Below are 51,296 nucleotides of genomic sequence, written 5' to 3'. Positions count from 1 at the left end.
AGTAAAAAAATATATCAAAATGAAAAAGATCCTTATAACATTCCTTTTAAGTGCCGGTTTATTGGTATCGTGCACGGAGCTTGAGGTAACACCAGCCTCTTTTGTAACCGAAGACAATTATTTTATAACACAAGATGATGCTGTTGCGAGTGTAACTGCTGTTTACGCTTCATTAAGCCTTGATCCAGGTGAACAAAGTTTGTTTGGAAGAAATCTTTATTTCTTAACCGATATGGCTTCTGATTATGCCGCGGCGGGAGTTTCTGCAACGAATCCACAAGTTAGGGCTTTGAGCAGTTTGACTCATGATGCGACTTCAGATCGTGTTCAGGTAGCTTGGAGACAAATTTATGCAGGAGTAAACAGAGCTAATGTTGCTATTGATAATATTCCGAAAGTTTCTGGTTCTGAAGTAATCAAAACAAGATTAATTAATGAAGCTAAATTCATAAGAGGTCTCTTGTATTTTCAGGCAGTTCGTCTTTGGGGCGGTGTTCCGATTGTTTTGCACGAAGCAACTTCAATCAATTTAGGAGATTTAAAAACCAATCGTGCCACGGTTGATGAAGTTTACGCTCAGATTATTAAAGATTTAACAGATGCTGAAAGTTTACCTGCAACTTATAGCGCTGCAGATGCTGGACGCGCGACTTCTGGAGCTGCAAAAGCGATTTTGGCTAAAGTATATATCACTAGAAAAGATTGGCCGAATACCATTCTAAAAGCCCGTGAAGTAATTAATGGCGGATATGGTTATGCTTTGTTTGAAGATTTTCAGGACATTTTCACTAAAACCAAAAAGAATGGAAAAGAGCATATTTTCTCTGTTCAGTTTGAGCCAAATCAAGCTGGAAATGGTTCTAGCGGAAGTACTTTCCAAGCCACTTCTTTTACTGGATTTACGGCTACTGAACCAGCAGATATTATCTCAGACGTAGCTTTATTCTATGACATTTATGCTGCTGGAGATAAACGAAGAGATGTGAGTTATGCGAAACAATTGCTAAATCCGACAACGGGTACACTTTACACTTTTCCGAAACCAATTTTCAAGAAATATTTGGATTTAACGAATCTGGCAACGCCTTCAAACGTAGCGATTAACTTTCCGGTTATTCGTTATGCAGACATTCTTCTGTCTTTAGCGGAAGCGATCAATGAACAAGGCGGACCAACTCCAGAAGCTTACGAATTAATCAATCAAGTTAGAAGAAGAGCTTTCGGAAAGGCAATTACAACTCCTGATGTAACAATAGATTTAATCGGATTGAATCAAACCACTTTTAGAGCTGCAATTCAGGAAGAACGTAAAAAAGAATTTGTTCAGGAAGGACAAAGATGGTTTGACTTGGTACGTTGGGGAACTTTGGTTACCGAAGTAAAAAAAGTAACGGCTAAAAACTCTGTTTCAGAAAGAAATAATCTTTATCCGATTCCGCAAAGCGAAAGAAATATCAATCCAGACGGTTTACCTCAGAATCCTGGATATTAATCAAGAACCTTTAACTATAAAAAAACTATACAACATGAAAAATTTTAAAAATAGCATTTCAATCAAAAGCTCTAAGAAAGGGCTTTTGATTACTGCTGTCCTAATTGCTCAATTGGGAATTGCACAAGAAAAAACAGAATTTAAAGGTACAATCGGGAAAACTTTGGCAGATTCAAAAGAATATTGGCCAGAGCCTGTAACGGCACCAAAAGGCGCTCCGAACGTTGTTTGGATTTTGTTAGATGATGTCGGATTTGGAGCTGCAAGTGCTTTCGGAGGTTTAATTAGCACTCCAACTTTTGATAATTTGGCAAATAATGGTTTACGCTATACCAACTTTCACACCACTGCAATTTGTGCTCCCACTCGTGCGGCTTTGTTGACCGGAAGAAACTCAGGAAGAGTTCATGTAAGCGGATTTTCGCATACCATTTTATCAGCAGGTTTTCCTGGTTGGGATGGTCGAATTCCGTCTGATAAAGGAACTATTGCAGAAATTCTTCGTGAAAATGGTTACAACACTTTTGCAGTTGGTAAATACGGTGTTACGCCAGACGAAGATGCTACAGATGCAGGTCCGTTTGACAGATGGCCAACCGGAAAAGGTTTTGACCATTTTTATGGATTCTTAGGTTCACAGACCGATCAGTACAATCCTGATTTGGTGGAAGATCAAGTTCATATTAAACCTGATGGCCGTCATTTGAATGAATTGATTACCGATAAGGCCATCAGTTACATTCAGAAACAACAGAAAGCGGCGCCAGGAAAACCATTTTTCTTGTATTATGCGCCTGGAGCTGTTCACGCACCTCATCAAGTTGCTGAAAAATGGGTTGAACCATACAAAGGAAAATTTGATGAAGGCTGGGATGTTTACCGCGAAAAAGTATTGGCTAACCAGAAAAAATTAGGTGTAATTCCTGCAAATGCTGTTTTACCAGAACGCAATGCCTTAATTACAGAATGGAAAAAATTAACGCCAGACCAAAAGAAAGTCTATGCCAGATTTATGGAAGTTTACGCTGGATTCTTAACATATACTGATTATGAAATTGGAAGAGTTGTAGATTATTTAAAACAAAGCGGACAACTTGATAATACTTTAATCTTTGTTGCAATTGGCGATAACGGAGCGAGTAAAGAAGGAACTTTACAAGGAACAATCAGCCAAAGTTTATTCTCTCAAGGAAAAACGGATGAAGAGAATTTTCAAAGCAATTTGAATAATATCGGAGAAATCGGAACTGCAAAAGGCTTAAACACCAATTATCCTTTAGGATGGGCGCAAGCGACAAATGCACCTTTCAAAAACTGGAAACAAGATGCACATTCTGAAGGCGGCACTCGTAACCCGTTAATTGTTTTTTATCCAAACGGAATTAAAGACAAAGGAGGCATCCGAAATCAATACAGCCACGTAACCGATATTTTACCAACCACTTTGGATATTGCTGGAATTAAAGCTCCAGAATACATCAAGAATATCAAACAAGATATTATTCAAGGTTCAACTTTCAAGGCTTCTTTAGACAATCCGAAAGCAGAATCGCTTCATAAAGTTCAATACTACTACATTTTTGGAAATAGAGCCATTTATAAAGATGGATGGAAAGCTTCGGCAGCGCATTTACCAGATTCTTTTGCGGTAAAAAAATCGATAGGAAACAACGAAAAACCTGCGCCAAGTAATTTCGACACTGATGTTTGGGAACTATACAACTTAAACGAAGATTTTAACGAACGCAATAATCTGGCTAAAAAATATCCTGAAAAACTGGCCGAACTTCAAAAGCTATTTGATGAACAAGCCAAAGAAAATAATGTTTACCCATTGATTGACTGGCAGGATGTTTACAACAGAAGAATTCATAATACAGGAGCTGACAAAGGAAAAACCGTTTCTGATTTAATCAAACAGGCTACAAAACCTGGAGGAAGTTCTAATTAATAATCTTTCGATTCCTGCAAGGTTTTCAAAACCTTGTAGGTTTCAATTCACAACAACTAAAAAAAACATACCTACAAGGTTTTGAAAACCTTGCAGGAAATAAAACGAACAATATGAAACGAATAGATTATGAAATTATAGGAAAAAAGATTGTCGTTGGGATAATCTTGTTTTTAGTTCCGCTGGCCATTTTAGCTGGAGGATTAACCATTATTAATCAATTTTTAAAATAAGAAATCATGGCAATAGTTCAAAAAGAAAAATTAGTAAGAGACTTAACTATAAGTTTCTTCATTTATTCGCTGCCAGTATTGGCAATATATCTTTATTTTCAACTTGGAGGCAGCTCCGTAAGCGAATCACATTTAACAGTACCCTCATTTTTACAATTTCTACAACCTGTTTTTGCAAACATTAGATCTTGGGGATTAATCGTATTTATGATTGTTCTAGGAATAATCGAATTCGCAGCAGGTTTATACGATGACGAATGGACAGGTGAAGAACGAAAAATTGATATTGTTTCTTTCTTGGCACCAAAATTAATTCTGCCTCCAATCATTGCTTTTTTCAGCTTAACGGCTTTACCCTATTTATTACCAAATGCAGCGAATGCTTTATCATGGGTTCCATTTTGGGGAGGCTTTTTCCTAATCGCCATTGCCGATGATTTAACGCAATATTGGTACCATAGACTGCATCATCAAGTTCCGTTTTTATGGCGTTTTCACAGAACACATCATTCTGCTCCTTATATGGGAATGGCGATGGCTTCGAGACAAAACTTTATTTACACCGTTTTCTTTTCTCAAATTTATTTGACTGCGACTTTAACGTATTTAGGTTTAGGACTTCCTGCTTTATTTGTATTAGTTATTAAAAGTTTTATCACATTAGGAGCGCACTCAAGCATTCCATGGGATAAACCTTTCTACAAATACAAAGTGCTTCATCCAATTGCTTGGGTTTTAGAAAGATTGATTTCTACTCCTGCAACGCATCAGGCACACCACGCCGATACCAGCGGAGACGGGGTTGGACATTTTAAAGGAAACTTTGGAAATATGTTCTTCATTTGGGATATCATTTTCGGAACCGCATTAATCACTCGAAAATATCCAAAAACATTTGGAACAAAATCATACAAACAAGAAGAATGGTACGCACAATTTCTTTGGCCGATATTCAAATCTAAAAAAGAAGGAAGTTCTCTTGCCGAAGGTGTTTTGGCATTTCCGTCAAAACCTAAAGAAATTGTTGTTGAAGAAACTCCTGCTCCAGTTTTGGAACAAGTTTAATCGAGCTACAATGAAAAATCAAATTTTAAAAACCAGTTTAACAGCAATTGCCTTTTTATGGGCAATTGTTGTTTTTTCTCAGGGACAAAGTGCCAATGTACTTTTAGATGCTTTTTATTCAAAAATCAAAACACAAAAAAGTCCGCAGATAATTGACGCAAGAGGTACTGATGAATTTGCCCTAAACCATATTGAAGGCGCTGTAAATTTCAATACAAAATCAGAAGATTTTGAAAAAAGAGTAGCAAATTTAGATCAAACAAAACCGGTATTTATCTATTCTATAGCAGCTTATAGAAGTGGTCTTTTATCTACTGAATTATCAAAAAGAGGCTTCTCAGAAATATATATTCTCGAAGGCGGAATTGCGAATTGGATTGGCGGTGGAAAACCATTTTACAGTAATCTAAAAAGTAAATTATCATTAGCAGAATATAAAAAAATCATTGCCTCCAAAGAGTACGTTTTGGTAGATATTGGTTCAAAATATTGTGCCACTTGTAAAACCGTAAAACCCATTTTAGAATCCCTCCGAACTCAATACGGCGAAAAACTGAAAATCATCGAAATTGAGCTAGAGGAAAGTCCGCAGGTAATTGCAGATTTAAAAAATGTGAAGGTCTTTCCAACTTTAATTTTTTACCAAAATGGTAAAATCGTTTTCAAAAAAGACGGCTTAGGCGATTTAAAAAATGATGTTGATGTGGCTTTAGCTTCAAAATAATCTTTTTTCTACAAATATTTGAAAGACTTTCAGTTTGTCATTTCGAGGAACAAGAAATCGCACTAGAAATTCCGTTAAAAGAAAGCCCTTCTTTGTAGAGAAACGCGTGTGATTTCTCGTTCCTCGAAATGACAAATCTGGACTAAAAAATTCTAAACATAAAGTCATAATTAAAAATAAACCAAAAACCAAAATATGGCAACTTATAAAAAAATAACCAAAATTGTTGTTTCCATTTTAATAGTGCTTCTCATTCTAGCAGTATTTCTTTTTTGGCCGATTAACACTAATGGAACTTTAATAAAACCAAATGAAAAATTAGTGGAAGGAAAAGCAGCATTTCTTGCACAAAAAGACACTTCAACGGAGAAAAAACCGAATATCATCATTCTTCTAGCCGACGATTTAGGAAAATATGATATTTCGCTCTATGGCGGAAAATCAACTCCTACTCCACAAATTGATTCTTTGGCGGCTTCGGGAGTTACTTTTACAAATGGTTATGCTTCTGCTGCTATTTGTTCGCCTTCTCGAGCAGGTTTGATTACGGGAAGATATCAGGAACGTTTCGGTCATGAATATCAGCCGGGAGATCGTTATCCGAAAAACAACTTGGAATATTATGCTTTCAAATATATAATGAATACGAATAATTGGCGATTAAATGATAAGATAGAATATCCAAATGATGCTTCGATTGCAACTCAAGGTTTGCCACAATCTGAAATTACCTTTGCAGATTTAGCCAAAAAACAAGGTTACAGTACGGCAATTATCGGAAAATGGCATTTGGGACACAATAAAGGATTTTTTCCTTTAGATCGTGGTTTCGATTATCATTACGGATTTTATCAGGCATTTTCACTTTTTGCTCCAGAAGATAATAATCCCGATATCATCAATCATCATCATAAAGATTTTACCGATAAAATGATTTGGGGTAAAGGTCGTGTCGGAATTGGGCAAATTCGAAGAGATACTACGATTATTGATGAAAAGAAATATTTGACTGAAAAGTTTGCAGAAGAGGCGGAAGCTTTTATTGATAAAAATAAAACAAAACCGTTTTTATTATATGTTCCGTTTAATGCGCCTCATACGCCATTTCAGGTACGAAAAAAATACTACGATCGTTTTCCGAATGTAAAAGACGAAAACAAACGGGTGTATTTTGCCATGATTAGTGCTTTGGATGATGCGATTGGAAGAATCCGTGAAAAAGTAAAAAAAGAAGGTTTAGAAGATAATACTTTAATCATTTTTGCCAGCGACAATGGTGGAGCCGATTATACATTTGCCACAACAAATGCCCCATTAAAAGGCGGTAAATTTTCTCATTTTGAAGGCGGAATCAATGTTCCTTTTGCACTTTCGTGGAAAGGAAAAATTAAACCAGGTACCATTTATAAGGAACCAGTTAGTACTTTAGATTTCTTCACTACAATCGCTTCTGCCATTCATTCAGATTTACCAAAAGACAGAACTTATGATGGAGTTGATTTAGTAGAAACCGTCAATAAAAATAAAATAGCGCATAAAAATTTATACTGGCGTTCGGGCGATGCAAAAGCAATTCGAAGTGGTGACTGGAAATTGATTATTAGTGGTAAAACACATGAAAAATGGTTGTACAATCTGGCTTCGGATAAATTTGAGAAAACAGATCTTTCCCATAAAAATCCAGAAAAAGTCAAAGAATTGCAAACAGCTTTAACAAATTGGGAAAAAGAGTTGATCAAACCGCTTTGGCCTAATTTAACCTATTATGAATTCGATTTTGGAAAACAGAAATACTTTGTCGATTTATGACAAAAGAAATAGTTACTTTTTTTGATATTTTAGGTAATTATAAACAGAAGGCGATTGTATTTTGTACAATCGCCTCTTTTTATCAATAGTCAGAAATAATTAATTTCTAAATTCGTTTAAAGATTTTTCGATAATCTCCAGACATTCTTGAATTTGTTCTTCTGTCATGACCAAAGGCGGCGCCAATCTGATTTTATTTCCGTGAGTTGGTTTTGCCAATAATCCGTTATCTCTAAATTTTAAGCAGATTTCCCAAGCCAAATCAGATTCTTCGTCTGTATTAATTACGATTGCATTTAATAAACCTTTTCCGCGAACAAGCGTAATTAAGTCGTTTTTTTCTGCAATTTTATTCAATCCGTCTCTTAAAATTACCCCAAGACGTTCTGCGTTTTCAGCCAGTTTTTCGTCTTTAATTACTTCAAGAGCTGCAATGGCAACGGCTGCTGCAACAGGATTTCCTCCAAAAGTAGATCCGTGTTGTCCTGGTTTAATTACATTCATGATTTCATTATTACATAAAACCGCTGAAACTGGGTAAACTCCGCCAGAAATTGCTTTTCCTAAAATTAGAATATCCGGTTGTACATTTTCATGATGAACTGCTAGTAATTTTCCAGTACGTGCAATTCCAGTTTGAACTTCATCTGCAATAAAAAGTACATTGTGTTTTTCGCAAAGTGCTTTCGCTTTCGCTAAATAACCTTCAGAAGGAACATAAACTCCTGCTTCACCCTGAATTGGTTCAACCAAGAATCCAGCAATATTTTTAGATGAATTTAAAGCGTTTTCAAGAGCTTCTAAATTGTCATATTCAATTTTTATGAAACCGTCTGTAAAAGGTCCGAAGTTTTTACGTGCTGTTTCATCATTCGAAAATGAGATAATCGTAGTAGTTCTTCCATGGAAATTATTTTCGCACACAATAACCTGTGCCTGATTTTCAGGAATTCCTTTTACTTCGTATGCCCATTTTCTACAAACTTTAAGCGCTGTTTCTACTGCTTCAGCACCTGTATTCATTGGCAGTACTTTATCAAAACCAAAATATTGGGTTACGTATTCTTCGTAGTTTCCTAATTTATCATTGTAAAAAGCACGAGAAGTCAAAGTCAGTTTTTGAGCCTGTTCGACCATTGCATTCACAATTTTCGGATGACAATGCCCTTGATTCACTGCTGAATAAGCCGATAAAAAGTCATAATATTTTTTACCGTCTACATCCCAAACGTACACTCCTTCTCCACGCTCCAAAACTACAGGAAGCGGATGGTAATTGTGGGCTCCGTATTTATTCTCTTTTTCAATCAAAACTTCTGATTTTGACGAAAGTGCTTTTTCTGTACTTATCATAATCTGCTTTTTATTTTGACAAAAATATTAAAAATTAAATTAATCGAGAGTTAAATTTTATATTTTGACTTAAAAATAACAAAATTAAAGTCAAAAATCACATTTTAACGCTTTTAAAAAAGCAATATTTATTTTAAGAGAAATAGTCTTTTGTGATTAATTATTAAAAAAAATAATTACTTTTATAAATCATCATCAACAGATTTTAAAAGCTTATTATTGAATGGAATTACTAGACGAATTTGATATTAGTATTATTAAAGAATTAGAAAAAGACGGCAGAATGGCTTTTTCTGCAATTGCAACTAATTTGAAAATATCAAATACAATGGTGCATCAACGCATTAACAGAATGATCGAACAAGGCGTTATTGGCGGCATAAAACCTATTATTCAGGAAAAGAAAATTGGTTACGATTGGGCTTCTTTTACCGGAATCACACTAAACAAAGACTCAGATTCTGATCGTATTATCGAAGCACTTAAAGAAATTCCTGAAATCACAGAATGTTATTACGTTACGGGTTCTTTTACTTTATACATTAAAATAATTGCCAAAAATCATGAACACATGCGTCGTATTCTTTATGAAAAAATCGACGGCATTCCCGGCATTGCCAAAACCGATTCGATTGTAGAATTAGGCTGTGCTTTTAAAAGAAATATTTCCTTATAAAAAACTGTTTTTACCAAAACATCATATTCGTTATAAACCTCACAATAATTTACTTGTGAGGTTTTTTTGTAACATAATATTTCTGATATTTGTTAAAAATTACCAAATTATGAAAAATCACGTACTAATTTTATTCAGTGCAATCTTATTTTCCAACCTTATGAATGCGCAATTAAAACCAGTAAAATATAGCGAAGGAAGTCAGCAATTGAATGGCTTATTTATCAAATCTGCTAAAAAAAGCACCAACAATCCCGGAATCTTACTTTTACCAGCGTGGCTTGGAATTGATAATGCTTCTAAAGGAATTGCCGAAGAATTATCTAAACTAGGCTATCATGTATTTATCGCCGATATTTATGGAGAAGGAAATTATCCAAAAAATACTGGCGAAGCAGGAAAACAAGCTGGCTTTTATAAAACAAATTATGAAGCCTATCAAAAACGCATCAATACCGCTTTACAGGAATTAATAAAAGCCGGAGCCAATGCCGATAACATTGTAGCAATTGGTTATTGTTTTGGAGGAACTGGAGTTCTGGAAGCTGCAAGAGGCCATTTAAATCTAAAAGGTGTAGCTTCATTTCACGGAGGTTTAGGAAAAGATGCCAGCAGAAAGACAGAAAACATAAATACAAAAGTTTTAGTTTGCCATGGAGCCGATGATCCATTTGTTCCGAAAGACGAGATTACAGCATTTCAACAAGAAATGCGTGATTCTAAAGCAGATTGGCAAATGATTTATTATGCTAATTCTGTTCATTCCTTTACCAATCCAGAAGCAGGAAGTGATAATTCTAAAGGAGCAGCGTATAATGCCGTTGCAGCAAAACGTTCTTTTGATCATTTACAACTATTCCTGAATGAAGTTTTAAAGAAATAATACCACACAAAAACCGCCAAAAACAAATTAATCCAACCAAACCGATGTCACATAGTAAAATTAGAGAAGATAAAACTTGTTTAAATTGCAGGCATGTTGTAGAACAAAAATTCTGTCCAAATTGCGGACAAGAAAACAGTGACAGCCGAAAAACTTTTCATCATTTATTTATTCACTTTTTTGAAGATTTAACACATTACGAAAACGCTTTTTGGAAAACGATAAAAAATCTTCTTTTCAAGCCTTCAACGCTTACCAAAGAATATCTTTCAGGAAAAAGATTGTCTTATCTGGCGCCAGTTCGACTTTATATCTTTATTAGTTTTATTACCTTTCTTTTAATTGCTTTATTTCCAAGTAATATAAGCGAAGACTTAACGAAAAATGACAAAGAAATCACGTCGAAGTTTGAAAAAGAAATTAATAAAGAAAAGAAAAACTGGAATGAAAAATCATATTTGAAGTCGAAAACATTGGACAAATCCTATTTTCAATTAAAAAGTATGAAGGAAATTGATTCCATTCAAAAATATGGAAAAGAAAGCGAAAAGTTAAACGCAACATCGTACTGGGTTTATGAAAAAGCAGTTCACGTTACTGAAAAATATACCAAAAAAGAAATAATCATAAAATTTATAGAATCCTTTTTTCACAATCTTCCTAAAATTCTATTTATCATTATGCCTTTTTTTGCCTTTTTCTTGTGGCTTTTTCACAACAAAAAGAAATGGTATTATTTTGATCACGGAATCTTTACGCTTCATTATTTCTCTTTTCTCTTACTGATTTTTCTAATCATGTTTATTATTGACAGATTGATTGGTTTATTTGGTGAAGACAGTCCGATGTCTTTCATCTCGGGAATTACAAACTTTGTAGGTACAATTTGGATGTGTTACTACTTTTATCCAGCACATCATCGTTTTTACGGAGAGTCTAGAGCAGTATCTTTTGTAAAAAGTTTCTTTCTTTTTATAATAAATTCTCTTTTTATTATATTTTTACTTTCTTTATACGTTCTTTACACATTTATTAATTTACACTAACCACAGGAATGAAAAAATTACTCCTTTTATTACTTGTTGTTTCTGCGTATTCTTGTAAAACTGCGCAGTCTACAGCATCCAAAGACAATTCGGACCCAACCAAATATGTTAAAGCTATTAGCGAAAAAGATTTAAAGAAAATGCTTTACACGATTGCATCAGATGAAATGGAAGGTCGTGAAACAGGATCAAAAGGACAGAAAAAAGCAGGTCTTTATATGATTGATCAATATAAGAAAAACGGCATTTCTTATCCAAAAGGAGCTTCTGATTACTATCAACATATTCCGGCAGCTTTCTTAAACGCAAGAAGAAACGAAAACTTACCTGATTCTGAGAATATCTGGGCTTATATTGAAGGATCAGAAAAACCCAACGAAATTTTAGTTATTTCGGCTCATTATGATCACGTTGGAATTAAAGATGGAGAAGTTTACAACGGAGCTGACGATGACGGTTCAGGAACTGTAGCCGTTATGGAAATGGCAAAAGCATTTGCAAAAGCTAAAAAACAGGGACGTGGACCAAAACGTTCTATTTTGTTTCTTCATGTAACGGGCGAAGAACATGGTTTACATGGTTCTCGTTTCTATTCTGAAAATCCGTTATTTCCAATTGCAAACACAATTGCAGACATCAATATCGATATGATTGGACGTCGTGATGTCGAGCATTCAAACACAAACAATTATGTATATGTAATTGGTGCTGATAGATTATCATCTGACTTACACAATGCTGTTGTAGCTCAAAATGAAAAATACATCAAAATGGACTTGGATTTCAAATTTAATGATCCTAAAGATCCTAATCATTTTTACGAGCGTTCTGACCACTATAACTTTGCTAAACATGGCATTCCTTCTATTTTCTTTTTCAATGGTGTACACGAAGATTACCACGGAAAAGATGATACTGCAGAAAAAATCGAATACGATGCTTTAACAAAAAGAACTAAACTGGCTTTCGTTCTTGCCTGGGATTTGGCCAATAGAGAAAATAGACCGGTAGTTGATAAAAAATAGTTACAAAGGTTCAAAGGGACAAAGTAACAGAGGTTTCCAATCTGTAACAAACAAAAAAGGGATGAGTTTTACTCATCCCTTTTTTTATTTTATATTTTTTTAGCACAAAAGCGAAGACCTTTGTCCCTTTGTTACTATGAGCCTTTGTTCCTTTCTCTAGTCATTCATCGAAATCAAAAACTCTTCGTTGTTTTTTGTTTTCTTGAAACGATCGTTTACAAAGTCCATAGATTCTACAGGGTTCATATCTGATAGATATTTACGCATAATCCACATTCTTTGTAATGTTTTTTCGTCTAATAACAAGTCATCACGACGTGTACTTGAAGAAGTAAGATCGATTGCAGGGAAAATACGTTTATTGGCTATCTTACGATCTAATTGTAATTCCATGTTACCAGTTCCTTTAAATTCTTCGAAGATAACCTCGTCCATTTTAGAACCTGTTTCTGTTAATGCAGTTGCGATGATACTTAAAGAACCACCGTTTTCTACATTTCTAGCCGCTCCAAAGAAACGTTTTGGTTTTTGTAATGCATTCGCATCAACACCTCCACTTAATACTTTTCCAGATGCTGGCTGAACTGTATTGTAAGCTCTTGCTAAACGTGTAATCGAATCTAAAAGAATGACAACATCATGACCACATTCTACTAAACGTTTTGCTTTTTCTAATACAATGTTTGCGATTTTAACGTGTTCTTGTGGCTCTCTGTCGAAAGTAGAAGCGATAACTTCACCACGAACACTTCTTTGCATATCTGTAACCTCCTCTGGACGTTCGTCAATAAGAAGAACAATTAAATAAACTTCTGGATGGTTGGCTGCAATTGCGTTTGCAATATCTTTAAGAAGCATTGTTTTACCTGTTTTAGGCTGCGCAACGATCATACCACGCTGACCTTTACCTATTGGTGAAAACAAATCTATAATTCGAGTTGAAATAGAACTGCCTTTTTCGGCTAGTTTGAATTTTTCTGATGGGAAAACCGGAGTTAAATGTTCGAAAGAAACTCTATCACGAACAACTTGCGGATCATGTCCGTTAATTTTAAGAACACGAACTAAAGGAAAAAACTTCTCTCCTTCTTTTGGAGGGCGAACCACTCCTTTTACTGTATCTCCAGTTTTCAAACCAAACAATCTGATTTGTGATGTCGATAAATAAATATCGTCTGGAGAAGCTAAATAATTATAATCTGATGAACGTAAAAATCCGTAACCGTCAGGCATCATTTCCAAAACACCTTCACTTTCTATAATTCCGTCAAATTCGAAATCCGAATCTCTGAAATTATTATTGTTCTTTTTATTTTTATGATTAGGATTTTGGTTGTTGTGATTTCCGTTTCCATTGCCATTCCCGTTCTGATTTTGGTTCTGATTCGGGTTTTGATTTTGGTTCTGGTTCTGATTTTTATTTTGATTCGGATTGATCTTTTTTGCAGGAGCAATAGCAGGAGTTTTTTCTGCAATTTCTGTTGTTTCGGCTGTTATTTCAGGTGCAACTGCTTCTGAAGTTTCTTCAGTTGTAGCCACTTCTTGTACAGCTTCTTTCTCTTTTTTAAGAGCTACTTTTTTCTCGTAAGCCTGTTTATTAAATTTTCCACCTTTAGGATCTTTTTTTGCTACTGGTGTCTTATTTTCTTGTACTGCTTCTGTTGCCGTTTCTGCAATTGGCTGAACTGTTTCAGCAGTATCGTTTTTTTGAACAGTTTCCTCTACTTTATCAAATTCTAAAACGGGAGCATTTTTGGTATTTGCTGCTTTTGTTTTTGCTGGTGCAATTCTGGCACGTTTTGGTTTTTCTTCTTTAGCTTCAGCAGCAACGTTTGTTTGAGGAGCTTCAGCAGGCTCAAGAGTACTTTCCTGATGTGCTAAAATCTGGCTAATTAAAGTCTCTTTTTTGACACCGGTAATCTTTATTGTTTTAGCTAACTTAGCTATTTCTTGAAGCTCAGCAAGCTTCATTTCTTTTAATGCAGAAATATCAAACATGAATGTTCTATGAATTTAATTATTTTAAAGGAAATACTGTAAAAAGAATGGTAGATAATAAATTTGAATTGACCGCAGTATGAAGTGCTTACGGTATTATGATGCAATAATACGAATAAAATTTTATCATACAATAGTATTTTAAAAAAAGAAAATATATTTTTGTAAAACATTTTTAGAACATGATACAAAGAATTCAGACTGTATATTTATTTCTGGCTTTTGCAGCAACAGGCATTTTAATGCTTTTTGTTCCACTATGGACAACCGCCGCAGGAAAGCCTTTCTTTTTTATGCAGAGTCAACTTTATACTTTTCTGTTAGGATTAACAACAATGCTTAGCGTGATCAGTATAATTTCATTTAAAAAGAGACAAAATCAATTTGTGTTAAACAGGTTGAACATCATATTAAATTTAATTTTATTAGGATTATTTGTATATCGATCACTAAATTTATCTGGAGAGGCTGAAGTCTCTGAGAAAGGTATTGGGATGTTTCTTCCGATTGTTGCTATCGTGTTATTAGTTTTAGCTAATAAGGCCATCAAAAAGGACGAAGATCTTGTAAAATCTGTAGATCGTTTGAGGTAAACCTATAAACTTAGTTTATTGCGCGAAGAAGAACCCGAATTTTATATTCGGGTTTTTTTTGGACTAAAACGAAATAAACGTAAGATAATTTTTCATAATTTTACTTTTTAATCAGTTTTAAAAAATGGCTTCTCCAATAAAAATTCATCTCGCAGACGATCATCAGGTTTTAATTGATGGTCTCTCCAACTTATTAAAAACAGTTTCGAACTTCGAAGTTGTTGGTAGTTCACTTGATGGCACTACTGTTTATGATGATGTGGCTGCTGATGGAGCTGATGTTTTAATTCTAGATATCAGTATGCCGAAAAAAGACGGAATAGAAACTTTAAAGGAATTTAAGGAAAAAGAATCTCCTTGTAAAGTTATTATACTTTCTAGTTATGATGATTTAAAAATTATAAAAGAAGTAATGAAACTGGGCGCAAAAGGATATCTTACCAAAAATTGCGCAGGAGAAAATATCATTGAAGCTGTAGAAGCCGTTTATCAGGAACAGGAATATTTTAGTGATGCCATTAGACAAAAGATATTCAACACTTTCAAAGACAATCCGAAACTAAATCAAAATGTCGTTATTGAAAGTCCAATTCTGAGTCCAAGAGAAATTGAAATTATCATATTGATTGCCTTAGAATATAGTGGAAAAGAAATCAGCGAAAAGCTTTTTATCAGTTCACATACTGTAGAAACTCATCGCAAAAATATTATGAAAAAACTAAACATAAAAAGCACAATTGGCTTGGTTAAATATGCTTTGAAAAACAATTTAATTAATCCCTAATGTATGTTTGGTCGTAATTTTATACTATCACTGCTTTTATGTTTTGCTGTTAAAGGAACTTCTTTTTCACAACCCGCCAATACAAGTGCGGCTGGTTCTCCAACAGAAATCAAAAACAAAACAGTGCAGGATTCGATTACAGAATCTGAACAATTACGAAACAAAAAAATAGTTAGCTTGTCTATTTTGCTCACTATTATTATCTTTTTTTTATTCTATTTTTTATACCAGAATAACAAACTAAAACAAAAAATAAAAAGAAAAGACACCAAACAAAAAATACTTCTTGGCATCATTAATTCAGGAATTGACAGTCAGGAAATCGAACGAAAAAAAATCGCTTCTTTTCTTCATGACAATATCAATTCTCTCTTGTCATCGGCGGGCTTGCATTTAAACACTTTTACGGCACAGCACGATATCAAATCTGATGAAATACAAAAAGCTAAAAACATTCTATCAGAAGCTCATGAACTTCTACGCGACATGTCTCATGATCTTGTTCCGTCACTTTTACTTCGCTTTGGATTACTTTATGCTTTAGAAGATTTATGCGAAAAACACTCCAATTCTGCTATTCATTTTGAATTTTCGAGCTCTGTTGCAACCAGTACAAGATATACCGAAAAATTTGAAATGAAGATTTACTTCATCGTCAGCGAATTATTCAATAATATCATAAAACACAGTAAAGCTCAAAAGGCAAAAATTCATTTGATTGAGAAAAACAATGAATTACTATTAACAATTCATGATGACGGAATTGGCTTTAAAACTAAAAAATTAAAAGATGCGGAAGGTTTTGGTTTAAACCGAATTAGAGCCCGAATTAAAAAATATAAAGGAAAATTAATTATCGCTTCGAAGGAAAATGAAGGAACTCAAATCAAAATTCAAATTCCGTTGCCACATTAAATCTATTTTTCTCCGATTTCGATAATCTCCAAATCTTTAATTTTGTCATCATCAATTACAAATCGAAGCATTGTTCTAACTTTGTGAAAACCGCTTTTTCCGGCAGCACCTGGATTCATATGCAATAAATTGTTCTTTTTATCAAACATGACTTTCAGAATATGTGAATGTCCGCAGATAAACAATTTTGGAGGATTCAGAACCAGCTCTTCTCTAACATTCGGATTGTATTTTCCAGGATAACCACCAATATGTGTAATCCAAACCGAAACATTCTCACAAGAAAAACGATTATTTAACGGAAATTCTAATCGTGCTTTTGCATCGTCAATATTTCCATAAACTGCTCTTAAAGGTTTTAGTTTTTTAATAGCATCTGTTACGTTCAAATCACCGATATCTCCAGCATGCCAAACTTCATCTGCCTGTGCAACATATTTCAAAATAGTATCATCAATGTGACTGTGAGTATCTGAGAGAAGAAGGATTTTAGTCATTTTTTTTAAGGGACAAAGGTTCAAAGTAACAAAGTAACAAAGATTTTTCTTTGCAAACACCTTAATGATAATATGATTTGTTCATCTAATGTTAAATACACTGCTGTACACCTCTACAATTTAAAACACAGGAAAAGAACTTTGGTACTTTGTTACTTTGAACCTTTGTCTCTAAAATCAAAAAACCTTTGTACCTTTGCGCCTCAGAACCTTTGAACCTCAATTGTGAGATATTTTATTCAATTTGCTTATAACGGAACACATTATCATGGCTGGCAGATACAGCCTAACGCTTCTTCTGTTCAGGAAACTTTAAATAAGGCTTTTTCGGTTTTATTAAATGAACCCATTAGTATTATGGGAGCCGGAAGAACAGATACTGGCGTTCATGCTACTGAAATGTTTGGGCATTTTGATACCGAAAAAACTTTGGATGTTCCAGTTTTGGTTCATAAACTGAATTCTTTTTTACCAAAAGATATTGCAATTTTTGATATTATTCTAGTTCATGATGACGCACATTGCAGATTCGATGCTTCAAAAAGAACGTATGAATATCATATCAATACTGTAAAAAATCCGTTTTTACAGGAACTGAGCTGGTATGTAAGTCAAAAACTAGATGTGGATTTTATGAATGAAGCTGCACAGTTATTATTGAAACATACCGATTTTCAGTGTTTTTCTAAAACAAATACAGATGTCAATACATTTGACTGTACAATTTTTGAGGCGTTTTGGAAACAAGAAGAAGGAAAACTGATTTTTACCATTTCGGCAAATCGTTTTTTGAGAAATATGGTTCGGGCAATTGTAGGAACTTTAATTAATATAGGTTTACACAAAATTACATTGGCAGATTTAGAAAATATTATCGCCAGTAAAAACAGAGAAAAAGCAGGGTTTTCTGTCCCAGCGCATGGTTTGTATTTAACCAAAATAGATTACGATTACATTAAATAGCCCTGATTGAAGTGAAAAGCTTTTTTGAAAAAAATATAGTTTTTGTGTTTTGATAAAGCGACCAACGGAAGCTCTTAGCAAAACAATACAAAAACATATTTTTGAAAAAAACTTGTAACGGAAAGCAGGAAACAGCTCCTGAAAACAAATGAAAGCAAAAGCATTCGATACTGGATTATTCAAACGAATTTTAAAATATACAAGGCCTTATAAATGGCGCTATTATGGCGTAATCATTTTTGCGGTTTCACTTTCTATTTTTGCTGCACTTCGTCCTTATCTGTTAAAAGAAACGGTTGATGGATATATCAAAACTCATGACAAAATGGGATTGTTGTTGTACATTATATTAATGGGTGTAGTTTTACTGATGGAGGTTTTTTCTCAGTTTTATTTTGTCTACTGGGCCAACTGGCTTGGACAGGATATTGTAAAAGATATTCGAACAAAACTTTTCAAACATATTTTAAGCTTCCGAATGAAGTATTTTGATTTGGTTCCCGTTGGACAATTGGTTACTCGTGCTGTTTCGGATATTGAATCGATTGCTCGTATTTTCAGCCAAGGTTTGTTTATGATTATAAGCGATTTGATGAAAATGTTTGTGGTATTGATTTTTATGTTTTACATGAACTGGAAACTGACCTGGATCGTAGTTGTTGCCATGCCTATTTTGGTTTACATTACCCGAATCTTTCAACGAAAAATGCAGGTGGCTTTTGAGGAAGTTAGAACGCAAATCGCAAATATGAACTCGTTTGTGCAGGAACGTGTGACGGGAATGAAAATCGTACAGCTTTTTAACCGTGAAAAAATCGAAGCCGAAAACTTTAAAGAAATCAACAACAAACACCGAGTTGCTTGGATTAAGACTATTTTGTACAACTCCATCTTCTTCCCTATTGCCGATATTATTTCATCCATTACTTTAGGATTAGTTGTGGTTTACGGTGGTTTTAGAATTTTGAACGGAGATCATTTTACGACTTTTGGAGATTTGTTTTCATACACGATGTTTATTGGAATGTTGTTTAATCCGTTGAGACAAATTGCGGATAAATTTAATGAGATGCAATTGGGAATGATCGCTGCCAATCGTGTTTTTGATATTATTGACACACAAGATCATATTCAGGATACTGGAAAAATTGAAGCACCAGTTTTTAACGGAAGTATCGAATTTAAGCAAGTTCGTTTTAGTTATATTCCAGAAGAAGAAGTTATCAAAGGAATCGATTTATCTGTTTCGGCAGGACAAACCGTTGCAATTGTAGGTTCTACTGGCGCAGGAAAATCGACGATTATTAATCTTTTAAATCGTTTTTACGAAATTAACGGAGGAACAATTTCTATTGATGGCGAAAATATCGAAAACTATACTTTGGCTTCTTTAAGAAAACAAATTGCTGTGGTTTTACAAGATGTTTTTTTGTTTGCCGATACGATTTACAATAATATTACTTTGCACAATTCGGAAATTACCCGAGAAATGGTAATTGATGCTGCGAAGAAAATCGGAGTTCATGATTTTATTATGAACCTGCCAAATAATTACGATTTTGATGTAAAAGAGCGTGGTGTTATGTTATCTTCTGGACAACGCCAGCTGATTGCTTTTTTACGTTCATACGTGAGCAACCCAAGTATTTTAATTTTAGACGAAGCGACTTCTTCTATCGACACCTATTCTGAAGAAATGATTCAGCGTGCGACAGAAACTATTACTAAAGGAAGAACTTCGATTATTATAGCACACAGACTAGCAACAATTGTAAATGCAGATAAGATTGTGGTGATGGATAAAGGATTAATTGTTGAACAAGGCACGCATCAGGAATTATTACATAAAACTGATGGGTACTATAAAAATTTATATGACTCTCAATTTGCCGTCGCAAATTAAGTCATGATGATACTCTTTGAAATTTAGATTAAAAAATATTACTTCCAGACGGGCATTTGTAATTTACGTTATTGCCTCGATTCTGATTACGGTTACTTCGGTTTACATTTTGAGTAATCTGATAACTGATCTGACCGAAAAATCGAATGAAGATATGGCGCAGCGTAACTTCATTAAAAAACAGGAATTTTTATCTCAGGAATTATCAAAATTTCTCGAACAGGAAAAAAGAATTCAGCATGTTTTACAAATAAGCAGTGCTTCAAATCTTGACAATAATTTACAATTACTTTCTTCGCTTCAGACGAATAATAAACTGATTATACATAATTGGTTTCAGATTAATGAAAATGTTATTCATTATGGAGATAATGAGATTTCAGAAGAAACCAAAAAAGAGATTAAAGATTTTCTTTTTCAAAACAAAAACAAGCAACACATTAGTATTGTTCTTCCGCAGGGAAAAGAATGGGTTTGGCGTATTTATTTCAACCTTATTTCAGCAAACAATACAATGGTTCGATATGGTTATGATATTGATTTAGGATTGCTTCATACTTATATTTCAAAAATAGACAAAACGGCTTCTAATTATGCTTTTGTTTTTGATAAAAAAGGAACTTGCGTTTATCATCCTGAAGCTGCTTTTATTGGAAAAAATATTTTCAAAGTTTCTTCTTTTCAGGCTTCTGATACAATATTCACTAAAAAACAAGATTTTGCGAAGAGAATTACCATGTCTGAGTTTTTAAAACTAGACGTTATTCGCTTTACTAAAAAATTAGATGTAAAAAATTCGAACTGGTTTGTTTGTGTAAACTTCCCGAAAATTTTTGTGGATGAGAATGTTGCTCAGATAAAAAAATATTCCACTTTAATTTATTCGATTACGACAGTAATGTTACTGTTGATTTTCTATCTTTTCTCTTATGCCAACAGACGTGCCTACAGAGAAAAAGGAATTGTTATTGAGGAGAAAAACAGACTACTTGTTGAAAACGAGAAAATCATCAAAGAAAAAGCTTTGATTCAGTTGCAGCAATTGAAAGAGCAGATGAATCCGCACTTTTTGTTCAATTCGTTGAATTCACTTTATATGTTAATGGGAAGCGATGTTAAAGTCGCTCAAAAATTCACCTTAAACTTATCCCGAATTTATCGTTATTTAATTGATCCGCCAGAAAAGAACATTGTTCCTTTAAAGGATGAATTGTTATTTATAGAGAAATATATGTTTTTGCAGCAAACTCGTTTTAAAGAAGAGCTTTTCTTTTCTATTGAAATTCAGGATGAAACTGCATTGGAAAAATATATTCCATATTTGGCTTTTCAGACTGTTGTCGAAAATGCGATCAAGCATAATAATGCCACACAAGAAAGTCCGTTGACTACTAAGATTCTGATTCAATCAGATCAAGTTATTATCAGCAACAATCTTCAAAAAAAATCAACTGCTGAACCAAGTACTAAATTTGGATTAAATTATCTAAAGAGTATTTACAATTATTATTCGAAAAGCAAATTTGAGACATCAGAAAAAGATGGCAGTTTTGTTTGTATCCTTCCATTACTATCCATTCACTCCTAAAAAAAATCCATTCACTCCTTTTCGTTTTTTTTCTGAGCTAAATTCAAATAGTTTCGGCCAAAAATTAACCTAAACTTAACATCTGATGAAGGAAAAGACATTCCTGCATAATTTGATAACATTTTGCATACTCCTATTATTATCTTCTCCACTAACTGTTCATTCTCAAAAGAAAAACAAAAACAAAAAAGAAGATACTACTGAAATTAAAAAAGACTCTACCGATTCTAAAAAAGGTAAAAAATACAGTGACCTTATCAAAAAAGGAACTGTTAAAAAAGGACTCTTCAATATTATTCAAGTCAAAACTGATGTTTATTTTGAAATTCAGGACAGTTTATTTCAAAGAGAATTTTTAGTTGTAAACAAATTATCTCAGGTTCCTTTTCAGGTAAACGAAGCCGGTTTAAATAAAGGAATGAATTATGAAAACAAGATTATTAGTTTTTATAAAGATACAATCGCAAAGAAAGTCTGGGTAAAATCGTATGTTCCTAAAGTTTCTTCACCAAAAGAAGATGCGATTACAGAATCTGTAAAAAATAATTTTGCCGAATCTATTATTGAAGTTTTTGATATTGAAACTAAAAATAATGATTCGACTGCTGTTGTTATTAAAGTAAATAAGATTTTTGACGGAAAACAAAAAAGCTTCAACGATGTTTTGAGTAGCACTGGTTTTGGCGGTTCTGTTAAATCTGATCTTTCTTATATTGAAGGTTTAAAATCTTTTCCTCAAAACATCGTTGTTAAATCACAACTGACAACTTCTGTAAGTGAAGGCGGTCCAGCATTGTCTGTGACCCTTGGCGTAACAAGTAATATTATTTTATTGGATAAAACTCCAATGAAACCTCGTTTTTCTGACAAACGAATTGGCTTTTTTACCGAAAAGCATTGGTATTTTGCCGATGCACAGCAAGCAATGCTTGAAAAAGAATTGATTACCCGCTGGCGTTTAGAACCAAAGAAAGAAGATGAAGAACGATATTTGAAAGGTGAATTAGTAGAGCCGAAAAAACCAATCGTTTATTACATCGATCCGTCGACTCCAAAACAATGGAGAAAATACATTATTGATGGCGTACACGATTGGCAGGCAGCTTTTGAAAAAGCAGGATTTAAAAATGCCATTATTGCAAAAGAACCTACTGAACAAGATTTAGATTTTGACATTGATGACGTTCGTTATTCTGTAATTACGTATGCGGCTTCTCCAAAATCGAACGCAATGGGACCATCTGTGGTTGATCCAAGAAGCGGTGAAATTATCGAAGCCGATATTATTTGGTGGCATAATGTAATGACTTCGCTTCAAAGCTGGATGCGTATTCAGACTGGACCAATTGATCCAAAAGCTCGTGGAAATACATTTAGTGATGAGCATATGGGAGAAGCAATCCGTTTTGTTTCTTCTCACGAAGTTGGACATACTTTTGGTCTAAAACATAATATGGGATCTTCTTTTGCTTATGATGTTGAATCTTTACGTTCCAAAGAATTTACAGCAAAAATGGGCGGAACTGCTCCATCAATTATGGATTATGCCCGTTACAATTATGTAGCTCAACCAGAAGATAACGTAACTGTAATTACTCCAAAAATCGGAGAATATGATAAATACGCTATCGAATGGGGTTATAGATGGTATGGTCCAAATGATAATGAGACTTTAAAGCTAAATACTCTGATTACGAAGCATCAAAATGATCCGATTTATTTCTATGGAGAACAACAGGAAAACACAATTGATCCTCGCTCTCAATCGGAAGATTTAGGAAACGACGCGGTTAAAGCCAGCGAATATGGCTTAAAAAACTTAAAACGTGTTGTGGATAACATTCTAAACTGGACTTACGATAAAGATCAATCGTATTACGAAACTGGAAAATTATATATCGGAACTATTGGTCAATGGCAAATGTACAATCGTCATGTGATGAACAATATTGGTGGTGTTTACTTGAATGTAACGGTTCATGGAGACAACAAACAAAGTTATGTTCCTGTTCCTGCTACAATGCAAAAAAGAGCTGCTGACTATTTGGTTAAAAATGTAATTACGATTCCACAATGGTTGTTTTTTAATGACATTTTAGACAAAACAAATCCGTTGAAAGATTCTCCTCTTGGACCTTATGAATATACTCCGTATACGCTTTCAAGAGAATTACAGTACGATGTTATGTACAATTTATTTAGTGATGATCGTTTGCTTCGAATGACAGAAAACCAATTATATCAACGTAATAAAACCAAAGACCCTGTTTTTACCGTAAATGACTTGTTTAAAAAAATGCACCAAAGTGTGTTTGCAGGAACCATTCAAAATAAGTCTTTGAGCATTTTAGAAAGGATGACACAAAAGAATTACGTAGATGTTTTAATTGTTTCAACAAACAAATTATTTGAAAAAACAGATCCTAAAAAATTACTAGACATTCAGCAGACTTTAAATATGCCTCATTTGTGCAACTATTTAGATGATGCTCATATGGCACGAAACATTAATCAATCTACTTTGAAAAGAGTTACAGAAGTAACTTCAGACAAAAAAGGAGAATTAAGCAAAGTTCTTCAATTATTAAAAACAAAAAAGAATACAGGAGATCAATCTACCCAAAACCATTACAACGATTTGATACAACGAATCGATAAAGCCCTAAATAATACAACCTTTTAATACACAACCAAAAACATGACAAAAATTTTACAAGCCTTACTGCTATTCCTGGCCATTGCAGGATACTCGCAGGAATCCCGAACTATTTCGGGTATTGTTTTAGACGAAAATGACAAATCTCCGATTCCTGGAGCGTCAATTTTTGTTGAGAACAATTCAATCTCTAGTAAAACAGCTATGGCTGGAATTATTCAGAGTGAAAGCATCGGAACTACTTCAGATTTTGATGGTAAGTTTCAATTAAGAGTACCTAAAAATGTTACCGCATTAAGAATAACATTTATGGGATACAAAGCCTATACTTTAGATTTGTCTTCCTCTCAAAAAGAATATACAATCAGTTTAAAATCTGAAGTTGGAAAACTTCAGGAAGTTGTAGTAACCGGTTACCAAAAAATTGAGAAAAGAAAGCTTACTTCTGCAATTGCAAAAGTTGATATGGCTTCTATTCAACAGGCGGGAGTTGCAAGTGTGGACCAAATGTTATTGGGACAAGTTGCCGGAGTTGCTGTAACTACGCCATCTGGAGCACCTGGAGCACCAGCTAAAATCAGAATTAGAGGAACTGCTTCTCTTAATGGTTCTCAAGATCCTCTTTGGGTTTTGGACGGATTGCCATTAGAAGGCCGCGATGTACCTACAAACTACGATAAAGACAACATCGATTTATTGGCCAATTATTCTATCGCAGGATTAAACCCTGATGATATTAAAGACATTACTATTTTAAAAGATGCTGCGGCAACTTCTATTTATGGTGCACGTGCAGCCAATGGAGTTATCGTAATTACCACTAAGAAAGGAAGAAGCGGTAAAATGGTAATTAATGTTAACACTAATACTTTCATCACACAAAGACCAGATTTTGATAAATTGAATTTAATGAATTCTAATCAAAAAGTTGATTTTGAACTTGGTATGGCTAGTCGTTCAGATTTAACATATAGAGATACTGGCGGACAAGTAGCTCGTATTTTAAACGGAGCTAATGAATTAAATACTTTCAGAGCTGGAGGATTCTCTGCTTTGAGTCCAACTACTCAAAATTCTATTAATGCTTTAAGAAACAATAATTTCAACTGGGGTAATTTAATTTACCAAAATGCAATCAATACACAGCATGGTTTAAGCCTGTCTGGTGGAGGCGAAAAGTCAGATTATTATTTCTCTGCAGGTTTTTATGATGAACAAGGAACCACTATTGGAACTGGTTTCAAACGTTACAATTTAACATTAAAAAACAACTACGAAGTATCAGACAGATTTAAAGTTGGTGTTGGACTTTTTGGTTCAGAATCTATCAAAAACTCTTATCTGACAGAAGCAAGTGGAAATACGAATCCTGCTAATTATTCAAGAAACGTAAATCCGTACCTGACGCCTTACAATGCCGACGGAAGTTACAATTATGACCAGGATATTACAGGATATTCTGATCGTTACGTTCCATATAATCTTTTTGAAGAAAGAGCAAATACTTCTTACGAACTGAAAGCAAGAGCTATAAAAGCGCTTTTGGATGCTGAATACAAAATTACAGATCATTTAAAAGCAAACAGTCAACTTGGTCTTCAGTTGGACCAGACTTCTACTGATAAATTTGCTGGTCAAAACAGTTATTATACAAGAAGATACAAAGAAAAATCACGTTATTTCTCGAATGGTAATTTCAATTATTTCCTTCCAGCAGGTGGTGTAATCGAAAATTCTAATAACGACTTTTTTCAATACAATTTAAAAACAACGCTTAATTACGCAAACAATTTTGCTGACAAGCACGAGGTTGAAATTATGGTTGGTAATGAGTTGAGAAGAAATTACCAAACAATTATAGAAACTAGAGGATTCGGTTTTGATGAAAATACATTGACAACTCAGCAAATCGTTTTCCCAAATTCGGATTTTGCAAACAACGCTGAATACAGAACGTACCTGAAACAGCAAAATGAAAATGCTTTTGCTTCTTTCTTTGCAACTGCTTCTTATACATATAACAAAAAATATACTGTATTTGGAAGTGCACGTTATGATGGTTCGGATTTATTTGGTGTAGACCCAAAATACAAATACTTGCCACTTTGGTCTGCTTCTGGAGCGTGGTTGGTTTCTCAGGAAAACTTCTTAAGAGACAGCAACGTTATTTCTAACTTAAGACTACGTGCTTCTTATGGTTTACAAGGAAATATCGACAAAAACACTTCTCCATTTGTTGTAGGAGAAAACAAAACTACAACTATTCTTCCAGGACAAACAGAACCTACAATTGTAGTGGTTAGTCCTCCGAACGAAAAATTGCGTTGGGAAAAAACTACGAATACAAACTTTGGTGCAGATCTTGGATTGTTTCATAACCGTATTAGCATTGTTGCTGATGTTTACGGAAGAAAAAGTACCGATTTATTAGGTAATAGAGCATTACCTCTAGAAAATGGTTTTGAATTTACGAACATGAACTGGGCGCAGGTAACCAATAAAGGTTTTGAACTTTCTATTTCAACAAGAAATATCGATCGTCCAAATTTTAAATGGACTACCAACTTCAATCTTGCACAAAACAAGAGTAATGTTGACCGTATAGAAGTTCGTGATACTGATTATATGCCAAGCAGAGAAGGTCGTCCTGTAAATGCAGTTTTCGGATTTAAAACAAACGGAATCGACGAAAACGGAAATCCTTTGTTCGTAAACAAAAAAGGAGAAACAGTAAACAGTCAAACTTTCTTTGGTTTGTATGATTTATTTGCAGATTTCTTACCAGGAGAATTTTCACAATCAAAATTAAGTGCTGCAGAGTTTAGAGATTTATTCACTTATTTAGGAGATAGAGACCCTAAATATACAGGAGGTATTACCAATACTTTCAAAGTAGGTAATTTTGATTTAGCAGTTGTGGCTTCATTTACTTTAGACCAAACTGTTGTAGAAACTCCACCTTACAACGGAGCTGAAGTAGACAGAGGACGAAATTATTCAAGTAGAATTTTAGATGCATGGTCGCCAACTAATACATCTTCTAACTTACCAGGAATTACAAGCATGACTTCTGGATCAGGAGATTCATGGATGGCATACCAATGGTATTCTGGAGGAAACAATATTATAACCATGAATTACCTAGATACATGGGTTCGTAAAATGAGTTATATGAGATTGAACAGTATCCGTTTAGGTTATACACTTCCAAAAGCGTTTACGGATCACATTAATATTTCGAGTATTAGACTTAATGTTGAAGCAAGAAACTTATTTGTAATTAGTTCTGATTTCAAAGGTTACTTTGATCCTGAAACTTATGGAAATATTTATTCTCAGCCTGTTCCTAAGTCATTTACTGTAGGTTGTAATGTTACTTTTTAATACTATCAAAAGATGAAAAAATACTCAAAATATATATTATTTTTTATCGCGGCGCTAACCATAAGCAGCTGTGATGATTATCTGGATGTAACACCTGTTGGTAAAGTAATTCCGGAAACATTACCTCAATTTCGTGCCGTTTTAACAACAGGATATTCTGCTTATCCACAACATAAATCATTGAGCGCAGTTCGTGCAGACGAGCTTACAATGAATGAATTCTTCGACGATTTTATCTATTTCAGAGATATTTACATTTGGAAAGATGCAAATCCTGACAAGATTACCACTTCTTTTCAATATCAAAATTTATATACTGTAATTTTTTACACGAATGTATTAATCAACGAAGCGTCTAAAAAAATAGGAGCTTCTGCAGAAAGAGATCAATTAATCGGAGAAGCTTATGCATTGAGAGCAATGGCTTATTTTGATTTGGTTAACCTTTTTGCAAAACCTTACAATGCAGCAACTGCAGCAAGCGACAAAGCAGTTCCTTTAGCATTAGAAATAGATTTAGAACAGGCATTTATTCCAGAAAGTGTAGAAGTAATTTATAATCAAATTATTTCTGACACTAGAGAAGCAGAGAAATTACTTAATGTAGCATCTCAGCCAAAAGGATTAAATTACCGTTTTTCTAAAGTTTCTTTGTATAGTTTAGAAAGCCGTATTTACTTATATCAAAAACAATGGCAAAAATCTCTTGATGCTGCAAACAAAGCATTGGCAATCAAGAATGATTTAGTTGATTTAAATTCAACTAAAGTTTTAGCCAACAGATTTGATGGTGTAGAATCGATTTTAGCACTTGAAAATGTATTCAATAATAGTTTGAAATCAGTTTCATATGCTTCTCCTGATTTACTTTCGGCTTACAACAAAACAACAGATATACGTTACTCGCTTTACTTTTTAGCTAACGGAAGCCGTTTCAGAATCCAAAAAGGAGGAGAAGACGCTCAAAAATGTTCTTTTAGAACTTCAGAATTATACCTAACAAAAGCAGAAACTTTATTGGAATTAAATAATCTGACAGATGCTAAAACAACTGTATTAGATTTTGCTTCGAAACGTTACACTCCAGCTGGTTTAACTACCGTTACTGCTTCTGTTAATGCCATGAATGCAACTGATCTAGCCATATTTATTGGCAACGAAAGACGTCGCGAATTTGCTGCAGAAGGACACCGTTGGTTTGACTTGAGAAGAACTACTCAAAAGGAAATTGTTCATACTGTTGATGGACAAGATTATACATTGATACAAAATGATCCGCGCTATACGATTGTTTATCCTGCAAACGCGAGATTGAATAATCCCAATCTATAATACCTATTTGTTTTTTAAAAGGTCCGGTTTTGTAAACCGGACCTTTTTTTATTGGAAAAACTATTTAGTGAAGTATCTTTGCAAAATAATTCCAAAAAACAAAGGCAAAAAAAATGAAAATCGCTATTGTTGAAGACGAATATCTAGCTTCTAGTTATCTAAAATCCATTTTAGAGCAGCAAGATATTTTACCGATTTTAGAAATCAGTGTTTTAAAATCTGTGAAAGAAGCTGTTATTTTCTTTAGCGAAAACAAAGTCGATTTGGCTTTTATGGACATACATTTGGGAGATGGAAAAAGTCTCGAAATCTTCGAAAAGACAATTATCGCCTGCCCTGTCATTTTCATTACAGCTTATGATTCTTATGCGATTTCTGTTTTCAAACACTTCACTATTGATTATCTTCTAAAACCATTTGAAGAATCAGAATTACTAGAAGCACTTCATAAATTCAAAAAAATAAAAGACAGTTTTAACAGTGATTCTACGCTTCAATCTTTAGTAGCGATAGAAAATCCGGAGAACAACAAAATACAGCGTCATTTTTTAGTAAATCATGGTTATAAACTGATTTCTGTCAATGAAAACGAAATCAACTATTTTGCTGCGACTGGCAAACATTTGTTTATTTATTTAAAATCAGGAAACAGTTATTTATACAATAGTACCATAACCGACATCATAAATAGTCTCGATTCATTTCATTTCTTCAAAATAAACCGAAAATATATTGTTCATCGAAATAGTATAAAAGAAGTAGTCAAACATTCACATCAAAAAGTCGAACTTATTTTGACTGTTCCTTCTGTCGAAAACGATCCAATTTTTATCAGTAAAAAAGAAATCCATAATTTTAAAAGTTGGCTCGATCAATAAAATAATGGTAATTTAATCTAGAATTTACGCTTTTGCGAAAAATTAAAAACTGCATATTTGATAATTTGTGATTTAAAATCCGACTAAAAACTGCTAAAAAGATTTTAAAACGTTAAAATAGCGTTATAGAAATCATAAAACTGACATTTCAGTATCAAGTAGATAGCCGACTTTTTTAGTTTATTATTTATCTTTGAGAGTATAGAAATCAAATGTAAAAGAATATGCCACAAAACCGATTTTATCCAGAAGAACAGTTTAAAGAAATAGAAATAAATGCCTCATTACAATTAAAATATGCCATTTCAAACAGAGGACGATTAATAAGCTTTACTGACGAAATTGAAAATGGCCGCATCTTAAAAGGCGGTTTAAGTGACGGATATCCAACTTTCCGTTTTAAGGTTAAAAAAGACGATAAAATCGTTAACAAATATCTCTTCTTATACAAATTAGTTGCCCAATATTTTATCCCGAAAGATTCAGAAGATCAAACTTACGTATTGCATTTAGATTACAATAGAAGCAACGATGACGTGAAAAACCTACGCTGGGCAACCAAACAGGAAATGATGGCGCACAGCCGCAAAAGTCCACGCGTGATCCAAGCGAAAAAAAATCTAATAGAACACAATCTAAAATCGGACGGACGAAAATTAACAACAACTAAAGTCATGTTAATCAAAAAGATATTAGCAAGACCAGAACAAAAAACACGATTGAAAATGATCGCAAAACAATTTGGCGTAAGCGAAATGCAGATCAGAAGAATTGCCAGCGGAGAAAACTGGGGACACGTTAAGGTTTAATTATTAATGGTTAATGATTTGTAGTTGATGGTTATCGATAACTTATAACCCATAACTAAAAATTAAAAAGCCACAGATTACACAGATTAACACTGATTTTTTAAAAATCATTTTAATCCTAATAATCTGTGGCTGTTTTTTTTTAGCAACAATTGTAGTAACGATTAACAATTGATAATTGATAATTGATAATTGACAATTAACAACTAACTACAAACCATTAACTACAAACCATCAACAATTACTCACTAAATCTCAAAAATCAATTCAGAATTCACAATTTGCAATTCACAATTACTTCATTTTCTGTGAAAAGACCAAAATCTCTGTCTTTAAAAACAAAATTTCAGGTGTTCATATAAAATAAATCCTTAAATTCGCAATCACAAATAACAAAAGAATAAATCGAAAGATGAGTTTCGGAATTGTAGAATTCATTTTTCGATAGTTAATACTAAAAACAAAAAAAATGAAATACGACGTTATTGTTTTAGGAAGTGGTCCTGGAGGATATGTAACAGCGATTAGAGCTTCTCAATTAGGCTTTAAAGTAGCTGTAGTAGAAAAAGAAAATCTTGGTGGAGTTTGCCTTAACTGGGGATGTATTCCAACAAAAGCTCTTTTAAAATCTGCTCAGGTTTTTGATTATTTAAAGCATGCTTCTGACTACGGATTGAAAGTTTCTGAATTCGATAAAGATTTCCCAGCAGTTATTCAACGTAGCCGTGGTGTTGCGGAAGGAATGAGCAAAGGAGTTCAATTCTTGATGAAAAAAAACAAAATTGACGTTATCGAAGGTTTTGGAAAACTAAAACCAGGAAAAAAACTTGACGTTACGGATAAAGACAATAAAGTTACAGAATATAGCGCTGATCACATTATCATCGCAACTGGTGCTCGTTCTCGTGAGTTGCCAAACTTACCTCAAGATGGTGTAAAAGTAATTGGATACCGTCAGGCAATGACTTTGCCAACACAACCAAAATCTATGATTATCGTTGGTTCTGGAGCAATTGGAGTTGAGTTCGCTCACTTCTACAACTCAATGGGAACAGACGTTACTATCGTAGAGTTTATGCCAAACATCGTTCCTGTAGAAGACGAAGACGTTTCTAAACAAATGGAGCGTTCTATGAAGAAAGCGGGTGTAAAAATCATGACTAACTCTTCTGTAGAAAAAATTGATACTTCTGGAAACGGAGTAAAAGCAACTGTAAAAACAGCAAAAGGAGAAGAAATTCTTGAAGCTGACATCGTACTTTCTGCAGTTGGAATCAAAACAAACATCGAAAACATCGGATTAGAAGAAGTTGGTATTGCTGTTGACAGAGATAAAATCTTAGTAAACGCTTACAACGCAACAAATATTCCAGGATACTACGCAATTGGAGACGTTACTCCAGGTCAAGCTTTGGCTCACGTTGCTTCTGCTGAAGGTATTAACTGTGTAGAGAAAATCAAAGGTTTACACGTAGAACCAATCGATTACGGAAATGTTCCTGGTTGTACTTATGCAACTCCAGAAATCGCTTCTGTTGGTTTAACTGAAAAACAAGCAAAAGAAAAAGGTTACGAATTAAAAATTGGTAAATTCCCATTCTCAGCTTCTGGAAAAGCAAAAGCTGCTGGAGCTGCTGACGGATTCGTAAAAGTAATCTTCGATGCTAAATACGGAGAATGGTTAGGATGCCACATGATTGGTGCTGGTGTTACAGATATGATTGCTGAAGCAGTTGTAGCTCGTAAACTAGAAACTACTGGTCATGAAATCTTAAAAGCGATCCACCCTCACCCAACAATGAGCGAGGCTGTTATGGAAGCTGTAGCTGATGCTTACGGCGAAGTAATTCACTTGTAAAATATACAATGTAAAGATTCCTTCTTTACGGAGTTATATATAATTTTCAATTTATAAAATCCGATTTGCGAAAGCAGGTCGGATTTTTTTTGTCTTTTAAAAAAGGTATATTCTTTATTAAAAAATCATTGTTCTAGAATTAACATTCAAGATACATTCTTTATTTAATTTCAATTTGCAAACTGTAATTAGCCATTTACAGAAAAGATAGCGCAAAATAAAAATTTATCTTAAATTTTATATAAGAAAACTTTTTTATTGTAGCAAATTTCCTATTTTTATTACCTTTAAATAGATTTGCAATGAAACTACCTTTTATAGAAATAATCGAAGCTACAACAAGTGATCCTAATTTATTAATGTGGAAACATCATGATGAAGATAAAGAAATAAAAAATGGAGCTAAATTAACTGTTCGTGAAAGTCAGCAGGTAATGTTGCTAAACGAAGGCCAACTTGCAGACGTATTTTCTCCGGGACTTCATACATTATCAACCGCAAATATTCCTATTTTAAGCAGATTAAAAGGCTGGAAATACGGTTTCGAAAGTCCCTTTAAAGCTGATATTTATTTTTTCAACACCCATCAATTCATCAATAATAAATGGGGAACTCCTGCTCCTATTTTACTTAATGATCCACAATTTGGTCAGATCAGAATTCGTGCTTTTGGAAGTTTTGATATAAAAATTAACGATGTCGCTAAATTTTTCCGTCAATATGCTGGAACTTATAAGCAGCTCACCATTTTTGAATTACAAAACCAATTACGAGATTTTATAGCTCCAAAATTTGGAGAAGTTCTCTCTAATGAAAATATTACGATTACAGACGTTGCTGGAAACATTACACAATTAGGTAAAAAAATAGAACCTTATCTAAAACCATATTTTGAGCAATTAGGAATCGAACTTACTCAGTTTGTCATAACGAGCGTAACCTTACCAGAAGAAGTTACAAAACATTACGATAAAATCACCAATATGAATATGGTAACCGATATGGATAAATTTACCAAATTCAATACTGCAACTGCAATTGGAGATAAAGGAACTGTTCTTCATGACGCTACTCAAAACGCTTTGGGAATGGGAATTCTTTTAAATCAGTTACAGCAAAACAAAGAGACTCCAAAACAAGAAACTTCAGACGATTTAACTTCAAAACTTCAAAAACTGAAATCTTTATTTGATGCTGGTTTAATTGACGAAGACGAATTCAAAACGAAGAAAACCGAATTATTAAATCAGTTGTAATGGAAGAGAAAAAAGTCAGTTCGTTTTTAGATAAATTAAAACAAAAAGCGCAAAATCAAACCAATTATGGAGGAGAATACGAAACGACAGATGCGCAAATGAATGCAAGAGATTGTCCAAATTGCGGCGCTGGACGTGCCAAACAAGACGGTGTAACTCATTGCGCCTACTGTGGTTTTGAGTTTTTGAGCACCAAACTTTCAGACGGACTTTACATTAAAAAAGAAGATAATTCAATTTAAAAAATCAAAAATAAAGTGTTCGGACTATTCAATAAAAATACAGAAGAAAATACGCCAGAATGGTATGCTGAACTTCAGGAATCAAAAGAAAGATGGTTTGCTTTTCTAGAAAAACTGGAAGCCAAAATGGAAGAATTGGCAATGGCTGCAATTCCAGAGTTAAAACAGATTTTAAAGGAAGACGATGATTTATACAAAAGAACTTTTCATAATGTATATTCTGGTATAAATGGTCAACTAAACAACATTAGAACAAAAGCCAGAGAAACTTATGAAGAAAAAATAATCAATCTCTATTACAACATCAATTCTCAAGTTTCTGTCTTAAGCAAACATCACGATTTGATTTCAGATTTTAGAGATGTTTCTTCGAACCGCTATTACGAATTTGAAAACAAATGCGAGTATTGGAGAAAACAGATTGAAAAAACAAAAGAACGCGATCTTGAAATCGAGTATCAAAAAATATTAGGCGAATTTGAAACTATAAAAGACAAATTCAACTGTACACAATGCGGTGGAAATTTGACTATCGACAAGATATTTTTAATCGAAACGTATGTTTCTTGTCCGTATTGCAAAACCCAAAACACATTTACTCCAAGTACACTCGGAAGAAATTTACAAAATATCGCGCGAGAACTTGCAGAACAAAGAACTGCACATTTACAGGAAGAATATGAAAGTGAAGTAGAGAAAGAAAGAGAATTATATCACGAGCATCATAAATTGAGTTTAAGTACGATTCATGAATCGAATAAAAGTGTCTTAAATGAAATTCATTCTAAAATGAAAGACTTAGAAGAACAAAGACAATTTGCTATTCAAAATGCACCAAAATTGCGTCAGATTTACCTACGAGCCATGTACGACGAATGGAACAAAATCACGCCGGATTTAAAAGAACACAACGAAAAAATGTATCAGAATCAATTGAAATATTAATTTATTAATCCAAAAAAATCGACAAATGTTTAAAAAATTTTTTGACTCTATAACTGGAGACAACAAGCAGGAAAATGAAAATTATGAAGCTTCAGCTTCAAATGATAATTATGAAAATGATTATGAAGATGGATATCAGGAAGTAGAATACGATCCTGAAACTTTACACGGAACACACTATTCAGTAGAAGATTTTGATGCAGAAGTAGCTTCAAGAGCCGAAGCATGGATCGCAGATGAACGTGCAAGCGGAGAAAACTTAGAAGACAAAGACATTCAGAACATCTATTTTAATTACAGAAGAGAAGTTTACCTAGAATGGAATAACTGTGATACTGATCAAATGATTCGTTTTGAACACGCTAATTCTCTAAAATATACTGGAATTCAGACTTCTGGATTTGTAAAAGTAGAAGATAACAATCCACTCTTAGAACCTGTTCATGGCGTAGATTTAAGAACTTACACCGCAATGTGCCTTAAAATAAGTGCCGGAATCGATCATCTGGAAGTTTGTAAAGCAATGGGATTTGAACCTATTATTTGGGAAGAATTAAATACCATCTGGCCACAGCGTATGGGAGAAGATACTTCGTTTACAGTTACCACTCTTTTTGGGCAATATTATGCTGAAAATGTTACTGTTCCTCAATTGGAGAATCTTAAAGCAGAAATTTCAGAAGAAGGAGCTGCAAACTTAGAAAGAATGAAAAACGATCGTTATTTCTATGAAGAATTGGCCGGCGCAAGACAAGCAGCTTACGAATACGGAATTGATGGCGCTCAATGGATTTTAGAAAACTTCGGAATCAATTTAGCTGACTTCCAATCGGTAGCGATGCAATGGATGACAGAGCAAAATCAAAACTGGAACTCCGAAAGTATTCTTGAATTTTCTAATTACCAGCAGGAAAAACAAAAAGAATATGCTGCAAAATTTGCCGCAGAACAAGGCGGAAATGTTGCAGACGATGTAAATTTCTAAATTCTTTTCTGATCATAAAAAAACCGATTTGCAAAAAAACAAATCGGTTTTTTATTTGTTTAAAATAATTCATAATTCAACAAAACCACTTAAAATACAATATAATGGAAGAAACAAAAATATTCTACGCCGACGGAGAAAATCCAAAAATGATTGAAGCTTATAAAAAAGCTCAGGAAACTTTTAAATATTTCTGGAGAGAATTATCTTGGGAATACCGCAGAATAATTCCAGGGCTAGACGTTGCTTGTGTAAAACTGGCTTTTACTCAGGAAATTGATGGAGAAACTGTAGTAGAACACATGTGGATCAATGATGTAAATTTTGACGGAGAGAACATATACGGAATCTTAGTAAACGATCCAGATGAATTAACGAATGTAAATAATGGTGACGAAATACAAATTCCAATCAATCAAATCAGTGATTGGTTATTTGCTATTAATGGAAAAACTTACGGCGCTTTTACCATTCAAGCCATGCGTTCTGAAATGAGCGAAGACGAAAGAGAATCTCACGATGAGGCTTGGGGATTAGATTTCGGTGATTATAATGATATTTTGGTGGTTAATGAACAAAAAGAAAAACCTGAAAATTTGCTTGAACATCCGATGAGCAAAAACATGAAGGAAAGCCTTATTGATTTTGTAAAAAATAATCCAGAAGAAGTAACTCATCAAGATGAATTAGGATATACTTTTTTACATCGCGAAACAATTGCAGGAAATCAAAATTCAATTGAAGTTTTGTTAGAATCAGGAGCAGATAAAAATGCTAAAACAGAAAATGGCAAAACGGCACTTGATTTTGCCAAAGAACTAAAATGGGAACATCTGTTACCACTGCTTCAATAAATTACTAAAAATCCGATTTACGTAAATCGGATTTTTTTTATTCCATTCTATGAGAAATAAATATTGATTTTTCGTAACAAATTGGATATTAATTTTTAATAATAAAGCTTTAATTTTGCACTGCCCAAAATCAAAATCTGACATGAAAAAATTATTGTTGCTTTTTATAATTGTTCTTTTTTTACCAAATTATTCTTCTGCACAAACCAAACCTGATCCAGAAACTATTTTTGCAAAATCGTACGATTATGTAAATGATTTTGAAAAGATTATGAGTCCAAGTCAGGCGAAAAGTTTAGGAGATTTTTTAAAAGCCAGTGAAACCAAAACGAAAAGCAAAATACTTATTGTGAGCACTTCTTCTATAAGTCCTTATACAGATTTGACCGAGTACTCTTTAGATTTAGATAAATATTTGCTTTCTAAACTAAAAGTAGACACTTCAATATTGATTGTAATTAGTAAGCAATTAAGACAAATTCAGGTTCAGGGAGTAGATAAAATCCGTATTAAAATGACAGATGAAGAAATGAAAAATATCATTTCAACTTATGTGGTTCCAGAATTAAAAAAAGGCGATTATTACAAAGGTTTACAACTTGGTACTGAACAGCTCATCAAAAAAATAGAATAAAATATAGAATCCGATTTTCTTTCAAAAATCGGATTTTTTTATTTTTGTATTTATAAAAAAAACTTTTTTTAATATAAAAACACTTTAATATAGCTATCTTAAAACTGCCATTAAAATAATTTCGCTTCATATTTTGTTATAAAATATATTTCCTAAAATTAAAAACCTTATAAACAATGAAGCTAGAAGACTATAAAAAAGAATTTACAGAAGATGATGCTGTTGGATGGTTAGAAATCGATAAAGAATTTGATCGCTTATATCCTGGCCAGGAACCTAAACATTTTGCTCCTCCCATTCCGTACATGCTTGGTGGTGATAATCCGCTAGATGGTGTAAGCTATTACGAAAGTAAAAAACAGGAAGACCATTATCATTTCATCACTTACGGTTTTTCAGAATTATATTATAACGAAGAAAAAGTAGATGGAGAATTTAGTAAATGGGGATTTGAACTTACCTTTAGATTAAAACCGTACGAAGCCGATAACGGAAATCCAAGCTGGGCTGTCGCATTATTACAAAATATTGCCAAATATGTTTTTAATAGCAGAAAATGGTTCGAAGAATTTCATTATATGCCAGCCAACGGTCCGATTCGTTTAAACACCGAAACCGAAATTACTGCATTGGTATTTGTAGCAGATCCTGAAGTTCCCAAAAAACAAACTCCTCATGGTGAAGTTTTGTTTCTTCAAATCGTAGGAATAACTTCTGCAGAATTTGATTACATTGTAGAGAATCCGGAAAAAGTAGAAGAATTAGTTAACAAACTAAAGGAAAACAATCCGTTATTAATTACCGATTTAAATCGAAAAAATTAAAATACACAATCCGATTTTCTTTCAAAAATCGGATTTTTTTATGTTCTGAATTTACTTTTCTCCAATAAAAATAATATCTTGTAGATGCTTTTAACGAGAAAACTATACAAATGAACTTAGAAGAATACAAAAAAGAATTTACAGAAGATGATGCTGTCGGCTGGTTAGAAATCGATAAAGAATTTGATCGCTTATATCCTGGTCAGGAACCTAAACATTTTGCACCAGCAATTAGTTATATGCTGGGTGGTGAGCATCCGCTTGACGGGGTAAGTTATTATGAAAGTAAAATACAGGAAGATCATTACCATTTTATCACTTACGGTTTTTCGGAGTTGTATTATAACAAAGAAAAAGTAGATGGTGAATTTAGTAAATGGGGATTTGAACTTACCTTTAGATTAAAACCTTACGAAGCCGATAATGGAAATCCAAGCTGGGCTGTCGCATTGTTACAAAATATTGCCAAATATGTTTTTGATAGCGGAAATTGGTTCGAAGAATTTCATTATATGCCAGCCAACGGTCCGATTCGTTTAAACACTGATACCGAAATTACTGCATTGGTATTTGTAGCAGATCCTGAAGTTCCCAAAAAACAAACTCCTCATGGCGAAGTTTCTTTTCTTCAAATCGTAGGAATCACTTCTGGAGAATACGAACACATTGTAGAAAATCCTGAAAAAGTGGAAGAATTAGTTAACAAACTAAAAGAAAACAATTCACTACTTATAACTGACTTAAACAGAAAATAATGGCTAATACTTTTTATTCCTATTCTGCTTATATATTGCCTTCTTCAAATGCAACCATTTTGGCTTTAAAAGAGTATTTAGAGGAATTTTATCAGAAATCTGACCATGAAGATCAACCAGATATTGACCTTAGAGATAATCAAATTACCCTGATTTTTAATGATGAATATCGTTTCTATATTTATCTATCTGAGGAAAAACATGTAAATGAAGAAGCTTTAGAAATTGCCGAAGATCTAGAAACAGATTGGAACGAAGAACCTTTCGATAAACAAAAATTAAAAACTGCTCAAAAAAGATTTGAATTATGGGGAGATGAGGATTTTGATATGGATTACTTTAATGATAGTTTATTTATCTTAGATCAGATAGAAAAATTTTCAGGTATAATTATTTTTCAAAATAGCTAAAACAGCTTTAAAGAACATCAATTCAAAAAAGATAAAATTTCACTTTACAAAATGATCAATTACAACAACAAAATTTTTAAACCTGTAAGCAATACTGAAAACGGAGAAACTTCTAATGAAACAACGTTTCTATACAAACAAGAAGGCAATATCTTAACTTCTCAATATACAGGAGGAAAAATCATTTCAGGTCATTTGATTGGTTTAGTCGATAATCTGGGAAACATCGAAATGCGTTACCATCAAGTAAACGAAAAAGGTGAATTAATGACGGGAATCTGTACTTCTAAACCAGAAATTTTAGAAAATGGAAAAATAAGACTTCATGAAATCTGGCAATGGACATCGGGAGACCAATCCAAAGGGAATTCGATAATTGAAGAACAATAAATTCGATTAATAACCAAACCGCATTAACCCAAAACTAAAATGAAATTTTTTCAATTAACCGCCTTTATATTTTTAACCACCATAACTTTTTCACAAACAAAAATGCGCCCCGTAAACGAACTTATAGACCAAGATGATTCTGGATGGAAACTGATAAAAGAATGGATTGACAGCGCCAAAAACAAAGTAGAAGTTTTGCCTGCCGACCCGCAAAAAGCCAAAGATGCACTGTATCAAGTACAAGTCACCACAAAATCTCCAATGGGAGCCGTGGTTTACAAAACTGGTGGCATCTTAATCGATAACGGCTGGATTAGAATTTTAGGTTCAGGAAGTTCTAAACTTAACCGAAGTCTTCCAGACTGGAACAAAGGCAAGTCTTTTAAAGAAGCAGGAGAAACGCCTTCTTTTCTATTAATCGCAGATGATGCCCTTGGCGGCTTTTACATTTTAAATGGCGGAGCTCTTGGTCAGGATCTTGGCAAAGTCTATTATTTTTCGCCCGATAATTTAGAATACGAACCCTTGGATATTTCCTATTCTGAATTCTTAGGTTTCTGTTTTACAAACGATCTCGACAAATTTTATGCGGGCAGCAGATGGGAAAACTGGAAAAAAGAAGTACCGCAACTTCAGGGTGATCAGGTATTTAACTTTTATCCGTTTTTGTGGACAGAAGAAGGAAGCGACATCAACAAAGTGCAAAGAAAAATCATTCCTGTTGAAGAGCAATACAGCTTAAATTTAGATTTAAGAAAACAGCTGGGACATTAAAATTTATCGTTCAAAATAAAGTAAGCATTTTATGGGCGTGTCCCTCCGGGTCAGGCTGTCCGTTATATCTTTTATATTCCCGATAGCCATCGGGAATATAAAAGGATGCCACTCCCATCCTTCACGCATTGTGTTTTCATAAGAACATTTTGTGTTAAAATAATTAGTATTTTAGTAAGATCAGAACTACAACCTAAAACCTTCTAAATCATGCTAAAACAAATTCTATTTCTCCTATTTTTTACTTTCGGAGCGCAAACGTATTCACAAGAACTTGGTTTTACAACTCCCGATTACAAAGCGATTGAAAAAGAAATAAACAATAAAAGCTCCCAATTCTTCTATCCCAAACTAATGGAAAGACTCATGAAAAATGATACTCTTTTGACACAAGAAGAATATCGCCATTTGTATCTGGGATATGTTTTTCAGCCCAAATACAATGCTTTCTGGAGATCTCCAGATGAGAAAAAACTCAATGAATTTTACAGCAAAGAAAAACTGGAAACTTCAGATTATGATGAGATCATTAAACTATCCAATCATTCTTTGAGTGAATTTCCATTCGATCTAAGACAACTAAATTACCTCTCTTATATTTATCATTTGAAAGGAGATGAAGCAGCTTCTAAAATTGCTGCTTTTAAATTTCATAGTATTATGAATGTAATTCTGTCTTCGGGAGATGGTAAAAAATGTGAAACTGGCTTTCATGTCTTACTCGTTGAACACGAATATGTCTTATTAAATCTCTTTGAACTCGAATCAAAAGGACAATCATTAGTCGAAAATTGCGATTATCTTAGTTTTGAAAAAGGCGCTTACAACGTAGACGGAATTTATTTTAATATCGAAAAAATGCTGGAAAACGAGAGGAAAGCACTTAAATAAACCAGTTTTTTTTAATTTTTATAAAAGAATATTCATCACTCCAACAGATAATGCTGGTGGAGTTTTTTTTTGATTATTAAAACATTTTTATTGTTTATCAATAAACATTTATTACTTTAGCACAATAAACTTTTAATCTTAATTACAAATGGAAATTAAAATTGGAACATCGCAGATCCTAAAAATTTTAAACATTTTATCTTGGATCATCTTTATTGGTTTATCTGTAGAAGCTGGTATGTATCTCTTTAACGGAATTTACACTATGACTATAAATTCGTATAATGCCCGTTTTTTAAATTTATTGGACATCTATAATTTTAATACTTCGTATTATATTCAGGAAATGTGTTTTATGAGTATTGTCGCCATTTTAAAAGCCATAATGTTTTACTTAATCGTAAAAATGTTACACGAAAAAAAGATAAACATAACACAACCTTTTACAGCAGAAATGGGAAGATTTATATCTTATATAGCTTATCTGTCTTTCGGAATTGGTTTGTTTTCACTTTGGGCAGCAAAATTCAACAACTGGCTGATGACAAACAATGTAAAAGTTCCCACATTAGAAAGCTTGAATCTTGAAGGTGGCAGCGTCTGGATCTTTATGGCAATCATATTATTGGTTATCGCACAAATTTTTAAAAGAGGAATCGAAATACAATCTGAAATTGAATTAACTATCTAAACGAAAAAATTATGCCTATTATAGTAAATTTAGACGTCATGATGGCAAAACGAAAAATGTCATTAAACGAACTTTCAGAAAAAGTAGATTTAACTCTATCCAATCTTTCCATTTTAAAAACCGGAAAAGCAAAAGCCATTCGTTTCAGTACTCTCGAAGCTATCTGTAAAGTTTTAGATTGCCAGCCTGGAGATATTTTAGAGTTTTCAGAAGATTAAATCTTTAAAGAATTTTTCATATTTTATTTGTATTTTCGTACAAAAAAAAACATTTTATACAACAAATAGATAATGATGTTAATATAAAATCAAAACATATTTACATTAAAAATCTTGAAATGAAATGTAAAAAGAACTTTTAGATATGAATATATTGAAAACACTATTTCTTCTAATTATCATTTCACTTTTCAGTTGCAAAAATGATAATGCTTCTAAAAACCGATTCAAATATTATGAATTAATTAGTAAAAAAACAGAAACAATTGATGTTAAATATGTTATGTGGGCAACTACAGACAGACCTAATTATATATTAGAAAAACATTTCAAAAATGATACAACACAACTCATAAAGTATTGCTTTTATTTGGATACGAAAAAGGAAAAAATCAAAAAATTTTCATCAAAAAACAAACAAAGTCTATTAGATGGCAAAACAATTCGTTTAACTGGAAAGTTTTATAAAACAAAAAAATTTGATGATTTTTATCCTTACCAATTTTTTGAACCTTATAGTTTTAAACCAAAAAACGGATATTTTTTAGTTTTTGTTTATGATGAGATAAATTCAAAATAAAAACAATCATGTCCGAAACGCACCTCAAAATTGTCTTTTAAGCACCTTAAACAATTGATTTTTAGATTGTAATTTTACTTTACTAATTTCTAAATCAAAAAAGTATGAGCACTCACGATTTTACCACAACAATAGTAGTGGACCATTCGCCTGCAGAAGTTTTTAAAGCCGTTCAAAACGTTCGAGGCTGGTGGTCTGAAGAAATTGAAGGCAAAACAGCCCAGTTAAATGACGAATTTGATTATCATTATGAAGATGTTCATCGCTGTAAAATAAAATTGATTGAAGTAATTCCGAATCAGAAAATGGTTTGGTTTATCGAAAAGAATTATTTCAAATTCACTGAAGACAAAACCGAATGGACAGGAACAAAACCTACTTTTGAAATCAAAGAAAAAGACGGAAAAACCCAATTGACTTTCACTCATCTCGGATTAGTTCCAGAATACGAATGTTTTGAAATCTGTCGCGATGCTTGGACAAATTATATCCAGAACAGCCTAAGAAAACTTATTGAAACAGGAAAAGGAGAACCAAACGCTACAGGAAAACCGCAAACAGAAAACGAGAAGAAGTTATCGGCAGGAAATTAATTTTTCATAAATTCGTTGTACTAAATCACGAAAATTATGAATCCACTTTTTAGAAACACTTTGGCAGTTCTTGCTGGTCTTGTTATTGGAAGCATTGTCAATATGAGTATTATTTCAATAAGTGGCTCTATAATTCCGCCTCCAAACGGCGCAGATGTTACAACTGCAGAAGGTTTAAAAGCAACGATGCATTTGTTTGAACCCAAACATTTTCTGTTTCCGTTTTTAGCGCACGCGATCGGAACTTTTGGCGGTGCTTTGACTACAGCATTGATTGCGGCTTCAAACAAAACAAAACTGGCTTTTTTTATTGGAGCTTTCTTTTTGTTTGGTGGCATTGTCATGGTTTACACGCTTCCGTCTCCAATTTGGTTTAGCATTATCGACTTAGTTTTTGCTTATCTTCCAGCGGCTTATTTAGCTTCAAAAATTGCTACAAAAAAGAAACAATCATGAGTGATGAATCTTCTATAAAACCAGCAAAAAAATGCTACGAACATCTCGGTGGCAAACTCGGCGAATTACTTTTGGAAAATTTTGCCGACAAAAAATGGATTGCTAAAAAATCGCCTTCTGACAAACATTTTTATATTACCAAATTGGGAGAAAAAGAGTTCGCTAAACTTGGTATAGACCTTTCAAAAATCAAATCTGAAGTAATTTAATTTTATAAAATTCAGTGCGTTTTCTGCAATAATTATAGCGCTTAATTTCATACCTTAGTTTGCTTTAAAACATTGAATTATGACTAAGAAAGAAATCGCTAGAAACTTCCTGAATCTTGCTGCAAAAGGGCATTCACACGAAGGTTTTCGATTATATGTCGGAAAGAATTTCAAGCATCATAACGCACACTTCAAAGGCGATGCAGAAACTTTGATGCTTGCCATGGAAGAATCTGCCAGAACAAATCCAAATAAGATTTTTAAAATTCATCATATTTTGGAAGATGAAAATCTCGTTGCGGTACATTCGCATCTTAAACAAACCCCTACAGATATTGGTTTCGCCGTAGTTCACATCCTAAAATTCAAAGATGATAAAATAGTAGAACTTTGGGATTTAGGACAACCAATTCCAAAAGAAACTATTAATGAAAATGGGATGTTTTAGTTTTCAGTCGCAGTCTCAGTTTAAAGTGACCGAAAACTGAGACTGCGACTGAAAAAACTGAAACTTGAAACCTGAAACAAAATAACCTCCTAAAACAAAAATGAATTACATCACCAAAATCGCCTTCTTATCTCTAATCATTTTAACAAGCTGTAATTTAACGGCACAGAAAAAAGACAATTATCAAAAATCTATTGATAGCGTAATTCAAAATGCCAATCCGAAATTTAGTGGTGTGGTTTTGATTTCGAAAAATGGAAAAACAGTCTATTCAAAAGCAAAAGGTTTTGTCAATTTGGAAACCAAAAAACCTTTAACACTCGATAGTCAATTTGAAATTATGTCTTTAACGAGACAAATTACTGTCTCTTTGGTTTTGCAAGAAGTAGAGAAAGGGAAAATTGATCTTCATACTCCAATAAAAAAATACCTGCCCAATTTAAAACAAACATGGGCAGACACTATAACAGTGCATCAGTTATTAAATCATTCGCATGGAATCACTGATTTACAAAAACCTTTACTTTTCAAACCCGGAAGTGATTTTAAATATGGTAATGAAGGCTATCCGATATTAGGTCAGATTCTTGAAGCGGTTTCTAAAAAAAGCTATTCAGAACTGGCAAATGATCTGTTTAAAAAGCTAAAAATGAATCATACCTTTTGTTACTCTAAAGACAGCGATCAAAATTTAGTTACAGGATACATGAGCAACAATAACAATTTTGAAAAAGCAGAGAACAATTTAATAAGTCCGTACAAAGTACCTTCGAGCGGCCTTGTTTCTAATGTGAAAGATCTTTTAATCTGGAATAATAATCTTCACAAAGGGAAAATTCTAAAACCTGAATCGTACAAATTAATGACATCATACACCATTAAAAATCAGCATAACTTCTTCGGAAAAGAGGAAGAAGGATACGGTTACGGCTTAAGAATTATTGAAAAAGAACCTGTAAAATATTTTGGCCATACTGGTCTTGGAAACGGATTTTCTGCTGTAAATTTATACTTTCCTGAAAGTGATGTAAGTCTGATCGTTTTAGAAAATCAGATGCCAGAAGATTCAAATTTGTTTTACGCAACTGAATTCAAAATCAAAAACATTCTTTTTAAAAGTGATTTATTAAATAAAAAGTAAAATGGCAAAAAATAAAACTACAGAAACCCAAAACAGCGTTACTGATTTTATTAACGCTGTTGAAAATGAAGCAAAAAGAAACGATGCTTTTGAACTTCTTAAAATCATACAAGAAACCACAGGATTTGAACCCAAAATGTGGGGACCGAGTATTATTGGTTTCGGAAGTTATCATTACAAATATGAAAGCGGACATGAAGGAGATGCGCCATTAGCTGGCTTTTCACCAAGAAAAACAGCAATGACCGTTTACTTTTATCTGCCTGAAGAAAATAGAGAAGAACTTTTATCGCAACTTGGAAAACATACTTCTTCTAAAGCTTGTATTTACATTAAAAAATTAACCGATATCGACATTGAAATCTTAAAAAAGATAATTTTACTGTCTGTCGAATACACACAAAAATTATATCCCTCCAAATAAAAATGATCACATTCTTAATTCTTCTGTTTTTAATAGTTTTTGCTACTTATAGATTTCTAAAACATCCAAAATTTGGAAAAGCACCTTCTGGCGAAAGACTAACTGTAATTCAGAATTCGCCTCAATATAAAAACGGTAAATTCGAAAATCAATCCTTCACTCCCGATCTTGCTGAAGGCGCAAGTATGGCGGGAGTTTTGTTTGAATTCTTCTTCAAAAAGGTAGATAGAAAAACACCAACCGATTTGATTCCGTCTGTAAAAACCAATTTAAAAGAGCTTTCTGCCAATCAAGATGTTTTAGTTTGGTTTGGGCACTCGTCTTATTTTATTCAGTTGGACGGAAAACGTTTTTTGATTGATCCTGTTTTCAGCGGTAACGCCTCTCCTATTCCCGGAACTACAAAATCTTTCAAAGGATCTGATATTTACACCGTTGAAGATCTTCCTGAAATTGATTATTTATTGATTACACACGATCATTACGATCATTTGGATTATGATACCATTTTAAAATTAAAACCTAAAACCAAAAAAATTATCACTGCTCTTGGTGTCGGTTCTCATTTTGAATTCTGGGGCTTTCCAACTGAAAATATCATCGAAAAAGATTGGTTTTCTACCATTCAATTAGATGAAAATCTAACGCTTCATACAGCTCCATCTAGACATTTTTCTGGAAGAAGTTTTAAAAGATGTAATACACTTTGGACTTCCTTCATTTTAGAAACCAAAGACTTTAAAATGTATTTAGGAGGAGACAGCGGTTATGATACTCATTTTGCCGAAATTGGCAAAAAATACGGTCCGTTTGACGTTGCTTTGCTTGACAATGGTCAATATAACGAGAAGTGGAAATACATTCACAATATGCCAGAAGATGTAATTAAAGCCATGAAAGACTTAAAAGCGAAAAGAGTTTTTCCTGTACATTCTTCAAAATTTGCTTTATCGTTGCATTCTTGGGATGAACCTTTAAATAAAGTAACTGAATTAAATAGTTTGTCTGAAAATCCGATTCCGTTAATCACACCAATGATTGGAGAAGTGATTCAATTGAAAAACGAAAAACAGGAATTTAAACAATGGTGGAAAGGAGTTCAATAATTTTAGATTGCAGATTTTAGATTTTAGATTGCCTTGAAACTGAAAACTGAAAACTGAGACTGAGACTGAAAACTCTGACTGAAAACCGAGACTGAAAATATGAAACAAAAAACATACTTTTTTGCAATTGCATTTTTATTAACGATAAACCTTTTTTCTCAAAATACTTATGTCTTTTTGGGATCTTACAATCGTGATAAAACCGCTGACGCAATTCAGGTTTATGAATTGGATACATTGAACGGGAAATTAACCAAATTTACTGCGGTTAAGAATGTTGTGAATCCGTCTTATTTGGCAGTTTCTCCCAACGGAAAATATGTTTATGCTTGTACCGATACCAAAACGCCAAATGCAGGAAGTATTAGCAGTTTTGAATTCAATCCTAAAAATAAAAGTTTAACTTTTTTAAACAGTCAGAGAAGCGGAGGCGAAAATCCTGTCTATGTTTCTGTACATAAAAGTGGTAAATGGATTGCAAACGCTAATTACAACGAAGGAAGCGTTTCTGTTTTTCCAGTTTTAGAAAATGGCAAAATCGATTCTATTGCACAGAATTTTCAATATTTAGACGGAAGCACTCATAAAGAAAGACAAACAAGATCACATGTACATTCGGCTGTGTTTTCGCCTGAAAACGATTATTTATTTTTACCCGATTTAGGAGCTGATAAAATTCGTTGTTATGCTTTTGATGAAAATCAGAAAAAGCCTTTAGTGGAAACGAAAAATCCATTTACAAAAACCGATTTAGAAGCTGGTCCGAGACATTTTACTTTTCATCCGAACCAAAAATTTGGATATTGTATTGAAGAAATGGCGGGACAGATAAGCTTTTATAAATATGAAAATGGTATTTTGAACAAAATCCAGCGTATTGCAACGCATCCTGATACAATAAAAGAAGGTTTTGAAAGCTCGGATGTTCATATTTCGCCAGACGGAAAATTTCTGTATGCGACCAATAGAGGAAAAGAAAACAACATCGCAATTTTCTCAATAGACAAAAACGGATTGCTAAAAAATATTGGTTATCAATCTACTTTAGGAAAACATCCACGTGTTTTTGCCATTGACGAAAGTGGTAAATTTCTAGTTGCATCAAACGTTGAAACAGGAAATATTGTTGTTTTTAAAAGAGATTTTAAAACTGGTTTATTAAAGAAAACAGGAAAACAAATAAAAATGGAGCATGTTTCTTGCGTTCAGATTAAGAAAATTTAATTCTTGTGTCATTTCGACCGAAGGGGGAAATCAGACTCTTAATTCTACAAAGATTGGAACTTTTCTGTACGGAAATACTAGTGTGATTTCTCCCTTCGGTCGAAATGACAAACTTGACTTAATTAAAAAATAAAAAAATGTCAACATCAAACTTCAATTTACAGCCAGATATCTTAGAAAATGAACTCACAAAATTAATTCCGTTAGAAGAAAAATATTTTGAAGTATTATTTGAAGCAGCTTCTGATCCGTTAATCTGGGAACAAAATCCTGTAAAAAACCGTTATCAAAGAGAAGGATTTAAAACTTTTTTTGACATCATAATTACAAAAAGTCCGTTTTTAATTCTCGATAAACAAACCAATGAAGTAATGGGAACAACAAGTTTTTACGATTACGATCCTCAAAAATCGAGCGTTGCAATTGGATACACTTTTATTACCAGAAAATACTGGGGCGGACCTTACAATAAGTCAAACAAAAAATTACTGATTGACTACGCCTTTCAATACGTTAATTCGATTCTCTTTCATGTTGGAGCAGAAAATTTCCGTTCCCAAAAAGCCATTTTAAAACTCGGAGCAGAAAAAATTAATGATTTGACCTTTAATGTGAATGGCGTCGAACTACCGTATTTTGAATACGAATTAAAAAAAGGTTAGACATTAAAAGTTAAGAGTTAGAAGTTTTACTAAAACTAAAATAATTCTTTTAGCTCTAAAACTTTCAACTCACAACTCATAATCCATAATACAAAAATGAAAAGAATAACAGTCTTCTGTGCCTCAAGTTTTGGTACCGAAAAAATATACGAAGAACAAGCAACTGCATTGGGAAAAACACTTGCAGAACAAAATATAGAATTAGTTTACGGAGGCGCAAATGTCGGCTTAATGGGCGCAGTTGCAGACGGAGCATTAAATGCAGGCGGAAAAGTAATTGGTGTACTGCCAAACTTTTTAAGATCTAAAGAAATTGCGCATTTAAATTTGACCGAATTAATTGTCGTAGAAAGCATGCACGAACGCAAAACAAAAATGAATGATTTATGCGACGGCGTGATTGCTCTTCCTGGCGGTTTTGGAACTCTTGAAGAGCTTTTCGAAATGTTGACTTGGGCACAATTGGGGCTTCATAAAAAACCAATCGCCATTTTGAATGTAAATGGTTTTTATCATTCACTCATTGCACTACTTCAAACCATGACCTCCAAAGGTTTACTCAAAGAAGTTAATAGAGAAATGCTTTTGGTGAGTGATAACATTGAAGATTTATTGCACCAAATGAGAAATTACACCGCTCCTACAGTTGGAAAATGGATTGATAAAAAAGAAATTTAATATCATGACTAAAAACTGCTTATTGCAATTCTGAATAAGCAGTTTTTGTATACATTCGCAACAAATTAATCCAACCAAAAAACATGAAGAAAATTACTTTTTTATTATTCATTATTTCTTTAATCACTTTTAAAACAACAGCACAAGATTCTAAAGCAAAATTCGGAATACAAGCAGGCTTAAACTACTCAAGCCTTAGAGGTTACGATTCTTATTCAGATAAAAGTCCAGGTTTCGCTTATGTATTCGGACTCTCTTTTCAACATGAAATTCAGGAAAACTTATCACTAAGAGCAGATCTGAATTATGAAAGAAAAGCTCAAATTTTTAAAGGCAAAATCGATGTTCTGAATCCAGATTTACCAACAGAACCAATTGATGGAAATTATAGATATAAAGTCACAGCCTATTTGAACTATATTGTACTTCCAATTATGTTAAAGTATAATTTCTCTGGCGATAAAAGTTTTTACATAAATGGCGGACCTTATTTGGGTTATTTACTTAAGTCCGGACAAAAATCAGAATCAAATATTCCAGATACAATTGCTTCAGATGATGAAGACACAAAATATAAAAAATCAATAGATTTTGGTTTTTCAGCCGGAATTGGAAAAGAATTCAAACTGAATAAAGACAGTCAAATCTATATTGAAATAAGAGAAAATTTAGGTCTAACGAATATTTCTGATACAGAGATTATTCACAATGGTACTATTAAAACCAATTCACTTAATTTATTACTAGGTTATAGTTTTAATTAAATTTTAGCACATTTACTACAGCAATTTCATAATTTAGAGGTCAGAAGAAAAAAGAAGTTTTCAGATAAAATCGACTTCTTATATTAAACTTATAACCTCTAACTTCTAAAGAATGAAAACAGAAAACAACAAATATGCAAAGGCCGAAATGCTGATTCGAAAACCTGTTTCGGAAGTTTTTCAGGCTTTTATTGATCCTCAGATTACGAGTAAATTTTGGTTTACCAAAGGATCAGGAAAATTAGAAGAAAATCAAAAAACAGAATGGACCTGGGAGATGTATGGTTTTTCTCTTTCGGTTAAAACACTGGTTTTACAAGAAAATAAAAAGATTGTAATCGAATGGGGAAATCCTGATGAAATCACTTTGGTGGAATGGGTTTTTAATCCGTTAAACGAAAATGAAACTTTTGTTAGTATTACCAATTCAGGATTTCACGGAGATTCTGATAAAATAATTGATCAAGTCCGTAATTCTACAGAAGGTTTTACGTTGGTTTTGGCGGGTGCAAAAGCGTATTTAGAACATCATTTATTACTGAATTTAGTTTTAGATCGTTTTCCTAAAGGATTAGCTTAGTTTTGATTTAACCGCAAAGCACGCAAAGGTTTTACGCAAAGGTCGCCAAGTTTTTTCTGAGATTCATTAAAATGAAAAGTTCGCAAAGCTTTGTCTTTATAAGCTTTTATCAACTCAAAGCTTTGCGAACTTAAAATATAGATTAAG

Annotated in this window: 51 protein-coding genes; 48 read left to right on the top strand and 3 right to left on the bottom strand. The window is 33.3% G+C overall.

Features of this window, described 5'->3' with window-relative positions; all coding sequences use genetic code 11:
• The first annotated feature begins 19 nt into the window (after positions 1-19).
• From VGE71_RS06565 to VGE71_RS06545, 5 genes are all read left to right on the top strand, one after another.
• Positions 20-1,492, top strand: coding sequence for a RagB/SusD family nutrient uptake outer membrane protein (locus VGE71_RS06565; protein ID WP_331137609.1), 1,473 nt, complete (start codon positions 20-22; stop codon positions 1,490-1,492).
• Positions 1,493-1,526: 34 nt separating this feature from the next.
• Complete coding sequence (locus VGE71_RS06560) at positions 1,527-3,443, top strand: arylsulfatase (protein WP_331137608.1); 1,917 nt, start codon at positions 1,527-1,529, stop codon at positions 3,441-3,443.
• 239 nt (positions 3,444-3,682) lie between these two features.
• Positions 3,683-4,741, top strand: coding sequence for a sterol desaturase family protein (locus VGE71_RS06555; RefSeq protein ID WP_331137607.1), 1,059 nt, complete (start codon positions 3,683-3,685; stop codon positions 4,739-4,741).
• 10 nt (positions 4,742-4,751) lie between these two features.
• The gene (locus VGE71_RS06550) at positions 4,752-5,465 is read left to right on the top strand and encodes a thioredoxin domain-containing protein (RefSeq protein WP_331137606.1); all 714 of its coding nucleotides are present in this window, start codon (positions 4,752-4,754) and stop codon (positions 5,463-5,465) included.
• A gap of 195 nt (positions 5,466-5,660) precedes the next feature.
• Complete coding sequence (locus tag VGE71_RS06545; protein ID WP_331137605.1) at positions 5,661-7,274, top strand: sulfatase-like hydrolase/transferase; 1,614 nt, start codon at positions 5,661-5,663, stop codon at positions 7,272-7,274.
• Between the two features lie 99 nt (positions 7,275-7,373).
• On the opposite strand, the gene rocD is transcribed toward VGE71_RS06545, so the two are convergent.
• The gene (gene rocD, locus VGE71_RS06540) at positions 7,374-8,627 is read right to left on the bottom strand and encodes an ornithine--oxo-acid transaminase (RefSeq protein WP_331137604.1); all 1,254 of its coding nucleotides are present in this window, start codon (positions 8,625-8,627) and stop codon (positions 7,374-7,376) included.
• Positions 8,628-8,850: 223 nt separating this feature from the next.
• Here rocD and VGE71_RS06535 point away from each other — a divergent pair, with 223 nt between their 5' ends.
• From VGE71_RS06535 to VGE71_RS06520, 4 genes are all read left to right on the top strand, one after another.
• Complete coding sequence (locus tag VGE71_RS06535) at positions 8,851-9,303, top strand: Lrp/AsnC family transcriptional regulator (RefSeq protein WP_331137603.1); 453 nt, start codon at positions 8,851-8,853, stop codon at positions 9,301-9,303.
• A gap of 109 nt (positions 9,304-9,412) precedes the next feature.
• A complete protein-coding gene (locus VGE71_RS06530; RefSeq protein WP_331137602.1) occupies positions 9,413-10,186 on the top strand; it encodes a dienelactone hydrolase family protein in 774 nt (257 codons plus the stop codon).
• A 44-nt stretch (positions 10,187-10,230) separates the two neighbouring features.
• On the top strand, positions 10,231-11,232 hold the full coding sequence (locus tag VGE71_RS06525; RefSeq protein ID WP_331137601.1) for a DUF3667 domain-containing protein: 1,002 nt from the start codon (positions 10,231-10,233) through the stop codon (positions 11,230-11,232).
• An 8-nt stretch (positions 11,233-11,240) separates the two neighbouring features.
• Positions 11,241-12,257, top strand: a complete 1,017-nt coding sequence (locus VGE71_RS06520) for a M28 family peptidase (RefSeq protein ID WP_331137600.1) — start codon at positions 11,241-11,243, stop codon at positions 12,255-12,257.
• 156 nt (positions 12,258-12,413) lie between these two features.
• Here VGE71_RS06520 and rho read toward each other — a convergent pair whose 3' ends face one another.
• Positions 12,414-14,255 carry a transcription termination factor Rho gene (rho, locus tag VGE71_RS06515; RefSeq protein ID WP_331137599.1) on the bottom strand — a complete coding sequence of 614 codons (1,842 nt, stop codon included), beginning with the start codon at positions 14,253-14,255 and terminating at the stop codon, positions 12,414-12,416.
• 182 nt (positions 14,256-14,437) lie between these two features.
• Here rho and VGE71_RS06510 point away from each other — a divergent pair, with 182 nt between their 5' ends.
• From VGE71_RS06510 to VGE71_RS06500, 3 genes are all read left to right on the top strand, one after another.
• On the top strand, positions 14,438-14,848 hold the full coding sequence (locus VGE71_RS06510; protein WP_331137598.1) for a DUF4293 domain-containing protein: 411 nt from the start codon (positions 14,438-14,440) through the stop codon (positions 14,846-14,848).
• 124 nt (positions 14,849-14,972) lie between these two features.
• A complete protein-coding gene (locus tag VGE71_RS06505; protein WP_331137597.1) occupies positions 14,973-15,632 on the top strand; it encodes a response regulator transcription factor in 660 nt (219 codons plus the stop codon).
• A gap of 3 nt (positions 15,633-15,635) precedes the next feature.
• Entirely contained in the window at positions 15,636-16,547 is a 912-nt protein-coding gene (locus VGE71_RS06500) for a sensor histidine kinase (RefSeq protein WP_331137596.1), read from the top strand.
• A 2-nt stretch (positions 16,548-16,549) separates the two neighbouring features.
• On the opposite strand, the gene VGE71_RS06495 is transcribed toward VGE71_RS06500, so the two are convergent.
• Complete coding sequence (locus VGE71_RS06495) at positions 16,550-17,044, bottom strand: metallophosphoesterase family protein (RefSeq protein WP_331137595.1); 495 nt, start codon at positions 17,042-17,044, stop codon at positions 16,550-16,552.
• A 225-nt stretch (positions 17,045-17,269) separates the two neighbouring features.
• On the opposite strand from VGE71_RS06495, the gene truA reads away from it, so the two are divergent.
• From truA to VGE71_RS06315, 36 genes are all read left to right on the top strand, one after another.
• A complete protein-coding gene (truA, locus tag VGE71_RS06490) occupies positions 17,270-18,007 on the top strand; it encodes a tRNA pseudouridine(38-40) synthase TruA (protein ID WP_331137594.1) in 738 nt (245 codons plus the stop codon).
• Positions 18,008-18,155: 148 nt separating this feature from the next.
• Positions 18,156-19,910 carry an ABC transporter ATP-binding protein gene (locus VGE71_RS06485; RefSeq protein ID WP_331137593.1) on the top strand — a complete coding sequence of 585 codons (1,755 nt, stop codon included), beginning with the start codon at positions 18,156-18,158 and terminating at the stop codon, positions 19,908-19,910.
• 16 nt (positions 19,911-19,926) lie between these two features.
• Positions 19,927-21,498, top strand: coding sequence for a histidine kinase (locus VGE71_RS06480; protein ID WP_331137592.1), 1,572 nt, complete (start codon positions 19,927-19,929; stop codon positions 21,496-21,498).
• A gap of 85 nt (positions 21,499-21,583) precedes the next feature.
• Positions 21,584-24,181 carry a zinc-dependent metalloprotease gene (locus VGE71_RS06475; RefSeq protein WP_331137591.1) on the top strand — a complete coding sequence of 866 codons (2,598 nt, stop codon included), beginning with the start codon at positions 21,584-21,586 and terminating at the stop codon, positions 24,179-24,181.
• A 15-nt stretch (positions 24,182-24,196) separates the two neighbouring features.
• On the top strand, positions 24,197-27,538 hold the full coding sequence (locus VGE71_RS06470) for a SusC/RagA family TonB-linked outer membrane protein (protein ID WP_331137590.1): 3,342 nt from the start codon (positions 24,197-24,199) through the stop codon (positions 27,536-27,538).
• A gap of 12 nt (positions 27,539-27,550) precedes the next feature.
• Entirely contained in the window at positions 27,551-28,870 is a 1,320-nt protein-coding gene (locus VGE71_RS06465; protein WP_331137589.1) for a RagB/SusD family nutrient uptake outer membrane protein, read from the top strand.
• Positions 28,871-28,983: 113 nt separating this feature from the next.
• Positions 28,984-29,748, top strand: coding sequence for a LytTR family DNA-binding domain-containing protein (locus VGE71_RS06460; RefSeq protein WP_331137588.1), 765 nt, complete (start codon positions 28,984-28,986; stop codon positions 29,746-29,748).
• A gap of 224 nt (positions 29,749-29,972) precedes the next feature.
• Positions 29,973-30,557 (top strand): NUMOD4 domain-containing protein, encoded by a 585-nt coding sequence (locus VGE71_RS06455; protein WP_331137587.1) that lies wholly within the window; start codon positions 29,973-29,975, stop codon positions 30,555-30,557.
• Positions 30,558-31,026: 469 nt separating this feature from the next.
• Positions 31,027-32,415 carry a dihydrolipoyl dehydrogenase gene (gene lpdA, locus VGE71_RS06450; RefSeq protein ID WP_331137586.1) on the top strand — a complete coding sequence of 463 codons (1,389 nt, stop codon included), beginning with the start codon at positions 31,027-31,029 and terminating at the stop codon, positions 32,413-32,415.
• A gap of 302 nt (positions 32,416-32,717) precedes the next feature.
• The gene (locus VGE71_RS06445) at positions 32,718-33,671 is read left to right on the top strand and encodes an SPFH domain-containing protein (protein WP_331137585.1); all 954 of its coding nucleotides are present in this window, start codon (positions 32,718-32,720) and stop codon (positions 33,669-33,671) included.
• Positions 33,671-33,913: a hypothetical protein gene (locus VGE71_RS06440; RefSeq protein WP_331137584.1), complete on the top strand. Its 243-nt coding sequence runs from the start codon at positions 33,671-33,673 to the stop codon at positions 33,911-33,913. Before VGE71_RS06445 ends, VGE71_RS06440 begins: the two co-directional genes overlap by 1 nt.
• Before the next feature lie 15 nt (positions 33,914-33,928).
• Positions 33,929-34,858: a hypothetical protein gene (locus tag VGE71_RS06435; protein ID WP_331137583.1), complete on the top strand. Its 930-nt coding sequence runs from the start codon at positions 33,929-33,931 to the stop codon at positions 34,856-34,858.
• A 25-nt stretch (positions 34,859-34,883) separates the two neighbouring features.
• Positions 34,884-35,843, top strand: a complete 960-nt coding sequence (locus tag VGE71_RS06430; protein ID WP_331137582.1) for a DUF6620 family protein — start codon at positions 34,884-34,886, stop codon at positions 35,841-35,843.
• A gap of 104 nt (positions 35,844-35,947) precedes the next feature.
• Positions 35,948-36,697, top strand: a complete 750-nt coding sequence (locus tag VGE71_RS06425) for a DUF2314 domain-containing protein (protein WP_331137581.1) — start codon at positions 35,948-35,950, stop codon at positions 36,695-36,697.
• Between the two features lie 142 nt (positions 36,698-36,839).
• Complete coding sequence (locus VGE71_RS06420; RefSeq protein ID WP_331137580.1) at positions 36,840-37,331, top strand: TPM domain-containing protein; 492 nt, start codon at positions 36,840-36,842, stop codon at positions 37,329-37,331.
• Positions 37,332-37,507: 176 nt separating this feature from the next.
• Positions 37,508-38,155, top strand: coding sequence for a suppressor of fused domain protein (locus VGE71_RS06415; protein WP_331137579.1), 648 nt, complete (start codon positions 37,508-37,510; stop codon positions 38,153-38,155).
• Between the two features lie 110 nt (positions 38,156-38,265).
• Positions 38,266-38,910, top strand: coding sequence for a suppressor of fused domain protein (locus VGE71_RS06410; RefSeq protein WP_331137578.1), 645 nt, complete (start codon positions 38,266-38,268; stop codon positions 38,908-38,910).
• Positions 38,910-39,320 (top strand): hypothetical protein, encoded by a 411-nt coding sequence (locus tag VGE71_RS06405; protein WP_331137577.1) that lies wholly within the window; start codon positions 38,910-38,912, stop codon positions 39,318-39,320. The genes VGE71_RS06410 and VGE71_RS06405 overlap by 1 nt, the downstream gene beginning before the upstream one ends.
• 51 nt (positions 39,321-39,371) lie before the next feature.
• Positions 39,372-39,710, top strand: coding sequence for a n-acetylglutamate synthase (locus tag VGE71_RS06400; RefSeq protein ID WP_331137576.1), 339 nt, complete (start codon positions 39,372-39,374; stop codon positions 39,708-39,710).
• A 39-nt stretch (positions 39,711-39,749) separates the two neighbouring features.
• The gene (locus tag VGE71_RS06395) at positions 39,750-40,484 is read left to right on the top strand and encodes a DUF2625 domain-containing protein (protein WP_331137575.1); all 735 of its coding nucleotides are present in this window, start codon (positions 39,750-39,752) and stop codon (positions 40,482-40,484) included.
• Between the two features lie 210 nt (positions 40,485-40,694).
• On the top strand, positions 40,695-41,375 hold the full coding sequence (locus VGE71_RS06390; RefSeq protein ID WP_331137574.1) for a DUF4919 domain-containing protein: 681 nt from the start codon (positions 40,695-40,697) through the stop codon (positions 41,373-41,375).
• 148 nt (positions 41,376-41,523) lie between these two features.
• Positions 41,524-42,066: a DUF2975 domain-containing protein gene (locus tag VGE71_RS06385; protein WP_331137573.1), complete on the top strand. Its 543-nt coding sequence runs from the start codon at positions 41,524-41,526 to the stop codon at positions 42,064-42,066.
• A gap of 11 nt (positions 42,067-42,077) precedes the next feature.
• On the top strand, positions 42,078-42,284 hold the full coding sequence (locus VGE71_RS06380; protein WP_008468622.1) for a helix-turn-helix domain-containing protein: 207 nt from the start codon (positions 42,078-42,080) through the stop codon (positions 42,282-42,284).
• Between the two features lie 145 nt (positions 42,285-42,429).
• Positions 42,430-42,864, top strand: a complete 435-nt coding sequence (locus tag VGE71_RS06375; RefSeq protein ID WP_331137572.1) for a hypothetical protein — start codon at positions 42,430-42,432, stop codon at positions 42,862-42,864.
• Positions 42,865-42,968: 104 nt separating this feature from the next.
• Entirely contained in the window at positions 42,969-43,457 is a 489-nt protein-coding gene (locus VGE71_RS06370; protein WP_331137571.1) for an SRPBCC domain-containing protein, read from the top strand.
• Between the two features lie 36 nt (positions 43,458-43,493).
• Entirely contained in the window at positions 43,494-43,913 is a 420-nt protein-coding gene (locus VGE71_RS06365) for a hypothetical protein (RefSeq protein ID WP_331137570.1), read from the top strand.
• Positions 43,910-44,122: an ArsR family transcriptional regulator gene (locus VGE71_RS06360; protein WP_331137569.1), complete on the top strand. Its 213-nt coding sequence runs from the start codon at positions 43,910-43,912 to the stop codon at positions 44,120-44,122. The genes VGE71_RS06365 and VGE71_RS06360 overlap by 4 nt, the downstream gene beginning before the upstream one ends.
• 79 nt (positions 44,123-44,201) lie before the next feature.
• Positions 44,202-44,570 carry a nuclear transport factor 2 family protein gene (locus VGE71_RS06355; protein ID WP_331137568.1) on the top strand — a complete coding sequence of 123 codons (369 nt, stop codon included), beginning with the start codon at positions 44,202-44,204 and terminating at the stop codon, positions 44,568-44,570.
• Between the two features lie 100 nt (positions 44,571-44,670).
• Complete coding sequence (locus VGE71_RS06350; protein ID WP_331137567.1) at positions 44,671-45,711, top strand: serine hydrolase domain-containing protein; 1,041 nt, start codon at positions 44,671-44,673, stop codon at positions 45,709-45,711.
• Between the two features lies 1 nt (position 45,712).
• Entirely contained in the window at positions 45,713-46,135 is a 423-nt protein-coding gene (locus VGE71_RS06345; protein ID WP_331137566.1) for a DUF1801 domain-containing protein, read from the top strand.
• 2 nt (positions 46,136-46,137) lie between these two features.
• Positions 46,138-47,241, top strand: a complete 1,104-nt coding sequence (locus VGE71_RS06340; RefSeq protein ID WP_331137565.1) for an MBL fold metallo-hydrolase — start codon at positions 46,138-46,140, stop codon at positions 47,239-47,241.
• Between the two features lie 99 nt (positions 47,242-47,340).
• Positions 47,341-48,465 (top strand): lactonase family protein, encoded by a 1,125-nt coding sequence (locus VGE71_RS06335; RefSeq protein WP_331137564.1) that lies wholly within the window; start codon positions 47,341-47,343, stop codon positions 48,463-48,465.
• A gap of 137 nt (positions 48,466-48,602) precedes the next feature.
• On the top strand, positions 48,603-49,127 hold the full coding sequence (locus VGE71_RS06330; protein ID WP_331137563.1) for a GNAT family N-acetyltransferase: 525 nt from the start codon (positions 48,603-48,605) through the stop codon (positions 49,125-49,127).
• Positions 49,128-49,223: 96 nt separating this feature from the next.
• Positions 49,224-49,805 (top strand): TIGR00730 family Rossman fold protein, encoded by a 582-nt coding sequence (locus tag VGE71_RS06325; RefSeq protein WP_331137562.1) that lies wholly within the window; start codon positions 49,224-49,226, stop codon positions 49,803-49,805.
• 83 nt (positions 49,806-49,888) lie between these two features.
• Positions 49,889-50,569, top strand: coding sequence for a porin family protein (locus tag VGE71_RS06320; protein ID WP_331137561.1), 681 nt, complete (start codon positions 49,889-49,891; stop codon positions 50,567-50,569).
• Between the two features lie 112 nt (positions 50,570-50,681).
• Positions 50,682-51,149, top strand: coding sequence for an SRPBCC family protein (locus tag VGE71_RS06315; protein ID WP_331137560.1), 468 nt, complete (start codon positions 50,682-50,684; stop codon positions 51,147-51,149).
• The last annotated feature ends 147 nt before the right edge of the window (positions 51,150-51,296 follow it).

Origin of the sequence: Flavobacterium sp. (assembly GCF_036405015.1) — a bacterium.
Lineage (GTDB): Bacteria > Bacteroidota > Bacteroidia > Flavobacteriales > Flavobacteriaceae > Flavobacterium.
Note: the sequence above shows the minus strand (reverse complement) of the source record. Positions and strands in the feature narration are given on the sequence as shown.

Bases quoted from the DNA above. Each gene is read 5' to 3' on its own strand.
- VGE71_RS06315 (WP_331137560.1), top strand. From the start codon at position 50,682: ATGAAAACAGAAAACAACAAATATGCAAAGGCCGAAATGCTGATTCGA.
- VGE71_RS06420 (WP_331137580.1), top strand. From the start codon at position 36,840: ATGAAAAAATTATTGTTGCTTTTTATAATTGTTCTTTTTTTACCAAAT.
- VGE71_RS06430 (WP_331137582.1), top strand. From the start codon at position 34,884: ATGTTTAAAAAATTTTTTGACTCTATAACTGGAGACAACAAGCAGGAA.
- lpdA (WP_331137586.1), top strand. From the start codon at position 31,027: ATGAAATACGACGTTATTGTTTTAGGAAGTGGTCCTGGAGGATATGTA.
- VGE71_RS06320 (WP_331137561.1), top strand. From the start codon at position 49,889: ATGAAGAAAATTACTTTTTTATTATTCATTATTTCTTTAATCACTTTT.
- VGE71_RS06505 (WP_331137597.1), top strand. From the start codon at position 14,973: ATGGCTTCTCCAATAAAAATTCATCTCGCAGACGATCATCAGGTTTTA.
- VGE71_RS06545 (WP_331137605.1), top strand. From the start codon at position 5,661: ATGGCAACTTATAAAAAAATAACCAAAATTGTTGTTTCCATTTTAATA.
- VGE71_RS06415 (WP_331137579.1), top strand. From the start codon at position 37,508: ATGAAGCTAGAAGACTATAAAAAAGAATTTACAGAAGATGATGCTGTT.
- VGE71_RS06560 (WP_331137608.1), top strand. From the start codon at position 1,527: ATGAAAAATTTTAAAAATAGCATTTCAATCAAAAGCTCTAAGAAAGGG.
- VGE71_RS06335 (WP_331137564.1), top strand. From the start codon at position 47,341: ATGAAACAAAAAACATACTTTTTTGCAATTGCATTTTTATTAACGATA.
- VGE71_RS06340 (WP_331137565.1), top strand. From the start codon at position 46,138: ATGATCACATTCTTAATTCTTCTGTTTTTAATAGTTTTTGCTACTTAT.
- rocD (WP_331137604.1), bottom strand. From the start codon at position 8,627: ATGATAAGTACAGAAAAAGCACTTTCGTCAAAATCAGAAGTTTTGATT.
- VGE71_RS06530 (WP_331137602.1), top strand. From the start codon at position 9,413: ATGAAAAATCACGTACTAATTTTATTCAGTGCAATCTTATTTTCCAAC.
- VGE71_RS06455 (WP_331137587.1), top strand. From the start codon at position 29,973: ATGCCACAAAACCGATTTTATCCAGAAGAACAGTTTAAAGAAATAGAA.
- VGE71_RS06405 (WP_331137577.1), top strand. From the start codon at position 38,910: ATGGCTAATACTTTTTATTCCTATTCTGCTTATATATTGCCTTCTTCA.
- VGE71_RS06385 (WP_331137573.1), top strand. From the start codon at position 41,524: ATGGAAATTAAAATTGGAACATCGCAGATCCTAAAAATTTTAAACATT.
- VGE71_RS06460 (WP_331137588.1), top strand. From the start codon at position 28,984: ATGAAAATCGCTATTGTTGAAGACGAATATCTAGCTTCTAGTTATCTA.
- VGE71_RS06520 (WP_331137600.1), top strand. From the start codon at position 11,241: ATGAAAAAATTACTCCTTTTATTACTTGTTGTTTCTGCGTATTCTTGT.
- VGE71_RS06475 (WP_331137591.1), top strand. From the start codon at position 21,584: ATGAAGGAAAAGACATTCCTGCATAATTTGATAACATTTTGCATACTC.
- VGE71_RS06500 (WP_331137596.1), top strand. From the start codon at position 15,636: ATGTTTGGTCGTAATTTTATACTATCACTGCTTTTATGTTTTGCTGTT.
- VGE71_RS06425 (WP_331137581.1), top strand. From the start codon at position 35,948: ATGGAAGAAACAAAAATATTCTACGCCGACGGAGAAAATCCAAAAATG.
- VGE71_RS06485 (WP_331137593.1), top strand. From the start codon at position 18,156: ATGAAAGCAAAAGCATTCGATACTGGATTATTCAAACGAATTTTAAAA.
- VGE71_RS06495 (WP_331137595.1), bottom strand. From the start codon at position 17,044: ATGACTAAAATCCTTCTTCTCTCAGATACTCACAGTCACATTGATGAT.
- VGE71_RS06365 (WP_331137570.1), top strand. From the start codon at position 43,494: ATGAATCCACTTTTTAGAAACACTTTGGCAGTTCTTGCTGGTCTTGTT.
- VGE71_RS06440 (WP_331137584.1), top strand. From the start codon at position 33,671: ATGGAAGAGAAAAAAGTCAGTTCGTTTTTAGATAAATTAAAACAAAAA.
- VGE71_RS06375 (WP_331137572.1), top strand. From the start codon at position 42,430: ATGAATATATTGAAAACACTATTTCTTCTAATTATCATTTCACTTTTC.
- VGE71_RS06380 (WP_008468622.1), top strand. From the start codon at position 42,078: ATGCCTATTATAGTAAATTTAGACGTCATGATGGCAAAACGAAAAATG.
- VGE71_RS06370 (WP_331137571.1), top strand. From the start codon at position 42,969: ATGAGCACTCACGATTTTACCACAACAATAGTAGTGGACCATTCGCCT.
- VGE71_RS06555 (WP_331137607.1), top strand. From the start codon at position 3,683: ATGGCAATAGTTCAAAAAGAAAAATTAGTAAGAGACTTAACTATAAGT.
- VGE71_RS06395 (WP_331137575.1), top strand. From the start codon at position 39,750: ATGAAATTTTTTCAATTAACCGCCTTTATATTTTTAACCACCATAACT.
- VGE71_RS06550 (WP_331137606.1), top strand. From the start codon at position 4,752: ATGAAAAATCAAATTTTAAAAACCAGTTTAACAGCAATTGCCTTTTTA.
- VGE71_RS06325 (WP_331137562.1), top strand. From the start codon at position 49,224: ATGAAAAGAATAACAGTCTTCTGTGCCTCAAGTTTTGGTACCGAAAAA.
- VGE71_RS06400 (WP_331137576.1), top strand. From the start codon at position 39,372: ATGATCAATTACAACAACAAAATTTTTAAACCTGTAAGCAATACTGAA.
- rho (WP_331137599.1), bottom strand. From the start codon at position 14,255: ATGTTTGATATTTCTGCATTAAAAGAAATGAAGCTTGCTGAGCTTCAA.
- VGE71_RS06565 (WP_331137609.1), top strand. From the start codon at position 20: ATGAAAAAGATCCTTATAACATTCCTTTTAAGTGCCGGTTTATTGGTA.
- VGE71_RS06465 (WP_331137589.1), top strand. From the start codon at position 27,551: ATGAAAAAATACTCAAAATATATATTATTTTTTATCGCGGCGCTAACC.
- VGE71_RS06445 (WP_331137585.1), top strand. From the start codon at position 32,718: ATGAAACTACCTTTTATAGAAATAATCGAAGCTACAACAAGTGATCCT.
- VGE71_RS06390 (WP_331137574.1), top strand. From the start codon at position 40,695: ATGCTAAAACAAATTCTATTTCTCCTATTTTTTACTTTCGGAGCGCAA.
- VGE71_RS06525 (WP_331137601.1), top strand. From the start codon at position 10,231: ATGTCACATAGTAAAATTAGAGAAGATAAAACTTGTTTAAATTGCAGG.
- VGE71_RS06470 (WP_331137590.1), top strand. From the start codon at position 24,197: ATGACAAAAATTTTACAAGCCTTACTGCTATTCCTGGCCATTGCAGGA.
- VGE71_RS06330 (WP_331137563.1), top strand. From the start codon at position 48,603: ATGTCAACATCAAACTTCAATTTACAGCCAGATATCTTAGAAAATGAA.
- VGE71_RS06355 (WP_331137568.1), top strand. From the start codon at position 44,202: ATGACTAAGAAAGAAATCGCTAGAAACTTCCTGAATCTTGCTGCAAAA.
- VGE71_RS06535 (WP_331137603.1), top strand. From the start codon at position 8,851: ATGGAATTACTAGACGAATTTGATATTAGTATTATTAAAGAATTAGAA.
- VGE71_RS06350 (WP_331137567.1), top strand. From the start codon at position 44,671: ATGAATTACATCACCAAAATCGCCTTCTTATCTCTAATCATTTTAACA.
- VGE71_RS06360 (WP_331137569.1), top strand. From the start codon at position 43,910: ATGAGTGATGAATCTTCTATAAAACCAGCAAAAAAATGCTACGAACAT.
- VGE71_RS06510 (WP_331137598.1), top strand. From the start codon at position 14,438: ATGATACAAAGAATTCAGACTGTATATTTATTTCTGGCTTTTGCAGCA.
- VGE71_RS06410 (WP_331137578.1), top strand. From the start codon at position 38,266: ATGAACTTAGAAGAATACAAAAAAGAATTTACAGAAGATGATGCTGTC.
- VGE71_RS06345 (WP_331137566.1), top strand. From the start codon at position 45,713: ATGGCAAAAAATAAAACTACAGAAACCCAAAACAGCGTTACTGATTTT.